Origin of the sequence: uncultured Parolsenella sp. (assembly GCF_934660935.1) — a bacterium.
GTDB lineage: Bacteria > Actinomycetota > Coriobacteriia > Coriobacteriales > Atopobiaceae > Parolsenella.
The window spans coordinates 1-55,596 of sequence record NZ_CAKUIH010000012.1; the positions used below are offsets into that span (position 1 = coordinate 1).

Sequence of the window (55,596 nt, forward strand, 5' to 3'; positions counted from 1 at the left end):
GCGCCTTTAGACGCGAGCCCGGGGCCCGTGGGTTATACCCTAAGAGCAAACCACCCTTTTTAAGGGTGGTTATGATTAGCACCTCTTGATATTCCTTGTCGCCGGACTGTGCCGACTTGGGTTTATGTCTTTTCTTATCATGATTAAAGATACCGTTCACCGTTCACCGGTAGTAATTGTTCTATTTTTCGCCAGATCTTCTCGTTAGTTTTTGGCAAATGCCTGGTAAAAGAGGCCGGCCATTTATTCATGCAGAGAGCCTGACAACCGCTTACGGGTTTAATTAGGCTCAGTGGACAATATTGTTTACTCGCGGTTGTAGTCTTCGAGTCCCAATTTGTTATAGGAGGGACTCCAATGAACGATAACGGTGCTTGCGGCTATAAAGTCGTTGCCTGCTCGGCTTCTTCCGGCGAAGAGACTGTTGGTGTGAAAGAGGGTAGGGGAAGAGGGAGAAAGAAATCTTCTTCTCAATCAGCTTCTTCCCTGTCTATTGTCGAGCGAACTCGTCTGGTTGCAGATCTTTTGGGGTCTTTGGCGCGCGATCGGCTCCTTGTTCTTTCCTCTGAAAAAGGCTTGGGGAAGCATGTTCTCGCTTCCCAGCTCATTGGTTCGCTTTCTGCGTCTGGGTATGAGACTACTTGCATCCGCCTTGCCGGGATTTCTCCTGATACGGCTTGCCGTAAATTGCGAGCCCGAGTGAAAGAGAGCGTGGCTCGCCTGTCTCTTGACGGCGCCTGCGGTCAGCTTCTGGTCATCGACGGCCTTTGGGGGATGGAAGATCCATATTTTGGAAGAATCACGCGAACAATATGCTCGGCTGCATTTGGTAACTGCCTTGTTTTAATCGTTCTTCGCGAGGATTCTGAGTCTCTTCTCGAGTTCCTACCGCCTTGTAGGGTTGTTAGAGCTGGCGATTTAATTGTCGATGATAGAGAGCTGTCTGCTTGGGAGCCCATGTTGGGTGGGCTCTCGGCTAAGGATGTCATGCGTTGTACTCACGGCATTCCTTCTCTCATCTCGAACCTTCGAGTCACGCGAGTTTATCCTGGACGCATTCCTTCGGGCTCTTATTGGAATCGTTGCGTTGCCGACCTATTCTCTAATGCTTTGCGTTCTAGCCTGATTAAGGAGGAACTTGAACTCCGCCTTGTCCTTCTCGCTCTCGGTAAGGGGGAGCTATCTAATCTGCCTTCTCTTGGGATTAGGGTTTCAGGCGACATTCTGGCTGAAATTGCCGAGACGTGTCCTCTATTTGGTATCGACCTAAGAAATGACCGATTCGACGTTGTCCCGTGCGAAGACTCCGTTGTGGCAAAGGCGTTGATTGAACGCGAAAAAGGCAATGAGGAATTAATTGCATCTCTAGTGAAGCATCTTGCCGCCAACGGAAAGATGAGAAGGGCAAGTGCAATCGCCCTTGCATCAAGTGACCAACGCATCCTTAAGTCCCTTGTCGGTGAGTATCCGCTCGAAATGATTGATGCTGGACTTACTGGGACAGTAGTAAGGACCGTGCTCGCCTCAGGCCGCGATCCAAGGATGTGCGCTGCCGCCAGAATCATTGAGCTCTTCGGCGTAGGGAAGGACTTTTCTGGCGTTGCTGATGCGGCTGCCGGATTCATGATTTCAGGCGAGCGTGCCAAGATTCATGAGCAGCAAATCAAACTACTGGAGGCGATGCATCGCTGTCGGTCCGAAAAGGGCGGCACACTATCTCCCAGTTGGTTTGATTCTTCCATGTCGTCAAGCCATCCTCTAGTGGGCAAACTCGCTCTTATAGGAAAGGCGCTCTCCCTTGGATTCGATATGTCGTTTGTTGAAGCGTTTAGGGAGATGCTGCTTGCGAAAAATGATGCTGCTGAATCCAGCGATCCCTCTGTGTTCTCGGCGGTCCTCGCAATCTATTTCGAGGCAGCGCGCGAAATAGTTGGGGATCCGCCAAACCTTGGAGACGCGGCGACCGTTGCTCGAGCGGAGGAGTTGCTCGCCGGCGACGTGCCGCCCCAGATGAGGAATTCGACGCATCTTGTCCTCTCTGCAGCGCGGCTTCTCTCCGGAAGTGCTGACGGCTCGCTTGAGAGCGATCGCTGTGCGTCGAGCTATGCTGTGCGAGGAGAGTGGCGGGCTGCTTCGTGGGCAAACATCGCGGGGTGTCTATCGGATTTCGCGTCGGCGAGTTTCAGACGCGCCCATGTCCATGCTGCGGCAGCATTTGGGTATGCAAAGACCGCGGGAGATGAAAAAGCAATTGTTGTTGCCCGCATTATGGAGCGCGCAACGTTGCTGAAGTTCGGGGAAAGCGGCGACTTGGGCTCGGCGTGGGAAGTTAGCACCTCGGAAGCGAGTTCGGATTTAGTGCTGCTGGATAGACTGCACGAAGCTCTGGGGCGAAGAGACGCCGAAGGCGTGCCAACGCTTATCGACGAAATGGGAGAAACTACCCCAAGTCTAAGCAGCAAAGTGCTTGTCTCCTATTTGGCAAAATATGACGGGGCCGTGGGGCAGCGCATTCTACGCGAGCTGCCGCCATCATGGGTGCCTAATGGAGAGCCATCGTGCGTGGGACAAGGTGACGCGAGCGTCGCATTTCATGCGTCGCCGCAAAACTCAACCATACCGTTTGCGGATGGGCTCGATCCTGGCGGCGATCCTGTTCTTGACGTGAATGTGCTGGGAGGGTTTTCGGCTCGAAGGGGAGGCGTCAAGATACGGGAGGGCGCATGGAGAAGGAGAAGGGCCCGTGATCTTCTTGCCATGCTCGCTCTGACTCCGGGGCATACGATGTCTCGGGCGGAGGCAATCGTTCAGCTCTGGCCCGAAATGGATCTTATTCGAGGTAGGGAGAGCTTCTATAGCGTGCTGAGCGCCTTGCGTGCGGCTTGTGGCCAGGTTGCGGGGGAGATTGACTACATAGCAAGTGGTCAGGGTCGAATTTGGCTTGATGAAACGTTGGTTCGGTGCGACGTCGACGAATTCGAGCGTCTCGCAAGGCTAATTGTAGGTGGTGGTCTGCCGGAAACCGAGGTGGTAGCCCTATGCCTCAAACTTGAGGGCCTCTACCGCGGAGGTTCCTACGTGCCTGTTAGCGATCCGGACGGGAAGTACAGACGCCGACACGAGGAATTGTCTCAGCGCTATGTGGATGCGATGCTCAAAGGGTCTGAGGCGGCGCTAAGGCTCAATGACGAACGGCAATCGAAGTGGTTTCGCGAAAACGTGAGGATGGAAGTTGGGGCTACCTCTGGAGCAAGGGTCGATAGATCGGCTCTTGGATGACTGACTCGGGGCGTCCTGGCCCAAAAAGCCGTAGCCAATCACAAACTGGCGGAAGAAACCCGATTGATATGGGAGGCGCGCAGGGGCAGCCCCGCACGCGGCGAGAACGGGTGCGCATATTGTGGTGCGGAATTGCTCGCCTGACGCATGGGCGAGCAACGGCTAAAGTAAATACTGACTAAAAAGAATGCTGGGGGCATGCTCGCCCGCGTGGACCCGGAAGACAATAGGGGAACGACATGGCCGGTCTCTTTTCGAAGATCTTGTCCATTGGCTCTGATAAGGAGCTGAGGGAGTACAACGCTATTGCCGATGAGGTCGCGAAGCTTGGAGACAAGTTCGCGAAGATGGATGACGAGGAGCTTTCGGGCCAGACCGTGCTTTTCCGCGAGCGCCTCGATAAAGGTGAGACGCTGGACGATCTCCTTCCCGAGGCGTTCGCCTGTGCTCGTGAAGCTTCGGATCGCGTCCTTGGCATGCGTCATTTCGACGTGCAGGTCGTGGGTGGCATCGCGCTTCATAGGGGAACCATTGCTGAGATGAAGACCGGCGAGGGCAAAACCCTCGTGTCTACGCTTGCCGGTTATCTCAATGCCCTTTCTGGCAAAGGCGTTCACATTGTCACGGTGAACGACTACCTTGCTCGCCGTGACTCCGAGTGGATGGGTCAGCTCTATAACTTCCTTGGCCTTGAAGTTGGCTTGCTGCAGAACGGTATGCCTCTCGCTGACAAGGCTCCCGCCTATGCGGCCGATGTTACGTATGGCACCAACTCTGAGTTTGGCTTTGACTACCTGCGTGACAACATGGTTACTCGCGCTTCCATGCGCGTGCAGCGCGGCCACAATTTTGCGATTGTCGATGAGGTCGACTCCATCCTTATTGATGAGGCTCGTACGCCGCTCATCATTTCCGGCGCTGGCACGAAGTCCGCTGATACCTACAAGGACTTTGCCCGCGCGGTTCGCGGCCTCGTTCGAGCCGAGGAGCCCGAGCGCGATCCGCTGGGTGGTCCCGTGCCCGAGCCCGATGGTGACTACATCATGGACGAAGCGAAGCACACCATCGCCGCGACTGAGCAAGGCCTTCGCAAAATCGAGGAGCGCCTTGGCGCAGATATCTACTCCGACCTCTCTGGCCAGCTCGCCAATCACCTCCAGCAGGCGCTGAAGGCCCAGTACATGTTCCATCGCGACAAGGACTATGCCGTTCTCGACGGCGAGGTCAAGATCGTTGATGAGTTTACGGGTCGCATCATGGAGGGCAGGCGCTGGTCCGAGGGCCTGCACCAGGCTGTCGAGGCAAAGGAAGGCGTGCTTGTTCGCGAGGAGAACCAGACGCTGGCGACCATCACCCTCCAGAATTATTTCCGCCTCTACGACAAGCTCTCTGGCATGACGGGCACCGCCATGACCGAGGACGCGGAGTTCCGCGAGATCTACAAGCTTCCCGTTACCGAGATTCCGCCCAACAAGCCGGTGATCCGCGTCGATCACGATGACCGCATCTATCGCAACGTTGACTATAAGTTCCAGGCCGTCGCAACCGATGTGGAAGAGCGCCACGCCAAGGGTCAGCCCGTCTTGGTCGGCACGGTCTCCATCGAGAGCTCCGAGCGCCTCTCTAAGATGCTCACGCAGCGCGGCATCAGGCACGAGGTCCTTAACGCTAAGTTCCACGAGCGCGAGGCCCAGATCGTTGCCCAAGCTGGTCGCGAGGGCGCCGTTACCATCGCCACCAACATGGCGGGTCGAGGCACGGACATCCTGCTTGGCGGTAATCCCGTTGAGCTTGCCAGCCAGCTTCTTGCCGAGGAGGGCCTCACCGAGGATTCTGCTATGCCCGAGCAGCTTGCAGATGCCAATAAGAGGGCCAAGGAGTCTTGTGCCGAAGAGCGCGAGCGCGTCCTTGCTGCCGGCGGCCTTGCGGTTATTGGCACCGAGCGTCATGAGAGCCGCCGCATCGATAACCAGCTTCGTGGCCGTTCCGGACGCCAGGGCGATCCCGGCGAGACGCAGTTCTATCTCTCCCTCGAGGATGACCTCATGCGCCTCTTCGGCGCCGATCGTATGGATCGCATCGCCGCGATGATGGCGAAGTATGACATGCCGCCTGACATGCCTCTCAAGGCCAAGATGGTCTCCAAGGCCATCGAAGGTGCCCAGCGCAAGGTCGAGGAAATCAACTACGCCATGCGTAAGAGCGTCCTCGACTACGATGATGTCATGAACCAGCAGCGTCAGGTCATTTACGAGGAGCGTAACAAGATTCTCGACGGCAAGGATCTGACTGAGCACATCAGCGAGGTCACGAGTGCGACCGTCGAGCGCAAGGTCCGCGAGTTCTGTCCCGAGGGCACTGCTATCGAGGATTGGGATCTCGATGGTCTTCGCTCCTGGGTCAAGGAGCTCACTGGAGAGGACGGCCTGCCCGAGCTTTCTCGTGAGGCTGACACCTCAGACGTCGTGAAGGTCATGGACGAGTACGTCGAGAGCCTCTATGCCAAGCGCACCGAGGACCTTGGCGAGGAGATTACCCAGCGCCTCGCGGCCCAGGTTATGCTGCGCGTTATCGACACGCGTTGGATGACGTATCTCCAGGAGATGGACTATCTCAAGACGGGCATCGGCCTTCGTGGTTTTGGCCAGCGCGATCCTCTCGTCGAGTACAAGCAGGAGGCATACGCCGCCTTCAGCCAGCTCGTCGACACGATGTATGAGGACTTCCTCCGTACGATGCTGCACATTCGTCGCAACACCGTGTCCGCCCAGAACTCGCAGATGGCTCCGTCTGCCCTCGAGGGCGCGCGCTACTCTGGTCCCGCTGAGGTCGATGGCGATTCCGGTGCCCGTACTTCCACCATCTCTCGAGCGAAGCGGACGGCTCCCGCTGTTCGCGCAGAGCGTCGTGACGCCGCGGCTCCCTCGCCGAAGGCCTCCGATGCCAAGCCGCATACCTACCGCAAGGCGGACGACCCTGATCCCTATGTGGGCATTGGCCGCAATGACCCCTGTCCTTGCGGCAGCGGCAAGAAGTTCAAGAACTGCCACGGGAGAAATCGCTAGTGTCTGAGGTCGCAAACGAGAGAATCGATGCTCTGGAAAGCAGACTAGCCGAGGTCGAGGGCTATCTCCATGTGGAGGAGGCCCGCGGAACGGTGGCCGAGCTTGAGCGTCAGAGCGCTGAGCCCGGTTTTTGGGATGACGCGAACGCCGCTCGCGAGACGATGGCGAAGCTTGCCCGCGCGAAGGAAGATGTCGCAGGCATTGACGCCGCGCATGCGAAGCTCGAGGATGCCCGTGCCGCCTGGGAGCTAGGACAGGAGATGGGGGACGAGGACTTGCTCGCGGAGTGCGAGGCCAACCTCGACTCCCTTGAGCATGACCTCTCTGAGCTCGAGCTCGCGAGTTGGTTTACGGGCGAGCTCGACGGTGGTGATGCCATCGTCAACATAACGCCTGGCCAAGGCGGTCTCGAGGCGCAGGATTGGTGCAGCATGCTGCTGCACATGTATCTGCGCTACTGTGAGCGACGTGGCTGGAAGGTCACCATCAACGATGCTCCCGCGGCGGAGCAGATCGGCATTGACCGCGCTACGATCACCGTGTCCGGCAAGAACGCCTATGGCATGTTGCGTGCCGAGCAGGGCGTGCACCGCCTTGTCCGCATCTCTCCGACGGATGCCAAGAAGCGCCGGCAAACCACTTTCGCAGGCGTTGAGGTCCTTCCGGTTCTGCCAGATGACATCGAGGTCGAGATTGATCCCGGCGAGGTTCGCGTGGACGTCTACCATGCGAGTGGTCCCGGTGGTCAGGGCGTCAACACGACGGATTCCGCCGTCCGCGTCACGCATCTGCCTACGGGTATCGTCGTGACGTGCCAGAACGAGCGCAGCCAGATTCAGAACAAGGCTACGTGTATGCAGATTCTCCGCTCGAAGCTCTATGAGCTCGAGCTTCAGAAGCGTGCCGAAGCACTCGACGAGCTTCGCGGACCTAAGACGGAGATTGGCTTCGGCAACCAGATTCGCAGCTATGTGCTTTATCCCTACCAGATGGTCAAGGACCTTCGGACGGGATGCGAGACGGGTAACGTCGATGCCGTGCTGTCTGACGGCGATCTCGACCCGTTTGTCGTTGCGTATCATCGCTGGGCTGTGGGTGGCAAAGAGCCTGCGAGCATTGCTGGCGAAGACCAGTAAGCGCGCCCCGGAACTAAAAGGCCAGCAAACGCGCCCTAGACCATAAGACTAGCAAACAGACTAGCAAACGCGCCCCAGAACCAAATGGGTTCAGGGCGCGTTCTTGTATCGCGTTGGCACGTATGTATTGGCACGTATGTGTGTTTGGCGAGCAAAGCCCCGCAGTACGGGGCCGCCCAAAGCTTATGCCAGCAGGACTTCGTGTAGTTCATCGATGGAGTCCACCACGGCGTCTGCACCGGCCTCTTCGAGCTCAGCACGCTTGTGCGTGCCAAAGGTGACACCGATGCTTGCCGTGCCCGCGGCGCGGGCGCCCTGAATGTCGTAGAAGCGGTCGCCGATCATGACGCATTGATCGGCGCTAGCGCCGAGCTTCTCCATGACCATGCGGATGAGCTCGGCCTTTCCTCCTCCCTCGACATCCTCCTTGGCAAAGACGCAAGAGAAGAGGCTGTCTAGGCCAAGATCCTCAATGCAGAAGCCAAGCCTCATCCGGGTCTTAGAGCTTGCAATGGCAAGTTTCTTCCCGTGTTTCGTGAGGTCCTCCAAAAGGGCGCGCATTCCGGGGTAGAGCTCGTGGCTTGCGGGATTCTTCCAGTCATAGAGCTCGAAGTATCGTTTGGTGATGGCGAGGTCCTCCTCCTCGCTAACGCCATAGATGGCTGCGAAGGCACCGGGGTAGGGAGGGCCGACAACACGGCTCACGTCGCCCATCTGCTCGGGTGTGAATCCTGCTTCGGAAAGTGCCTGCGTTGCGGCGGTGACGATGTAGCCCTCCGTGTCCGCGAGCGTGCCGTCGAAATCGAAGATGATGACGGGTCGCCAGCGAAGGTCGTTCTCTTGAACCATGGGACTCCTTCAGTTTGTCATTCGAAATGCCCGAGGCGGATTTGCTCGTACGTGGTAATCGTTGGCGCGCGGGGGCGCCCGCCGCGAGGCTTAAAGCAGCCCCGGCATTTCGTCTGCATCAACCTCGAGGCCGGGCTCGGCGCGGATGACCCTGCTTACGCCATGGGCTAGAAACGCGGAGACCTCCTCAGGGGTTGCGCCGGTGTCGGTGATGAGGGTATCGATGTCATCGACCGTGCCAAACGGGAAGCTTGAGGTCCGGCCAATCTTCGAAGAATCTGCCACGAGGAAGTGCTCGTCTGATTGGGAAAGCATGAGCGCGTTGACGACGGGCTCCGGGGCGGTTGCGGAGGTTATGCCATCGGCGACAGAGATGGCGGTACAGCCGAGGAAACACTTCTTCGCACGGATGCGCCGCACGTTATCCATAGCGATTTCTCCCGTCATTGAGGCGCGAGGCGGCCTAATCTCCCCTCCGGTGAGAAGGATGGAGAGAGCGGGGTGCTCGCCCATGAGGAGGGCCTTGCCGTTGTTGGTGACGACGGTGACGTCGCGTGCCTCAATGAAATCGATGATGGAGAGAGCTGTCGAGCTGCCGTTGATGAATATGCAGTCGCCGTCGCAGACGTACTTTGCCGCTTCTCGGGCGATGGCTCGATTGGCTCTGACGCGCTGGGATCCTGATGGGCGCCCAAGTGGATTGAGGAGGGAGGCGCTTCCATGCTGGCGTGACAGGACATGGCGGCTCTCGAGCCAGTCGAGGTCACGCCTGATTGTGAGCTGCGACACCTCGAAGTGCTCTGCCAGCTCCGCCACGCTTGCTTGCCCGTCTCGCTCGAGGAGAGCCATGATGGCGTCTCGTCTTGCCGCTACGAACGCATTGCTCCTTCGCATGGGGTCAGCTCTCCTTTTATGAACGTTCTAGGGGTTCGTTGATCATTCCGATCTATTTGATCGGCACAGGGGTGAGTTTACGAGAGAACAACCATAAAACACAACGACCAGATTCATAAATCGGTGAACGGCAGAATGAATATTCTTTTATGTGCGAGACGAACTAAGTATACGAACGGAAGTTATAAATAATTTGTCGAATTATCAAAACGACGAACTATGTAATTCGAGATAAAAGCGTTGTTTAGCTGCCAAAATACTACCGGTCGCGGTTAAAACACAGTCGCTTGGCGACGTGAATACCGTTCGTAAAAAAATAGTCGCCCTGATACCGATGGGTGTGGAAAAATCGTCTGCGTAACGTTCATAAGACGTAAATGCGCGTCAATAAAGGAGGGCGAACGGATGCTAAGCGATCTTCTTGATCCGAGCCTGGTGCAGCTCAACGTTGAGGCTGCCGACTGGAAAGATGCCATCTACAAGGCCACCCAGCCCATGGTCGATGGCGCCAAGGTGACCGAGGGCTACGTTGCCGACATCATTAAGGGCAAGGAGGAGCTGGGCCCCTATTTCGTGCTGACCGAGCACGTCGCCCTTCCGCACGCGCGCCCCGAGTGCGGTGCCCTCGAGAGCGCCATCGGCATCGTCACGCTGAAGACGCCCGTCGAGTTTGGCTCCGAGGCCAACGACCCGGTGAAGTACCTCTTCCCGCTCGCGGCCAAGGACAGCGACGCGCACCTGAGCGCCCTGCAGTCCCTCGTCGAGCTGCTTGCTGACCCGGATTTCTTCGATCAGCTTGACTCCGCCAACACGCCACAGGATGTCATGGACCTCGTCCATGCTAAGGAAGGGAAGTAACAAATGTATCGTGCACTCGTCTGCTGCCGCGCTGGCATGGGCTCTTCGATGATGCTCAAGATCAAGTGCGATCAGGTTATCAAGGAGCACAACCTCCCCATCGAGACCGAGCACGGCAACCTCGACTCCATCAACGGCTTCAACGGTGACCTCGTCATCACGATGAGCGACCTCACCGAGGAGCTCTCCCATGACTCTCGCGTCCCGTCTGCCGTGGGCATCACGAACATCGTGAACAAGGGTGAGATCACCGAGAAGCTCACCGCTTGGGTTCAGGAGCACGACGCCAAGTAGGCGTCTGAGGCCATCCGGCGCCGCAAGTCTTGTGCGTAACGCCCAAAGTTTGCGGCCGCCGGACCCATCGCACAAATCGTTTCGGCTTAGCCGGATGGGTCAGAGCCCGTCCGTTAGGTAGTTTTGTCCAAATCAGCTGAGAGGAAATCAACATGCTTGATGCCATTCTCGCGCAGCTCAGGGACACGTCGGTGATTATGGGCGTCATCGCCCTCGTCGGTCTCCTGCTGCAGAAGAAGTCCGCGGTGGACGTCTTCTCCGGTACCGTTAAGACCATGATTGGCTTTATGGTCTTCAACATCGGCTCCAGTGCCATGAGCTCCCAGGTCACCGTCTTTTCTGACATGTTCAGCCGTGCCTTCCAGGTCTCCGGCGTTGTGACCCAGGTCGAGGTTGCGACCTCGCTCGCTCTCCAGACCTACGGCACCGAGGTTGCCATGGTCATGGTTCTGGGCTTCATCATGAACCTGGTCTTCGCTAAGTTCACGAAGTTCAAGGCCGTCTTCCTGACCGGCCAGCACTTCCTGTACTTCGCCTGCGTCCTCGCCCTCGTCTTCATCTCCCTGGGCGCCCCGTTCATAGTCACCGTCATTCTCGGCGGCGTCATCCTCGGCTTCTGCGGCGCCGCTCTTCCGACGCTCTGCCAGCCCTTCGTCAACAAGCTCGTTGGCGATGACTCCATCGCTATCGGCCACTTCAACTGCATCGGCTATGCCTTCGCCGGTTACGTGGGCAAGCTCTTCGCCAAGAAGAGCGCCGATGGCGAGCTTGATGCTCCCCAGGCCGAGGAGAAGCAGCTCCCCGAGTTCTTCAAGCTCTTCAAGGACTTCGTGTTCTCCGTCGCCCTGTTCATGATTGTTCTGTTCTACATCGTGACCATTGCCTGCCTCGTGACTGGCCACTTCGGTGATGAGCTCGCCTCCGGCAAGGCCTTTACGTCCTACTTCGGCAATGACCTTTGGTTCATCTGGCCGTTCCTCGCTGGCCTTCAGTTCGCTGCCGGCATGTCCGTCCTGATCTACGGTGTCCGTCAGTTCATCGCCGCCATCACCGAGGCCTTCGTCGGCATCTCCGAGAAGCTCATCCCCGACGCTCGCCCGGCCGTTGACTGCCCCGCCATCTTCCCGTTCGCCCCGAACGCCGTCATCATCGGTTTCATCGGCTCCTTCCTCGGCGGCCTCGTCGCCATGGCCCTCATGGTCGCCTTCCACAGCGAGACCATCATGATCCCGGCTGCTGGCATCTGCTTCTTCTCTGGCGGCACCTGCGGCGTCTGCGGTTACGCCTACGGTGGCTGGAAGGGCGCTTTCCTCGGCTCCTTCCTGGTCGGCATCTTCCTGTGCGCTGGCCCGCTCGTGCTCTACCCGGCCTTCGCCCAGCTTGGAATTGCTGGCGCTTCCTTCCCGAACGTTGACTACAACATTGTCGGTTCGATCATCTACGAGATCGGTCACTTCTTCGCCTAAGATCTGCCGTTCTAGCGGCCCCGGGGTGGCACAACGCGTCGCCTCTCCCGGGGCCGCGCCCTTTGACCTAGGAGCTATCTCATGGCCGACAAAGACAACCAGCAGGAACGTGACGTTGAGCTGAGGATCGAGGAAGACCGCACCCGCCTGCTCGTGTGTGGGCTGGGCCTGCTTGTTCTCGTCTTCGCCATCCTGTTCGCGGCGGTCTGCGCCTACGCGCTTGCAGACGTCACGGGAAACATCGCGCTGTTGCTGGTCGTGGTTGTCGCCATCACCGCCGTTTGGTTCATCTCGAAGCGCATGGGCCGTTTGCTTGGCAAGTACGCCGCGCACGTCGGCGTCTGCGATTTTGGCACGAGCGAGCTCACGATTTACGAGAAGGCCGACGTAACAAAGGCCGTCGTCGTTCCCTACAAGCAGATCAAGGGCTATTCGATCGTGCATCAGGGTTCCTCGCTCAGACTGCTCCTTTGGGGTAGCTGGGTCACCCATCCTGCGGGCTACGAGTACGTGGGCATCACGAGGCCCTTCATGAAGGACACGCTCGATGACCTGGAGGGCCAGATCGAGGAGTGCATGGCTCGTCATCACGTAAAGAAGCACAAGTAGTAGTTAATTCGCATGGCCGGTTCCTGTCGGGCGCCAGGTCAAGCGCAGACCGGTTGGCCGAGCACTCTCGCGAGCGCCAGGCCAAGTGAGAAGGAGAAAGCATGGCAACGTTTAGCGGCGTCATCGTGCCGATGGTCACCCCGTTCAACCGTGACGAGAACCAGTCGATCAACTACGAGGCGGGCGAGCAGCTCGTGGAGAAGCTCATCGCCGGTGGCGCGAGCGGCATCTTCACCTTTGGCTCCAACGGCGAGTTCCACGTCTGCACCCCGGACGAGCGCATCGAGTTCTCCAAGTTCGTGATCGAGAAGGTCGCCGGCCGCGTGCCCGTCTACGTGGGTACCGGCGCCTGCTCCACGCACGATGCCGTCGAGATGTCCAAGCGCGCCGAGGCCATCGGCGCCGACGCTCTCTCCGTCATCAACCCGTACTTCATGGGCATCAGCGACGACCAGCTCAAAGGCTACTTCGAGACCGTCGCCGCGAGCGTCTCCATTCCCGTGATGCTCTACAACATCCCGAAGTCCACGGGCAAGAACATTCCCGCCTCCGTCGTCGCAGAGGTCGCTCAGATCGACAACGTCCGCGGCGTAAAGGACAGCTCCGGCGACATGGAGAACCTCAAGAGCTACATCGAGGCCTCCGCTGGCCACGACGTCGACGTGATCGTGGGATCTGACGGCAAGATCTCCGCCGCCCACGCGCTTGGCGCCACGGGTGCGATCGCGGGCACCGGCAACCTCATCACCGAGGTCGTCGTCAACCTCTGGAAGGCCCTCGAAGCCGCTGACGACGCCGAGGCCCAGCGCCTGCAGGCTGAGGTCGAGCCGATTCGCGACATCCTTCACCTCGGTTCCACGCCTCAGACGCTCAAGCGCTCGCTCGAACTCGCTGGCTATCCCGTCGGCCCCGCCCGCTTCCCGGTCAACGAGGTCGCTGACGGCATCGACGAGAAGATCATCGCGATGCTCGACCACTACGGTATCAGCCACGAGTAACACCACGGAGGGTTCCGAAGCCAGGGCGCTCATCGGAGCCTGACGTATGCGGCACGCCTGAATTGCAAGCCACGGGCGCGTTCGCGACACGGGTAGCCATCCGTGCGTCATCGAAGGGGAGGCGCGCGGGCAAGGATAGGGGAGTCAATCATGAAGATGCAGAAGGCAGCCATTACTCAGGCCCTTTACGACACGTGCGCGTTTGCCGTCGTGCGCGTTCCCACCATCGAGCGCGGCCTCGAGATCGCTCGCGGCCTACTCGCTGGCGGCGTCAAGGCCATGGAGGTCAGCTACACGCTGCCCAACGCCGGCGAGGTCATCGCCGCCATCAAGGAGGAGTTCGGCGGCGAGATGATCGTCGGCGCGGGTACCGTCATGGATCCCGCGACCGCCCGCATGGCCATCATGGCCGGCGCCCAGTTCATCGTTGCCAACTGCTACTCCGAGGGCGTCTCCGAGATCTGCAACCTGTATCAGATTCCCTATGCGCCTGGCTGCACCACGATGACCGAGGCTAACCACGCGCTGGCCACCGGCGCCGCCTTCGTCAAGTGCTTCCCGATCTCCAACGTCTATGGTCCGAGCCTCGTTGGCCTGTTCAAGACCCCGACGCCCTGGATGCCGCTCATGGCCTCTGGCGGAATTAACCTCGATAACCTTCACGAGTGGATCGAGAAGGGCATCGACTGCGCCGGCATGGGTGGCCTGCTTACTAAGGGTTCCGAGGAGGAGATCGCCGCTAACGCCGCCGCCGTCCGCAAGATCATCGACGAGACGCGCGCCGCTGCCAACTAGTCTGAATCTCGGATATTTGGCTGGTGAACGCTGGGATGGATGATTAGATGACGGTTGGCATGGACGCGTCGCAGGTCCTGTATGGGGCAAAGGCGGCTTCAAGGGAGGAGCTTCTCGCGCGATTGAGCGGGAAGGCGGTCGAGCTCGGGTTTGCCGATGACGCCAACGCCGTGTATGAGGCCTTTCTCGAGCGTGAGGCTTTGGGCGCAACGGGCTTCGTGAGCGGGTTCGCGATTCCGCATGTCAAGTCTCCCGTTGTGAAGCGCCCCGGCGTCATTGCCGTGACGCTGGCCGAGCCGCTGTCATGGCCCTCGTACGACCATTCCGACGCGGGTACGGTCATCGCGCTGCTGATTCCTGAGGACGAGGCGGGGGAGACCCACCTCAATCTCCTCTCGCGCGCCGTTGCCATGATCATGGACGAGCGCATTCGCGAGCTTCTTGACGCCGCTGCGGACGCCGGGCAGCTTGCGAGCGTGATTGACGAAGGCCTGAGGCAGTAGACCTTTGACGTGGCGATGCGCGGGCATCGGGCAAGAGGTCGCCGGCGCGGCCGAGGGAAAGGCCGCGTGCGCCGGTCCTTGAAAACGGAAGGCAAACAGATGAGGGGCGCTGCCCGCGGATGCGGTGGCGCCCCTCGCTGCTTTCGCGGCAATTCTATGTAATTGATGGCTTTGTTAAGCCTTTCACCTGCAGCTTTATCGAAATTTCTTCCAAAAGAGCGATGGCGAGGGGTGCCGCATGGGATACACTGAGCGCGACGTTCCTCTGGAAAAGCAACGTTTAATTCTGTCGGTAACCATTAGACCAAAGGAGTCTCATGGAAGAGAAGGAGCAGAAGGAGCTCGAACTGCTGGCGGCTAAGGTTCGCCGCGACGTCGTCGAGATGCTGCTGCACCGTGGCTACGGCCACCTGGGCGGCTCGCTCTCCATCGTCGAGGTCATGGCCGTTCTCTACGGCAAGCAGCTCAAGCACGATCCCAAGAACCCCAAGTGGGAGGACCGCGATCGCCTCGTGCTGTCCAAGGGCCACGCCGGCCCGGCCTGGTACTCGGTTCTCGCCGAGCGCGGCTTCTTCGACCGCGACATGCTGTTCACCCTTAACGATGGCGGCACCAACCTGCCGAGCCACCCCGACCGCACCAAGACCCCGGGCGTCGACATGACCACGGGCTCCCTCGGCCAGGGCTGCTCCACCGCTGCCGGCATCGCCACCGCCCTCGCCAAGAAGGGCTCCGACGCCTACACCTACCTCATCGTGGGCGACGGCGAGCTCAACGAGGGCCAGTGCTGGGAGGCCTTCCAGTACATCGCCAACTACAAGATGGACAACCTCATCGTCTTCATCGACGACAACAAGCGTCAGCTTGATGGCTGGACCAAGGACATCATGAACCCGTTCGACTACGTCGCCAAGATGCAGTCCTTCGGCTTCTACACCCAGAAGGTCAACGGCCAGGACGTCGTGGCCGTCGACGCTGCCATCACCGAGGCCAAGCAGCACAAGGGCGAGGCCCTCTGCATCGTCCTCGACACCGTCAAGGGCGCTGGCGTCAAGGCTTTCGAGGAGATGGAGAGCAACCACGCTCCCAAGTTCAACACGCCTGAGCTCAAGAAGACCGCCCAGGATGCCGTTGACGCCCTGAACGCCCAGGTTGAGAAGCTTGAGGAGGAGATCGCCTAATGTTCAAGCTCGCTGAGGACCGCAGCGCCACCGGCGCTGACCTTCGCAATGTGGTTATGGGCACCCTCCAGAAGCTCATTGCTGAGAACGACAAGATCATGATGCTCGAGGCCGACCTTGGCGGTGCCAGCAACTCCCTCAAGATCAAGGAGTCCAACCCGGACAACTTCATCGAGTGCGGCATCTCCGAGGCCAACATGATGGGCGTTGCCGCCGGCATGTCTTCCGAGGGTTACATCCCGTTCGTCCACACCTTCGCGCCGTTCATCGCGCGTCGTGCGTTCGACCAGGTCTTCCTCTCTGGCGCCTACGCGCACAATACCATCAACATGTACGGCTCTGACCCCGGCTTCTCCGTCGCGGCCAACGGTGGCACCCACACCTCCTTCGAGGACGTCGCCATCATGCGCACCATTCCGGGCGCTCGCGTCTTCGACGTCGCTGACGCCGTGCAGATGGCTTGGGTCGTCGAGGCCTGCGCCGGCATGCCTGGCATCAACTACTTCCGCGGCGACCGCAAGGCCATCCGCAACGTCTACGCCGAGGGCTCCACGTTCGAGGTCGGCAAGGGCAACGTCCTTTGCAAGGGCTCCGACGTGCTGATCATCTCCGCCGGCCGCCTCGTCTCCGACGCCCTCGACGCCGCCGAGGAGCTCGAGAAGCAGGGCATCTCCACCGAGGTCATCGACATGTTCTGCATCAAGCCGCTCGATGAGGAGCTCATCCTCTCCGAGGCCAAGGGCAAGAAGGCCATCGTGACCTTCGAGAACCACGGTGTCATCGGTGGCCTGGGCGATGCCGTCGCGTCCGTCCTCGCCGAGAACGCCGTTGCCGTGCCCTTCAAGCGTCACGGCATCGTCGAACAGTTCGGCCAGGTGGGCACCGCTGATTGGCTCCAGAAGGAGTTCAAGCTCACCGCCGCTGATCTCGAGGCCACCGTCAAGAGCCTTCTCTAGTCTCTGACGAAAGCCACTAGGTAAGCCGAGGGGCGCCGGGCATATGCCTGGCGCCCCTTTTCTGTTCCGGGCGATGTTGGGGTGGGTCGCGCGGTGGCAATCCTCGCGGTTGGGGGTGGGTCGCGCGGTGGCAATCCTCGCGGTGAAGCTAGAGCGTGGAGGCCATCCACCTCGTGCGACAGGAGAGGATCTCCTGCCTGGGGCGTGCGTCCTCGTTGTCCAGGAGTTCTAGCAGCATTTGGCAGGCGAGGCGGCCTTCCTGGCGCACCGGCTCGATGATCGTCGATATCGAGGGCGTCGTGAGGGCGGTCCACTCCGTGCAGTTGAGGCCTAGAAGACCAATCCTGTCTGGCATGAGGTCGCGGCTGTTTTCGAGGGCTTGGAAAACGCGGGAGAGGGCCCACTGGTTCTGGACGAAGACGAGCGTGCGATGCGCGGGGGAGAGCGTGTACTTGAACTTCTCGTAAAGCTCCGTTACCGAGGGCCCATCATGGTCGATGGGAATCTCGGTGTAGTCGATGTTGTGCGCGGAAAGGACGTCTGAGAATGCGCTCGAACGCTCGATGCGCGTGCGGAGCGACATCTGCGTAGAGGGCGCGGCAACGCTCACAAAGCGGTCGTAGCCCGATTCGATGCAGGTCTGAATCGCAGTGTAGACGCCATCGTAAAGATTTGCCTTAACCCAGCTGGTGGAGAGGTCAAACGTATCGCAGTCGAAGAAGACCACGGGCCGTCCCGCCCTGCGGACGCGGTCGTGAATGGCCTTGAAGTTCGACGTGGGCTGGATGATAAAGCCGTCAACGCCAAGCGAGAGCAGCTTCTCGACGCAGGCTTGCTCGTTCTTGCGGCTGAAATTGGTGCCGCAGACAACGGTCTGGAAGCCCACATCACGTGCGACGCTCTCGACTCCGCTCTGGATCTGGCCGGCCCACAGGTTCGTGTTGTCGAGCAGCACGAGGCCAATAACGTGGGTTGGCTTGCCAGAGAGTGCCTGGGCCTGAGCGTTGGGCACGTAACCCGTTTCGCGGATTGCCGCCGCAATGCGTTGCTGGGTGGGGGCGCCAAGCTTCTCGAGCTTGCCGTTGAGGTAATAGGAGACTGACGCCGTCGAAGTTCCCGCGAGTTTCGCAACGTCGACGATCGTGACCCTTCCTGCGGCCATGTCTGCCTCCTCCGTAACGGTCAAGAAGCCTTCGCCTACGCTGGCGGAAAACGTCAAATACTTCTTGACAATCATTGCGCTGAACAAATCAAGAGTATACGCGTTTGGTTAATCGCGTAACGAAAATAGATAATTAGCGCTCTACCTGGCCGTTTACCGACATGCTCTAGCAAATGACTCCCAATACGCATACATTTAACATGTGGTTAGGAGCCCTGGGGCTATAGTATCGAGGGCTGGTTTCGCTCGCCAAGGGGGAGGGCGGAGCCAAGCTGGTCTGCTCGCGATGCGACGGACCCAGGTCCCACTGTCACCAAAGAGACGTAACAGCGAGATGAATTGGGAGGATCCGCATGAAGTTCTTCATCGATACCGCCGACCTCGACGAGATTCGCGAGGCTGAGAGCTGGGGCATCCTTGCCGGTGTCACCACCAACCCGACTCTCTACGCCAAGACGGGCGGCAAGCTCGCGGACTTCGAGAATCACATGGCCAAGATCTGCGAGATTTGCAAGGACATTCCCGTCTCTGCCGAGTCCACGGCCGAGACCACCGAGGAGATGATCGCCGAGGGCCGTCGCCTCGCCGCCATCGCTCCGAACATCGTCGTTAAGCTCCCGATCTGCGAGGCGTCTCTGCCTGCGACCCACGTGCTTGCCACCGAGGGCATCCGCGTCAACATGACGCTGATCTTCTCCGCCCCGCAGGCCCTGCTCGCTGCCAGTGCCGGCGCTCGCTACATCTCGCCGTTCGTCGGCCGCTTCGATGACATCGGAGATGATGGCATCGAGCAGCTCGACACCGTCGTTACCTGCGTCAAGAACTACGACTACGGCTACTGGGAGCAGGAGGACGGCCCGGAGATCATCACCGCCTCCGTCCGTACCCCCAACCACGTGACCCAGGCTGCCCTCATCGGCGCCGACATCGCCACCGTGCCCTTCGCCGCGCTCAAGAAGTGCGTGCACCACCCGCTCACTGACAAGGGCCTCGCGTCCTTCAACGCTGACTGGGAGAAGGTCAAGAACGCCTAAAGGCGGGCCAAAGTGATTTGCCTGCGCCCCCGAGTGTGACTCGGGGGCGCTTTTTTGTGGCGCGCGTCCGAGTGATGGGGCCTTTAGTTCGAGCGGCGGGGCCTTTAAGCTGCATAAAGCGTGTGCCGAGGGGAAACATCGTGTGTGGCCTCTGTGGGGCGAACCTCGGCTTTGCTATTATGGAGCGCGTATCTGCCTTCCTATCGCGCGAAAAAAGGAGCAATAAGTGGCCAACCACTTCCGCAGCAGCGAGGGACAGGACGGCATGGACGGTCAGCAGCCTGACGTCGCCACGCCGTACGTTTCGCAGCCCGACGTCGCATCTGATGCGACGCAGGCCACCCCTCCGCAGGCCCCTGTTGAGCCTGCCTATCAGGCTCCCGCCGAGCCTGCCACCCAGGGAACCGCCTATCAGCCGCCGGTTATGCCGGCGCCTCAGAAGATGAGTTCCATCGCCTCTCAGATCGCGGATCCGTTTGCTAACGCTGACGGCCTCGACGTTATGCCCAGTGCTGACTTCACTGCTGGCGCCTCGTTCGACTCCGATGCTGGCACCTCGTTTGACCCGAGCTCAGAGGCCGGTTTCACCACGACCTTCGCCCCCATCACCAAGGAGGAGGACACCTCGCAGGTGAATGCCGGAGGCGTTCCGGTCATCTCGTTCCAGGGCGTTTCCATGGTCTATCCGGCACAGCCCAACAAGCCGGCGCTCGAGAACGTCGACATCGACGTCTACGCGGGCGAGTTCGTCTTCCTCGTGGGCCACTCTGGCTCCGGTAAGTCGACGCTGCTCAAGCTCATCACTCGCGAGCTCAAGCCCACCCACGGCCGCGTCATGGTCGCCGGCCAGGACCTCACCTCCATGCGTAACTGGAAGGTGCCGTACCTCCGTCGCCAGATCGGCTGCGTGTTCCAGGACTTCAAGCTCCTGCCCGACAAGACGATCTTTGACAACGTGGCGTTCGCCCTCGAGTGCATCGGCAAGCCGCGCTCCGTCATTAAGGCGCAGGTCCCCGAGGTGCTTCGCCTTGTCGGCCTGGGCGAGAAGATGGATGTCTACCCCGACCAGCTCTCCGGCGGCGAGCAGCAGCGCGTCTCCGTCGCCCGCGCGATGGTCAACCGCCCGCCGTTGCTCGTCTGCGACGAGCCCACGGGCAACCTCGATCCGGCGATCTCGCTGGGCATCATGAAGCTGCTCGAGCGAATCAACCGCACGGGCACCACGATCCTGATGGCGACGCATGACCGCCAGATGGTTGACACCATGCGCAAGCGCGTCATCGCGCTTGAGGCCGGCCACGTCGTTCGTGACCAGGAGAGGGGAGGCTACGGCTACTATGGCGCCGTCTAACTTTGGTTATTCGCTCCGCGAGGCGGGGCATCACTTCGTGCGCAACGGCTCCACCACCTTTGGCGCCGTCGTGACGATTTTCCTGTCTCTGTTCATCATCGGCCTGTTCGCGATGGGTTCCGTGCTGCTCGATGGCATGGTTGGCACCGTCGAGGACCAGGTCACCATCCAGGCCTTCCTTTCTGACGATGCGGCCGACGCTGACGTCGACGCCCTTCAGACCAAGATCGAGGGCTGGGATGAGGTCGACTCCGTTACCTATAAGAGCAAGGACGACGCCCTCGCCGAGTATCGCGAGACCATGACGAAGCGCAACGCCGCCGATGCCGTGGCCGCGCTCGATGACCGCAATCCCATTCCGGCTTCGCTCGTCATCAAGCTCAAGGACCCGCAGGACGTCGAGGGCGTGGCAAAGCGCCTTGGCTCCGATAGCGACTTCGCCAAGGTCGCAGACGTCACCAAGTCCGACGACGGCACCACCTCTGATCCCGCTGACCAGGTCCAGTACGGCCAGGGCACCGTCGAGCGCCTCTTTACCGTCACGAACTGGATTCGCATCATCACGCTCGTGCTCGTCGTGCTGCTCACCTTCGTGGCCTTCGTGTTCATCAACAACACGATTCGCCTCTCCATCTCCGCGCGCCGCCGCGAGATCGCGATTCAGCGTCTCGTGGGAGCATCGAACGGCTTCATTCGTGGGCCGTTCCTCATGGAGGGCGTGCTCCAGGCCATTTTCGGCTCCGTGCTCTCCATCGCTGCGCTCGAGGTCATCCGCCGCTTCGGCCTGCCGATGCTTGCCGAGCGCATCTCGTTCCTCAGCTTCACGGTGTCGACTCACGCGACGCTCTCCACGTATGGCCTGCTCGTCGCCATGGGCCTCATCATTGGTCTCTTTGGCTCGATGATCGCCATGAGGCGTTACCTCAAGGTCTAGGGAGTTAGATGGCCCACAAGCGTCATAAAAAGTCGTTTGCGAAGCATGCCGGTCCCACGCGGGGCCGGCATGCGGCGTTAGCGGGAACGCTCCACGTCGCGCGTCCCGGATCAGCCACGGTCGAGACTGCCGAAGGGACCTTCCTCGTGGCTCGCGGCGGTCTTCGCGAAGGAATGGATGGCGACGAGGCTACCGTCGTGCTCGTGCATCGTGGCCTGGGTGACCCTCAAGCTGTGGTCCAAGGGGTGCTCCATCGAGCTTGCGAGCGCTTCGTGGGAACCTTCGAGGTCGCGGGTCCGCTGGGTGCCGTGGTGCCGCTCGACGAGCGCATCCGTCGCGACTTCTTTGTCTTGCCAGACGATAAGAGCGCCGAGGCCCTGGGCGTTGCCGAGGGCGATGTGGTCGAGGCGCGCATCCTCACGTACCCCGCTCGTTATGAGGCCGGCGTGGTTACGCTCGAGCGCCGCATTGGTAGGCCTGACGGCCTTGACCTTCCCATCGAACGCATCATCGCGAGCAACGGTCTCGCGGCGCACTTTGGCGAGTCCGCGCTGAAGCAGGCAGAGGGGATTCATGAGGACGCGGCCGAGGTGCTCGCCGCACAGCCTTGGCGCGAGGACTTGCGTGACTTGCTTTGCGTCACGATTGACCCGGCTACGGCGCGCGACTTCGATGACGCCGTTTCTTGCGAGAGGCTTGCCGGCGGCGGCTACCGTCTGGGCGTCCACATCGCCGACGTCTCGCACTACGTGCGCTGGGGCGATTCCATCGACCTGGAGGCTCGCGCCCGTACCTGCTCGACCTATCTCGTTGATCGCGTGCTTCCCATGCTCCCCGAGCGCCTCTGCGACGACGTTTGCTCGCTCATGCCTGGTCGAGACCGCCTTGTCATGAGCGTCTTTGCCGACCTCGACGCCGTGGGCAGGATTCGTGCGTCCCGCGCGTGTTGCTCGGCGATTCACTCGAAGGCACGCTTTAACTACGACGAGGTCGATGACGTACTCGAGGGGCGCGCGGATGCAAGTGTCCTCGCGTGCGAGGAGGGCGTCCCGGCGAATGCCGTGGCAGAGGTGCTCCGCGCCCTTGACGAGGTTGCGGCGAGGCGCCGTGAAGTCCGCCGCAAGCGTGGCTCGATCGACTTCGATAGCGTCGAGGCGAAGGTGGAGCTCGACGACGAAGGCCACCCGACGGGAGTCTCCGTGCGCGCGCGGACTCGAGCCACCTCGCTTGTCGAGGAGGCCATGCTCGTGGCGAACGAGGTCGTTGCGGACATGCTTGCGGGTCACGAGGAAGAGCTGCCTTGCGCTTTCCGCGTGCATGAGCAGCCGTCCCAGGACCCGCTCATGGCGACGGTGCCCGTCTTGCGTGAGCTCGAGTTGCTTCGCGCGGGCGAAACCGAGAAGCTTGTCTCGGGAGACCCGTTCGTCATTCAGGCGTTGATCGACCGAGCGGAGGGAACGCCGGCCGAGGCGCCTGCGAACGCGCTCCTCCTGCGCGCACAGAAGCGTGCCATCTACCTCCCTAGAAATGATGGCCACTACGCGCTGGGGGCTAAGGCGTACTGCCACTTCACCTCTCCTATCAGGCGCTATCCTGACGTGACGGTGCATCGCGCGCTTAAGGCGCTTATGGGGCACGGTGGAGACGCGGGCCTCGATAAGCGCGCGCGCAAGTCCGCCGCTACCCTCATGCCCCAGCTCTGCCGTACCTGCTCTGACCGCGAGAGAGTTGCGGACGCCGCCGCGCGCGAGAGCCAGAAGGTCAAGATGGCCGAGCTTATGGCCGGTCACGTTGGCGAGAGCTACTCGGGCGTCGTGACGGGCGTCGCCAGCTACGGGCTCTTCGTCCGTCTTGACGAGACGTTTGCGGAAGGCCTTCTGCCCGTTCGCGCTCTTGGCGAGGAATGGTTCGCCTACGATGAGGGTAGGATGTGCCTCACCGGAGAGGCGTCTGGCAGGAGCTGGCGCTTGGGCCAGCGCGTCGCCGCCACGGTCTCCGGGTGCACGCCCGAGAAGGGCCAGATAGACTTTGCGCTCGCGAAAGGCGGCAACGCCGGCGCGGGCTCTCTCTGCCGGGCTTCGGGCGCGGCGCGAAAGGAAACGAAATGAGCGAACGCACTAACCTGACGGAAGAGCTCGAGGCCGCCGAGGGCCTGATTGCGGCCGGCGAGGGCGAACTTGCGGTTGAGCTGCTAGAACGCCTTGCTGACGATGCGGAGGAGTACGCGGACCGCAATTGCGTCGCGAACGAGGACGAGCAGTGGTTCAGCTTCCCCACGCCGTTCGAGCGCCTCTGCTATCGCCGCATCGAGGGGGATCCGCGCGAGCTGCATGACGTGGGCGAGCCGTTCGACCGGCTCTATGCCGATCTCGCATTCGTTCTTGTGAGCGAGGGCGACTACGCCGGCGCGACGGAGGCCCTCCGCCAGGCCGTGCGCTGGAATCCCGTTGACTGCGCCTATCGCCTTGACCTCGCCGAGCTCTATCGCACCAACGGTGACCTTGACGAGTACCTGGGCCTGACCTACTCGGTCTTCGAGCGTGCGAGCGACGTGCGCCACCTTGTGCGTGCCTATTGCAACTTCGCCAGGCACTTCCAGGACACCGGCGCGGATGCTGCCGCGGCCGCGTGCCTGCGCTGCGCTCGCAGGCTCGACTGGAGCGATGACGTGCTCGACGGCCTTCTCTCGCGTGTGAAGGGCACCCAGTCTGATCCGGATCTCCTCACGGACGACCAGGCTGAGGGCGTTCTTGCCGAGCAGGGCCTGCCTACTGGTGCGAACATCGACGTGGTGATCTGCCTGCTCTCGTGTGCGACGGAGGCCGCCTCGCAGCGAGATCGCAGCCTTGCGACGAACCTCACCGTCCGCGCGCGCGACCTTGTGGGGTCTCCCGCGGTGAAGTCGCTCCTCGAGATGATTCGCGACACTGACGTTGCCGGTTATGGGGAGTGACTATAATGCCGATGCCTAAGAAGCGCGAGCGTAAGAGCATTGCTCGCAACAAGTCGGCGCGCCATGAGTACGCGATCGAGGAGACCTTCGAGGCGGGCCTCGTGCTCAAGGGCACCGAGGTGAGGAGCCTGCGCGAACGCGCGTGCCAGATCACGGACTCGTTCTGCCTCATCCGCAACGGCGAGTGCTGGCTGCATGGCGTGCACATCCACCCGTTCAGCCACGGTTCGATTTTCAACGTTGATTCGGACCGCAAACGAAAGCTCCTGCTCCACCGCAAGCAGATCGACTACCTTGACGGCAAGCTTCGTACCAAGGGCATGGCGCTTGTGCCGCTCGAAATGTACTTTGACGAACACAATCGCGTAAAGCTCGTGATCGGCCTCGCTCGAGGCAAGAAGCTCTACGACAAGCGTGCGGACATGGCGAAGCGCGACGTCGACCGTGAGATCGCGCGTACGCTTAAGGAGCGCAACCGCTAGCGCTTGGGGTGTGGCCGTCTCCGCGCGCGGCGGCTCGCCGGCGCCTTCGCCATTTGGCGATTGCCGCGTGCGCGGGCGGCGCTCATGGGTATAGTTAGGCGCGTCAACCAGGGGCCTGCGGGCCCAGGCGAGAAGGGGGCCACCATGGCCGAAGAGTCCACGTTTGACCGCATCGTCAAGATCGTTAAGGAGCAGGACGGCCTCGAGGACATCGAGGTCACGCCTGATACCAAGCTTACCGACCTTGGACTTGACAGCCTGGCTATTGCCGAGGCGATCATGTCCTGCGAGGACGAGTTTGGCATCGAGTTCGACGGCGAGGAGATTCCTGAGACCTTTGGCGACCTCGTCGAGATGGTGGACGCGCTCGCCTAGTTCTGGGTAGAATCACTCCGCGCGACTTCTTGGGTCGCGTGTGGCGGTGCGCCTCGTATGGCACTTAGGTGCCGCGTCCGTGGTGCGCTTGCCTTGGCGCTTCGGTGCCACTTGTTCTTTGTCAACTCGCATGGTGGCCAGCGGCCGGGCAAGACCCGTGCCGAGTCCCCGTCCACACCCGTGGGGGCGACTGGTTTCGACAGGGTGGTCCTGAGGTGGGCAGCAAGCCGTGGTCTCCTCGCCACGTTAAACAGGGGTACCGTCAAATTGAATTGACGACAACTCTTTCCAGGGCTCTTACGCCCTCGCTGCTTAATTAATTAGCGGCCGTCGAAGTGGGGGTTTCTCCTGCTCCCACGGAGACGTCATTTTAGGGAGATGCTCGTGCGGACGTCGTTGGTATGCCGCTCGATAAGATTGAACCAGCTGGGATGCAGAGCGCGGGTCACGGAGTGTGACGCATCCGAGACTTAATCGGTGACTGAGCTTGGAGACACCTGCCAGGGGACTGTTCTGGACCGGAGTTCGATCCTCCGCGCCTCCACCATGTCTGTTGCGCCCCGTCCGCGATTCGCGGGCGGGGCTTTTTCATGCCGCGCGGCGGCGCGGTGGCTTGTGTCTGCTGTCGCAAGGCTGCTTGCGTCCACGCCGTCCGCCGTCGCGAAGCCGCCTGCGTTCGTACCGTCCGCCGTCGCGAGACTGCTTGCGTCCGCGCCGTCTTCTGCGGCGCGTCCTTCTCGGCGGTGGTGTTTTGCGGAGCTTGTCGATGCATGGCCGAGATTATGTAAGGCGAACGGGTATAACCAAAACCAACGGATACTCGGGCGCTCGCGGCGCCATCGGAGGAGGCATCATGGCGTTTAGCTTGTTCAACAGGGGAGATAAGAGCGCGTCCGGAGCGGGCGTGAACGCGATGGGAGCTCCCTCCACGGGCGTTGACCTCGTGCTTGAGGGAGGCGGCATGCGAGGCATCTTCACCGCCGGCGTGCTTGACGTGCTGATGGAGCAGGGCGTCTATGGCTTTGACACCGTGTGGGGCGTCTCCGCGGGCGCCATCAATGCCGCGAGTTACCTCTCTCGTCAGCAGGGACGTTACATGCGCGAGACGCTGGCTTTTCGCGATGACTCGCGTTTTATGGGATTCAAGTCGCTTGCCACGACGGGCGACATCGCGGGGGCGGATTTCCTTTATCACAAGATCCAGGATGAGATCGATCCGTTCGATTACGAGACGTTTGCTGCGCGTCGAAGCCGCTACATGGTCGTCGTGTCGGACATCGTCTTTGGTACGCCGAAGTATCTCGAGGTCAAGAGCCTGCCGGAGGATATCGAGAAGATTCGCGCGTCCGCGTCGCTGCCTGTCATCTCGCGTATCGTCGAGACCGAGGGTGGGCGCTATCTTGACGGTGGCACGACGGATTCCGTTCCCGTGGAGCGGGCCCTTGAGGACGGCGCCCGCGCGGCAGTCGTTGTGCTTACGCAGGACCGCACCTACAAGAAGAAGGGCGGCTACGAGCTCCAGGCGCTTGCGGATCGCCGCTATTCCGACTTCCCCTACTACCTCGAGGCGCTTCGCACGCGAGCAGGACGCTATAACGAGCAGCGCGAGCGCATCTGGCGCCTCGAACGCGAGGAGAAGATCGCCGTTATCGCCCCGAGCGAGCCGGTGACCGTCGGAAGCACTTCGGGTTCGGACGGCGAGGGCCTGTTGCACCTCTACCTAGATGGCCGCCGCCAGGCAACTGAGGCGCTTGACGTGGTCCGAGCCCTCGGCGTGTAGGTGTCAGACGCGTCTTGGGGCTGGTGCGACGGGATTTTGAGCCCTGATTGACATCGCGGATGAACCTGGCCGCAATTCCCACACATATTTGCGAAAACTCGTGCGTTTTCCTTGAACTTCTCCGACTGCGCGCTACAATTTGAAAGCTACTTTTGCAGAGCCCCGTAACCTCGCATAAGTACAAAGCAACACGTAAGCACACGGAGGAGTCAAATGAAGTCGACTCAGTACGCCAAGCCCGGAGAGGTCACCCGCAATTGGGTCCTCATCGATGCTGAGGGTGCCACGCTCGGCCGTCTCGCCACGAAGGCTGCCATGATCCTTCGCGGCAAGAACAAGCCGCAGTACACCCCGCACACCGACACGGGTGATTTCGTCGTCATCATCAACGCTGATAAGGTCCAGCTTACCGGCGTTAAGGCCGACAGCAAGCGCTATTGGCGCTACAGCGGTTGGCTGGGCGGCATGAAGTTCGAGAGCTTCACGGAGGCCATGGAGAAGCACCCCGAGCGCGTCATCGAGCACGCGATCAAGGGCATGCTTCCCAAGTCCTCGCTTGGTCGCAAGCAGTTCACCAAGCTTAAGGTCTACGCTGGCCCGGAGCACCCGCACGCCGCTCAGAACCCCGTTCAGATTGATTGGAGGGCCTAACCGATGGCTGACAACACTGCTGTCTACACTGGCACCGGCCGCCGCAAGGAGGCTGTCGCCCGCGTCCGTCTCGTTCCCGGCACCGGCAAGGTCACCGTCAACGGCCGCGACGCCCTTAACTACTTTGGCCGTCAGCAGCTCGTCGACGACGCCTGCGCTCCTTTCAAGGTGACGGACACCGCTGAGCACTTCGACGTCATCGCCCTGTGCGACGGCGGCGGCATCTCCGGTCAGTCCGGCGCCCTTCGTCTGGGCATCGCCCGCGCCCTCCTCGAGGCCGGCGACTACCGCGCTGACCTGAAGAAGGCTGGCTTCCTCACCCGCGACGCTCGTGCCGTCGAGCGCAAGAAGCCGGGTCTCAAGAAGGCCCGTAAGCGCCCGCAGTTCTCGAAGCGCTAAGTCTCAGAGGCATATTTGCTTGTCAGGTCCGTCAGCCTTTCGGCTGGCGGGCCTTTTTTTAACGAGAGGTGGGCTGGCGTTCCACGCGGCGTTTGTTCGCGGCACTTACTGGTTTGTCGGCTGTTTGCGTGTTCGGCGAGCGTGAAAGGCCCCTTGGCTATGAAGGTCCCTATTTGGATCGTTCGATTCGAGAGGGTTGGTCTGAGGGCGGCATTGCCTTCGGCTTGTCTGAGATGGCCCTACCTTCGTCATAAATAGGGGGATAGCGACTGTGAGCAGCCAAATCGTTTTGTGCCGAGTAGCAATCATTTCCGCAAGACGTTTACCTGGGCAAACGCAGACGATGACAAGCGCGCTACTCGGTCGAAGACCGTTTGGCTGCTCACAGTCGCTATCCGTTAATATAAAGACTTCTTGGTTTGGTCAAAATCAGGGGCGTCGCGGTGAAATCGTGGCTGTCGGCGGTGAAGACAGGGCCGTCAGCGGTGAAATCGTGGCCGTCAGCGCTGACGGCGTTGCTTGCTGGCGCCGAATTCCCGACATGCCACTGTATATATTTCGTGGTTGATATATCAAGCGATTAAATTTTACCTGCGATTATCCAACTCCCCTGAATATCAGCGCTATTTTTTCGCGAACGAAACCTCCGGACGAAAAATCAGCCGCTAGGCTATTTCCCCGTAGGTTTGTCACCACGTTGCGAGGTCTTCGATGGTGCGCCTTATCGCGCCAAATCGGAGCGCGGCACAACGGAGGGAGAGCGATATGTGCGGAATCGTAGGCTATACCGGCTCTGAAGCCGTAAAGAATATTCTCATCAATGGCCTGAAGCGTCTCGAGTACCGCGGCTATGATTCCGCGGGCGTGGCGCTTGAGGTGGGCGACGGCGCCGAAGCCCGCCTTGATGTGATTCGTCGCGTGGGTAAGGTCGCGGGTCTCGAGTCCGAGCTCGACCACATGGACGAGGAGTCGACTTGTGGCATCGGCCACACGCGTTGGGCGACCCACGGCAAGCCCTCTGTCGCCAATGCCCACCCCCACACGAGCTGCGACGGCCGCATCGCGATCGTCCACAACGGCATCATCGAGAACTTTGCGGAGCTCCGCGAAGAGCTCATCTCCCGTGGACACGTCTTCAAGTCCGAGACGGACACCGAGGTATTCGCCCACCTCATCGAGGAGGGTTACACGAAGACCGGCGATCTCATGGCCGCCGTTCGAGAGGCCTGCACGCATGTCGTGGGCGCCTACGGCCTTGCCGCTGTCTGTGCCGACGAGCCTGGCGTGGTTGCCGTCGCCCGCAAGGATTCGCCCATTGTTATCGGCCGTGGCGAGACCGGCTCTTACGTGGCCTCTGACGTGATTGCCCTCATCGATGCGACTCGCGACGTCGTCGTTCTCGAGGATGGCCAGTTCGCGAAGCTCACTCCGGAGGGAATCTCCTTTACCGACGAGATGGGTGCCGCGATTGAGCCTGAGGTCACCCACATCGACTGGGACATCGACATGGCAGAGAAGGCGGGCTATCCGGACTTCATGCTCAAGGAGATCCACGAGCAGCCGCGTGTCGTTCGCGACACGCTTGTCGGGCGTCTGAGCGCCGCTGGCGGCATCGACATCGATGAGCTCGGCCTTTCCCTCGAGGAGCTGAACGACGTCGACCGCGTCTATGTCATCGCCTGCGGAACCTCCTATCACGCCGGCCTTATCGCCAAGAACCTCATCGAGTCCTGGGCACGCATTCCCACCGAGGTCGAGGCCGCGAGCGAGTTCCGCTATCGCGACCCCATCATCACGCCCTCCACTTTGGTCGTCGCCGTGTCGCAGTCCGGCGAGACGGCTGATACCCTCGCCGCCATTCGCGACGCGCGCATCAAGGGAGCCAAGGTCTTCGGCATCACGAACGTCGTCGGCAGTCCGGTGGCTCGCGAGAGTGATGGCGTCATCTACACCAAGGCGAACAAGGAGATCGCCGTCGCTTCGACCAAGAGCTTCATCGGCCAGGTCGTGAGCCTCACGCTTCTGGCGATGCTTCTGGGCCAGGTGAAGTATCGCCTCACCACCAAGCAGTGCCGCATGCTCTTCCGCGAGCTGGGCGATACCGCCGAGCAGATCCAGCACATCCTCGACACCCAGGGCGATGCCATTCACGAGGCAGCTCTCGCATGCAAGGACGCGCAGTCCGCGCTGTTCGTTGGCCGCGGTATGGGTGCTGCCATTTCCTACGAGGGCGCGCTCAAGCTCAAGGAGGTCAGCTACCTGCACGCAGAGGCCTACGCTGCTGGCGAGATGAAGCATGGCCCCATCGCCCTGATCGATCCCGGCTTCCCGGTCATCGCCGTGACCACTAAGAGCCCGACGTATGACAAGACCGTCTCCAACCTCAAGGAGTGCGAGGCCCGCGGCGCCATGATCATCGCGATCGCGACCGAGGGAGACGAGGAGATTGGCAAGATCGCCGATCACGTCATCTGGGTCCCCAAGGTGCGCGACGCCTTCAGCGCCATCACGGCCACGGTGCCGCTGCAGCTCCTGGCTCGCGAAGTCGCGATTCTGCGTGGCTGCGACGTCGACCAGCCGAGGAACCTCGCCAAGTCCGTTACCGTGGAGTAGGACGGAGACCTCGCGCCCGGCGCCCGGCGGAGACCTCGCGTTCAGCGCCCGGGATGCCCGGCTGCGACCTGGCGTCTGGCGGCGTGGGCCGCGACGAGCTGTGACTTGCAAGACCTTGCGGGTTTGGCCGAGGGGGGCGGCCTCGCGTGGACACCGGCTGTACGCGTTAACTATCTCGAGGGAGGGGCACGCCGCCCCTCCCTTTTTTGTTGCCGTCCTAATCCTCTCCTTGTGAGCCTCCTCCTCGAAGCGGTCTTCTCGCGCTAGACTAGATGGGATACCGAGAGGCTGGGAGGCTCATGGCACTGGCAGGAGTTGGCGTCGATATCGTCGAGATCTCACGCATGGAGAAGATCTTGTCGCGTACCCCGCGTTTTGCCCTCCGCGTGTTCACGGACGAGGAGCGCGAGTACTGCGAGCACAGCACGCGTCCGGCGGCGCACTACGCGTGCCGCTTTGCCGCCCGCGAGGCGGTTCTCAAGGCGCTGGGCTGCGGCTTTGGCAAGGGCGTGCGCTTTGATGACGTGAGCGTCTCGAGGGATGCCGCGGGCAGGCCCCAGGCGGTCCTCAAGGGCCGCGCGGCCGAGGTCGCCCAAGAGCGCGGCGTCCTGTCCGTCGCCATTTCGCTGTCGTTCACTCGTGAGATGGCAGTTGCGAACGCTGTCGCCACGACGGCGGAGACGGCCCCCAAGGTTGACGATGCACGCGATCCCCGCCGTGAGCTGGCGGAGTCGTTCAAGGAGGCGCGCTCGATTATCGATGAGCTCGAGCGCGTCGATAACGGAAGGTGATCGGGTATGCAGCCGGTTCTTAATATCGAGGATATCCGCGCGGTCGAGAGGCGCCTCTCCGATGCGGGAGTGAGCGTCTCCGAGCTCATGCATCGCGCCGGTGGCGCGGCGGCTCAGGAGGTCATGCACCTGGGCGACGTCTCGCGCGTCGTTGTCCTTACGGGCTTTGGCAACAACGGCGGAGACGGCTGGGTTGCCGCCGAGGATCTCAAGGCGTCGGGCGTTGACGTTCGCGTGGTGACGCCTTGCGAGCCTGAGAACCTCCATGGCGACCTCGCCCCCATGGTGGCCCGCGCCGCCATCGAGTCTGGCGTGAAGTACCTGGTGGGTCCCTCTCGTGACGAGCTCGACCAGCTGCTCGGCGCGGCTGACGTCGTGCTTGACGCCATGCTCGGCACGGGCTTCCATGACGCTCCCGTCGCCCCGCTCTCCATCTGGATTGACGCGCTGAATTCCTCCGGAGCCCGCGTGGTCTCCGTTGACGTCCCGAGCGGCCTTTCCGCACAGACCGGCCGTGCCCCGGGAGCCGTGGTGGTGGCGGACGTCACGATCACGATGCTCGCCCTGAAGCCCGGTCTTCTCTCTGACGATGGCCGCGACGTCTGCGGCTCCATCGTGGTGGCTCCGCTCGCAGAGCAGACGGCCAAGCTCGTGTACGAGGCGGATCCCGTGGCCTGGCGCTGCGAGACGGCGGATTACGTCGACGTTCTCCAGCCTCCTACGTGCGTGGTGGATAAGTACACGCGTGGCAGCGTCCTCGTGGTTGGCGGCTCGACGCGCTTCCCGGGCGCTGCGATCATGGCCGCCAAGGCCGCCGCGCGTGCTGGCGCCGGCTACGTGACGCTCGCCGTGCCGGAGCCCGTCGCGAACCTCGCGCGCACGCACCTGCTGGAGATTCCCGTCGTGGGCCTTCCGGCGGATGCGGACGGCACCTTCTCCAATGCCGCGCGCGCCCAGGTGGCCGAGCTTGCCGCGCGTCGCTCGGCCGTGCTTGTGGGTCCCGGCATGTGCGTGACGGGTGGCACCGTGGGTGTCGTCTCCACGCTGCTCGAGGGCAAGACGCCGCTCGTCGTCGACGCGGATGGCCTCAACAGCATCGCGCGCCTCACGAACAACGCCCTGGACGAGTTCCCCGAGCTCCTGCGTCGCAGTGCCCCTCTCGTCCTCACCCCGCACCGCCGCGAGCTGGGCAGGCTCGTGGGTCTTACCGGCGATGCCTCTCCTGACACCCTGACCTCGGCCCTCGACGCGGCGCGTCGCGTGGTCTGGGCGGATGGCGGCAGCGAGATCGTGGTGGTTGCCAAGGGTACCGCCACGGCCTGCGTGGGTGTCGAGGTGGCTCTGCTGCCCAAGCCGGGCCCCGCTTGCCTCGCGACTGCTGGCTCGGGCGATGTGCTCGCCGGCATCATGGCGGGCCTGCTTTCCCGTGGCGTCGAGACGGAGAACCTTCCCACGCTCACGGCCCTCGCCTGCGAGGTCCATGGCTGCGCCGCGTCTATCGCCCAGGAGCGCTTCGGTTCGAGGGGCGTCATGGCGGCGGATATAATCGATTCCGTCGGTGTCGCGCTCGACGCGGTCGAGGACCGTGCGGCCTTCAGCGGCGCGGACATCGCCCCTGAGGCGGAGGGCGAAGAACAGTAAGACAGCGGCACCGCCGGCGATGTCGGTGGTCGAGGGCCGGCCTTGCCGGCGACACGGAGGCGCATACCCATGGTTCAGCATAGGTGTCCGGACACGCGTTGGTCCTGGGTCGAGATCGACAAGGGCGCGCTGCGTCGCAATACGCGCGCGTTCAAGGAGAAGCTCGAACCGGGCGTGCGCATGATGGCCGTCGTCAAGGCGGATGCCTATGGACACGGCGCTGTCGAGTGCGTGAAGGTCATGCATGCCGCCGGCGCGGACCAGTTTGCCGTCGCCACGGTGGAGGAGGGGCTTGAGCTTCGCAGGGCAGGTGTCACCTGGCCCATCCTCATCCTCTCCGAGCCTCCGATGGAGTGCGTCCAGACCCTCATCGAGAACGACATAATGCCGAGCGTCTACACGCCCGAGTTTGCCCTTGCCTATGGGGAGTGCGCCGCGGCGTTCGACAAGGTGGGCAAGTACCATCTCGCCATCGAGACGGGCATGACTCGCATCGGCGTGGGCTGGAAGGACGCCCTCGAATTCCGGCACAGCATCGATTTCCACCGCGGCCTCTCGTGCGCGGGCACCTTCACGCACTTTGCCACGGCGGACGTCCCCAATGACTGGACCTTCGGCCTGCAGTATCGTCGCTTCACCGAGGCCGTCGCCGAGATGCGCGCCGCTGGCGTTGACTGCGGCCTTGTGCACTGCGACAACACCCCGGCTACGGTGCTCCATCCGGAGACCCACCTCGACATGTGTCGCGTGGGCGTTGGCCTTTACGGCATGCAGCCTGCGGATTCCACGCGCCCCCACATCTCCCTCGACCCGGTCATGAGTGTGCGCGCCCGTGTGACGCGCGTCGTGTATCCGCCGGTGGGCTCTGGTGTGGGCTATGGCCAGACCTACTCCGTCGCCAGGCAGAACGTTCAGATCGCGACCTTCCCGATCGGCTATGCGGATGGCCTCGCGCGTTCGCTTTCCGGCAAGATGGACGTCCTGGTTCATGGCACCCGTTGCCCGCAGGTGGGAAACATCTGCATGGACCAGTGCATGTTCGCCGTTGACGTCAACACGACTCGCGCCGCTCGCCCGATGGACGAGGTCCACTACGGTGACCTCGTGACCGTCATGGGCGCGGACGGCGACGAGCGCATCACCGCCGAGGAGATAGCTGACCTGCGCGGAACCATCAACTATGAGGTGACGTGCAACTTCGGTGCCCGCCTCGAGAAGGTTTACATCTAGGAGGTTTTCCTCGTGTCCGTCATGAAGATCCCCGGCCACGTCAACCAGAAGCCTGGCGAGGTCATGCTCGAGGAGATCGAGAACCTGCTCGGCGACTGCAAGCGCTGTGAGCTCGGGCAGACGCGCTCCCACCTCGTCTTTGGAACCGGAGACCCCCATGCTCGCGTGATGTTCGTGGGCGAGGGTCCGGGCAAGAACGAGGACCTCAAGGGCGAGCCCTTCGTGGGCGCCGCCGGTAAGAAGCTGGATTCCCTCCTCTCCATCGCAGGTCTCACGCGTGAGGAGATATACATCGCCAACGTCGTGAAGTGCCGCCCGCCCGGAAACCGTAACCCCAAGCCGGACGAGATCGAGGCGTGCTCGCCCTTCCTACGTGAGCAGATCCGTTCCGTCTGGCCTGACGTCATCGTCTGCCTGGGCAACTTTGCCTCGCAGTGGGTTCTCAAGACCGATCGCGGCGTGACGCAGCTGCGCGGCAAGCTCTACCAGCAGGGTCACTTCGTCGTGGCGCCCACGTTCCATCCGGCCGCCTGCATCTACCACTCCGATTGGCAGCCCCTGCTCGAGGAAGACCTCGCGCGCGTGGGTGCTTGGCTTGCCGCCAATCCGCGCGGAGAGGTCACGGCTGCTGCGGCGACCGCCCACAACGTGAGGCCGGTCGCGGACGCTGCCGGCAAGAAGGCACCTGCAGGCGCGGGTCTTCCTGAGGAGGCGGCGCGATGACCGGATGCTTCGAGAGCGCGAGCCCCGAGGAGACGTTCGAGCTGGGCAAGCGTCTGGGAGCTGCGCTCGAACCGGGCGACGTCCTGGTGCTCACGGGAGACCTCGGTGCCGGCAAGACGCAGCTCACGAAGGGCATCGCCGCCGCCATGGGTGTCGAGGACGAGGTTACGAGCCCGACGTTCGCTCTCGAGGCCGTTCATGAGGGCGAACGCATGCCGCTCTACCACTTCGACCTCTATCGTCTGCATGATGCCGAGGAGCTCGGCGACGCTGGCGTGTGGGACGTGCTTGGCGGCGATGGCGTCTGCGTCATCGAGTGGGGTGAGCAATTCTCTGACGAATTGGGTGACGAGCGCCTTGACGTGTTCGTGACGCGTGACGAGGAGGGCGCGGCACCGGGCGAGGAGCCTTGCCGCGAGATTCGCCTCGTCGCGCACGATGCGCGCGGCGAAAAGATCGTGGCCGCGCTGGGGTAGGGCCTGCGTCGCGAACGCGTGCTACGTGCACGCTGCGGGCGCGTGCCGCGTGCGTGCTGCGTGCGCGCGTCACGGGCGCACGCTTTGCGCGCTGGGCCGCCGCCCGGCGTCACGCGTGCCGTTGCCATGGCGCTTGATGTCCCGCGCGTGCGTCGTGCGTGCTAGACGGCTACACTTGATGGGTTAAACGCACTGCCGAGAGGGGCCGTAACCCATGAGCCTAGCCGCATCTTCACACATCGTTCTCGCCGTCGATACCTCGACGGATATGCTCGCATGCGCCGTTGGACGCGTCGAGGGCGAACGCGTCGAGCTGCTTGCCGCGGGCGATCACCTGTGCCGTCGCCATGCGAACGAGGAACTTGTGAACACGTGCGCCGGCGTGCTCGAGCGTGCCGGCCTTACGCGCGGGGATGTGGATTGCGTTCTCGTGGGGCGTGGCCCCGGCAGCTTTACGGGGGTGCGCATTGGCATCGCGACTGCCAAGGGCCTTGCCTGCGGCCTTGAGCGCCCGCTCTTTGGCGCCTCGACTCTCGACGCCGTCGCTTGGGGCGTCTGGAAGTCTGGCGTGCGCGGCCTCGTGGGAGTCGTTGGCGATGCCATGCGTCGCGAGGTCTACCCCGGTCTGTATCAGGTTGACGAGAGCGGCCCCGTGCGTCTGTTTGAGGTGGAGACCGTCGTCAAGGCGGCGGATGCCGTCGCTGCCTGGGCGGAGCGCCCGGACGCTGGGGAGATCATCCTCGCGGGCGATGGCCTTGCCAAGTACCGCGCCCAGTATGAGGAGGCCGGCTTCGCGCGTTTTGCGAGCGAGGATGCCTGGCATCCGGTGGGCGAGGGCCTGATTCGCGCTGCCGCGGCGGCTGGGACGTTTGACGGCGAGAACACCGCTCCGGCAAACAGCGGTGACCCCGCGCTCGTGCTCCCCGTCTACACGCGTCTCTCCGACGCCGAGGAGAACGAGGCAAAGCGCCTCGGCCTCGCCTCTCCCGCAACCGTCACCACCACGGGGTGCGATGACGCGCTCGCAGACCGTCACCTCCAGCTCCGTCCTGCCAATGCCAATGACCCCGCGGCGCTCGCGGCGCTTGAGCTCAAGGTCTTTGGCGATTCGAACCACACGCCCTGGAGCGAGAACCTCTTTGCGGATGACCTCGCGCTTCCCGGTCACATCTGGTGGGTCGCTCATGACGAGGGCTCCATCGTGGGCTATGCCGGAGGCGTCGTCGCCGGCGGAGAGATCCAGATCGACAACGTCGCCGTGGCCCCCTCGCGCCGCCGTGAGGGTATCGCCGCAAGGCTGCTCGCCCGTGTGACCTATGACGCGCAGATGCTGGGTGCCACGACCTCCGTGCTTGAAGCGGACGTTGATAACGCCGCAGCTCAGGCGCTTTATGCGGGTCTCGGCTATGCCGAGGTCGGCCGTAGGCCCAACTACTATGGACAGGGTCACGCCGCTCTTATCATGGAGGCGCAGCTTCCGCTCGTGACGCCAAGCCGTCATGACACGCCCGATCCGCACGCTTCCGTCCGCCCGTGGCCCATTGTGGCCGCTCCGCGTGGAGATGCCGCGCACGAGGCAATCGCTGCCGCCGGTCCCCTGATCCTTGCCATCGAGAGCAGCTGTGACGAGACCGCGATGGCCGTCATCGACGGCGCGGGCGAGATCGTCGCCAACGTCGTCGCCACCCAGATCGACTTCCACGCACGCTTTGGCGGCGTTGTTCCGGAGATCGCGAGCCGTAAGCACACGGAGGCGATCGTCGGCGTCTACGAAGAGACGATGGCGAAGGCCGGAGCTCACTTTGGCGTCGACACGCTCGTCCCGGCAGACCTTGCCGCCGTGGGTGTAACCCAAGGGCCGGGTCTCGTTGGCGCTCTCGTGGTGGGCATCGCGTTTGCCAAGGGTCTTGCCTCCGGTGCTGACCTGCCGCTTATTGGCGTGAACCATCTCGAGGGCCATCTCTTCGCCAATCTCTTCGAGACCCCCGACCTCAAGCCGCCCTTCGTGGCGAGCCTCGTCTCGGGCGGCCACACCATGCTCGTCCACGTGCGCGACTGGGGCGACTACGAGGTCCTCGGCCAGACCATCGACGATGCCGTGGGCGAGGCCTTCGACAAGGTCGCCAAGGCGCTGGGTCTGGGCTATCCGGGCGGCCCCGTTATCAGCCGCCTGGCCGAGAAGGGCAACCGCAAGGCGATTCACTTCCCGCGTGCGATGATGCACAGCGGCGATTACAGCTTCTCGCTCTCGGGTCTCAAGACCAGCGTCATCACCTACATCAATAACGAGAACCGTGCCGGACGCGCTATCAACCTGCCCGACCTCGCGGCGAGCTTCGAGGCTGCGGTCATTGACGTGCAGGTGGCGAAGGCAGCCGAGGCCGTCTCGAAGACCGGCGCCCGCGACTTCTGCGTGGGCGGTGGCGTCGCGGCGAACCCCCAGCTCCGCGAGGCGTACAAGCGTAAGTTCGGCCGCATGCACGTGCGCGTCACCGTGCCGCCCCTCACTGCCTGCACGGACAACGCCGCGATGATCGCCCTCGTTGCCAAGCGCAAGTTCGACCTCGGCGAGTTCTCCGACCCATCCATGGACGCCACCCCCAACATGAGCCTGTAGTGACCTGAAAAAGGGACAGTCCCTTTTTCAGGTTTTAAAGCTCGCAAAAGCGATGTTCCGTTTGTCAGGTTTTTAGAGGACCGAACGGGTATAAGCCTCCTCACCTTAATCGACGGGTGGGGAGGCGTTCATATGCCGAGGAGTGCGCGCGCAAGGTCGGAATCCGGTTTCTATCACGTTGTCGCGAAGGGCAACGGCGGCCAAAACCTGTTCGAGGACGCAAGCGACTATCGTGCGTTTCTCGAGCTAGTTTCCGCGGCGGCCGAGAAGTGTGGCGTGCTCGTCCACGCCTACTGCCTCATGTCCAACCACGTGCATCTCCTCCTCGAGGATCGCGGCAATCGACTGAGCGACTTCATGAAGTCGCTCACCACGGGGTACGCCATGCGTTTCAACGCGAAGACGGGTCATATCGGCCACGTCTTCCAGCAGAGGTTTAAGAGCCAACCGGTCGAGAGCGAGGCCTATCTGTTGCAGGCGGCGCGCTATATCCACAACAATCCTGCCAAGGCGGGCATTTGTCCGGCGGACGAGTATTTGTGGAGCAGCTACCACGAGTACGCATCGGGCGTCCAGGGGATCGCGACCGTCACGCTGGTGCTCGGCATGTGCGGCGGCAGGGAGGGGTTTCGCGTGTTCCAGGCCCAGGGCGAGGGCGACTATCGCTTTGGCCAGCGCTCGCGGGTTACAGATGCCGAGGCCCGCGAGGTCGCGCGGCGCATCCTTGGCGATATCGCCCCGGGAGACATCAAAGCGATGGAGCGGCCGCGCCGCAATGCGCTACTCTTTGACCTTAAGGATGCGGGCCTGTCTGTGCGCCAGATCGAGAGGCTGACCGGCCTTGGCAAATGGATTATCAACGAGGCGTGACCTGAAAAAGGGACTGTCCCTTTTTCAGGTAGGAGGTATGAGATGCGAGACGGATTCATTAGGGTTGCGGCGCTGACGCCGGCGGTGCGCGTGGCGGACGTTGAGTTCAACGTCGATTCTTGCGCGGCGGCCGTGCTCGCCTCCGATGCCCAGGTCATCGTGCTGCCTGAGCTCGCGATCACCTCCTACACCTGCGAGGACCTCTTCTGGCAGGACGCGCTCCTGCGTGTCGCCGAGGAGGGCCTGGCAACCCTCGCCGCTAAGACGGCCGAGGTAGACGCCCTTGTTCTCGTGGGCGTGCCGGTTCGCGTTGCCTCCAAGCTCTACAACTGCGCAGCGGTTCTCTCGCGCGGCGAGCTCCTCGGTCTCGTGCCCAAGCGTAACATCCCCACCTACGGCGAGTTCTACGAGGGCAGGCGCTTCTCCGCCGGCCCTGAGGACGTGACGCTCGTGGGCTTCGCGGGCTTCGACGAGGTGCCGTTTGGCTCGGAACAGCTCTTCGAGTGCGAGGACGTGCCTGGCCTCGTCGTCGCGGCGGAGATCTGCGAAGACCTTTGGGTCCCCAACCCGCCGAGCACCGCTGCCGCCATGGCGGGCGCGACTCTCGTCTGCAACCTCTCTGCCTCGAACGAACTTGTGGGCAAGGCGGATTATCGCCGTGACCTCGTGAGCTCCACGAGCGCCCGTCTCATCTGCGCCTACGCCTATGCAAGCGCCGGCTGGGGCGAGTCAACCCAGGATGTCGTCTATGGTGGCCACTGTCTCGTGGCTGAGAACGGCCGCATCGTCGGCGAGGCTAAGCCGCTCGACGACGAGCTTCTCGTGCGTGCGGAGGGCCTTGCCTGCACCGGCGCCACCGCCGTGGTAGACCTCGGCCTTCTTGCCCATGATCGTCTGCGCATGTCGACGTTCGACGTCGATCCCATGGCATCGGGCTACGTCACCACGCTCTTTTCGCTCGCGTCGCGCGAGGTCTCGCTTGACTCGCGCTATGTGGACCCGCACCCCTTCGTGCCGGCGGATCCCGCCCGCCGTGCCGAGCGCTGCGAGTCGATCTTTGCCATCCAGGCCCACGGCCTTGCGAAGCGCCTCGCCCACACGCACTCGAAGCGCGCGGTCATCGGCGTCTCCGGCGGTCTCGACTCCACGCTGGCGCTGCTCGTTTGTGCCCGCGCCTTCGACCTACTCGGCCTCGATCGTTCCGGTATCCTCGCCATCACGATGCCTGGCTTCGGCACCACGAATCGCACGCATGACAACGCCCGCGTCATGTCCGAGGCGCTCGGCTGCGAGCTGCGTGAGGTGAGCATCGCCGCGGCGGTTCGCCAGCACTTCGCGGATATCGGCCATGACGAGGCGGACCACTCCGTGACCTACGAGAACGCGCAGGCCCGCGAACGCACCCAGATCCTCATGGACGTCGCGAACAAGGAGGGTGGCCTCGTGGTTGGCACGGGCGACCTCTCTGAGCTCGCCCTCGGCTGGGCCACCTACAACGCCGATCACATGAGCATGTACGGCGTGAACGCCGGCGTGCCCAAGACGCTCGTGCGCCACCTCGTTCGATACGTCTCGGACGAGGCTCGCTTGAAGGGCGATGACGCGCTCGCCGCCGTGCTCGATGACGTGCTCGACACGCCGGTCTCGCCGGAGCTCCTGCCCGCTACGGGCGACGGCAAGATCTCCCAGAAGACCGAGGACCTCGTGGGCCCCTACGAGCTCCATGACTTCTTTCTCTACAACGTGCTGCGCTGCGGCTTTGGCCCGGCGAAGGTCTATCGCCTGGCACTCGAGGCGTTTGGCGGCCGCTACGCGAGCGGCGCCGACGCCGATGACGCCGCAGTTGGCACCTATGATGCCGAGACGATCATGAAGTGGCTGCGCAAGTTCTACTGGCGCTTCTTCTCGCAGCAGTTCAAGCGCAGCTGCCTGCCCGACGGTCCCAAGGTCGGCAGCGTGGCCGTGAGCCCGCGCGGCGACCTACGGATGCCGAGCGATGCCGTCTGCACGTTGTGGCAGCGCGAGCTCGACGGACTGGAGTAGCAAATGGGCTCGAGGCGGACATACCCTTGCCTCCGTCTCTCGGCCTTCATGCCACTTGCGTGGCTTGCCCTACTTGTTGGGGCACCTCAGGTGCTTGCGCCGCCGAGTCCGTTTGCCTGCGATGGGCTATCGCTCGCGTTCTCCGCGCTAGTGCCCGCGATGGCCCTGGCTGGGCTTGCGGGATGTATGGTTCCGCACATCCGCGGGAAGTACGAGTGCGTGCTCGCCGTGGCCGGTGTGTTGGCGATGCTCGCCTACCTGTCTGGTTGCTGGCGGGGAGCGGCTGGATTCTCATGGGGGAGCGCGAACTCCACTCCGTGCGTCTCCAGTGCTCTGGCGCTGTCCTACGTTGGCTGCTTGTGTGCAGCGCTTGCATCGTTTGCCTGCGGATATATGGTTTCCGGTGACGTGGGTGACTTCCCCGCCGGCGAACACGGCGAGCGTGTGTGGACGGTGGGGTGCGCGCTGCTTGCGGCCGCGTTGCTTGGATTGTCTGCCCGCCTCATGCCCAACTGGACGCTCGTTAGAGTTTCGGCCGCCACTGCTGGGTCGGATGACGAGCTGCTGCTAGGGGCGCTCACGCTGGGCGGACTGGGCGATGCGCCGGGGATGCGGCCGCTGAGCTCGGGGGCGCCTTCCTGTGGATTGGCCATGCTGCTGCCGCCGGTCGCCTGGTCCGTTGTGACCCTTGCCCTTGGAGCTATTGCAACGCGTCTGCGGGCCTGTTCGGCACGTTCAATAATCCGCGGTTACTGCGCGGGGCTATTTCTTGCGTGGCTGCTCAGCTCGCTCTTTCCCGCGCTTGGTCGTGCCCTGGTCTGGGGTATGTCGGTTCCTTTCGTGCTGCTTGCGCTTGCGTTGGCGGTAATGGCCCTTGGAGTCGCCTCTTCTGCGCGCAAGGCGGAGGAACGCGATGAGGAAATTGCGGACGCCGGGCGCACCGGAACGGCGTTTAAAGGTTCCGGGCTGTCGCCGCGTGAGTCTGAGGCTCTGCGGCTTCGCCTGGCGGGGCTCTCCTCTGCCAAGGTTGCCGTTCAAATGGGGATTAGCGCTTCTACGTGAGGAATTTGCAGTCGCGTGCGTTAAACAAACTGCGCGTTGCGTCGATTGACGAGTTGCGAGCCGGGACGCCCATGGATGAGCCACACCATGTGTGTGACGAGGCCTCTCGCTCGTGGCGCACTCTGCTTCTCGCGGTGCTTTGCGTTGCCGTAGTGGTGGGCTGGGCGCTCGGCCAAGACTGGGTTACGGATTACGTGGCAGTGATGTTGCTGGGTCTCTGCCTGGCGTTTTATGGGTTTGTGAGCCCTGGAGATGACGTGTCGCGCACTGCTCTTCGCGTGTTGTCGGCGGTCTGTTTTGTGGGGACGTTACTGGGGCTTATCCCGCTACTTGCCCTGGTTCTCACATTGGCCATGGTCGTTGCCCGGCTCGCCGGCTATGAGGTGCGGCACCTGTGCACCCCAGCGCTGGCGTTCTCGTGTCTTGGGCTGGGAATGCTTCTCGGCGGCTACTCGTCGGGACTCGTGCCTCGTCTGCCGGCGCTTCTCGCGCTCATTTCGAACGATGAGGCCGCTATGGCATGCGCCATGCTTGCGGGCCTTGTCTCTGGGGTGTACGTAATTGCCGGGGCCGTCTCGCTCTTTCTCTCGGTGAGGGACGAACTTGAGTGGGTGTCAAGTAGTGCCGGGATGAGCGCCGATGGGGGACGGAGTCGTAGGCTGTCTGCCTATCTCGTGAGTCGCGGACTCAACGAAACCGAGGTAGATGTGGCAATGCTTCTGATCGCTGGTTGCGGCGGCGCCGAGATTTGCTCAAAACGCTGCCTCTCTCCCGGCGCCGTCAACTCCGCCCGTCGAACTGCCTATCGCAAACTCGGCATCCACTCCCTCGCCGAGCTTGTTGACCTGTGTCGGGATGCCGTGAGATGAAAGCCGCCCGCTGATTGCCGGGCGGCTTCGGGCTACCAGGTCGCGTAGATGCACTTCAGGCGATCGACCGTGCCGGGACGGTGCAATCATGAGGGCTGCTAGGGCGGCGGCATGGCTTATTTGGCTCTGCTTAGCATGTTCGCTCCTTCTGTCGGCTCTCTTTAGTGCGCTGGCGCGTTTCCTCCCTTCTCGTAAAGCTCGTGGTAGCGAGCGGCGCAGGTGTCGGTGCGGCTTCTTGTGCGGTCGTGAAGCTCAACCTGCTTGTTGACGATGAAGGCAACGCGGTCGCAGGAAAGGTCAACGTTTGCGAGGTTGTGGCTCGACAGAACGATCGAGCGACCGGTTCGTACGTAGGACCGCATGGCTCTTGTGACGGCCCCAACATTGGTGGGGTCAAGCGCACTCATGGGCTCGTCGAAAAGGAGCAGGTCTGCTCCCGTTGCCATGGCGGTGGCAATGGAGGCGAGCTGCGCCATTCCTTGCGAACACTTTCGGACGGGAAGATCGAGGAACCCCTCAATACCAAGACGGGAGGATAGCTTCGCTGCGTCTACCTGCGATCCCCAACAATCTCTGGCAAATTCGATGTTCTGCCGAACGGTGGCACGCAGACTCAGGACGGATGGCGAGGGCAGGTAGAAGGCGACCCCCTTCCATTCGACGGCGCTCAGATTGCGTGTGGCCGATGTGTTCCCGGCGTCGATCTTGCATGTGACGTGCCTGCTCCATGGCTCACAGATTGACTCGAGCAGCGTTGTCTTACCGCTTCCGTTGGGGGCGACGAGCCCCGTGACGGTGCCGGAGGGTATTTCGATGCTGGCGTTGTCCAGGACAAGCCTGTCTCCGCGTCGTGCACAAAGGTTGAGGAAGCCAATCATGAGAATCGCCTCGCTAGCCGCTTTGTTGCCGTGCGCTCACGAGCCATGTCCGCAAAGAGGGCGATGGCCAGGAGGGCGATCGCGAACAGGAAGAGCGTTGCGAGCCCAAGCTCCCACGTGGTGCCTGGAATCACCCGGATATCAAGCCCGTTTGCATAGACCGGCAGCCCTACGACGCTCCCGCACGAGATGTATGAGCTGGGAAGATGCCGCGCGACCGCTCTCCATCTTGTCGACTGCGACGTGTAAATGGGAATCAGGGGACAGACGAGCAGCGCGAACGCAACTCCCAACCCACAGCGTGCTCGGATGGATTCTGCCGCCGCAACGAGCGCGACTACCATGAGCGACGCAAGTGTCATGAGCGCGGTGTCCTGCGCGAGTACATCCCCGATGGTGCTTGAGCGCACGACCCCATCGGCGATGCTCACTACGGGGTATGCGAAGTCGCCGATGCCATTCCTTATCGCTGCGAGAAGTGCCGCCGGGAGAAGCGTGGTCGCGAGGCACGCAAGCGACAGAACGGACGCGGCGACAGCACATGCCAGGCGCTTGGATGCTCGCGAGACTGGTGCCATTGAGACTAGAGTTCTGCCTCCGAGCCTCCTTTGGGAACCGCTCGTGAGCAGCGCCACCGGCAGCAGCAGAATGATTCCCGGCATGAGGCCCAGTACAAATGCTAGATAGTACGTGGCCGGCATCTCTGTCGCGCTGGCGTATACCTCGGGGTTTTCAAGGCCGGCCAATCGATGGATGAGTTCAGAGCGAGCGTACAGACTTGGGGTCGACTCGGTGTGGCCGAGCTTTGCGCATTCGGTCTCTACGTCGTAATGCTGCGCGTAGGCGATGAAGAACTCCTTGCTCGGATAGGGCGCGTTTGAAGCGGCCGTGAGCGCTTCGAGCTCGCGTGCGTTGATGTCCTTGAGCGCGTCCGGCGCCGAGTCGTAGGCGCCGCTCCCCATTCCGGTCGACAGGATCTCCAGGGTCTGGTTGACTTGCTCCTGGCCGATCGCCAGATCGGAGAGCGTTGGATAGCCCACGAGTCCCGGGAGCAAGAAGAGCGCCTGTGCGAGGATGAGCGCGACAATGAGCGCCTTGCTGCTCAGGCAATCGCTTAGGGATGTGCGCACCATGGCTACCATCGAGCTTCTGGGCACTTTGGCGCCATTGCGGTCAATGCGGGTGAGGTTTCTCATGGCTCGCTCCTTTCGGTCTGCCGGTATCGTCCATCCGAGACGGCGTACTGTCTGTAGACAGTGCATATGAAGTTGTCAGCGTGGGCGTCTACAGCACATCTACCTCGATGTTTGACAAGCAATCCGCGGCTTCTCATCGAACTTCTGCTATGACGCATAAAATGGGCTGAACGAGGCTGACGTGAGGGGCCCTTAATTCATAAATCGCCCCAAGACAACTACCGTTCGCGGATTTGCCAAATTTGAGCGAAGCGTCGCATTTTCCCTGCATAAAGCCGCTCACGTTCTTTAGTCGGGCAGCTATCACAAAATCTAAGCGCGTTCGCAGAAGATTTTTTCAATCCGTCTGGTATAAGTCGGATCGTCTGGGTATCATTCTCAACGTTGGAATTGGCGATGCGTCAATCGCAATCGCACGTTGGATATCCGTGCGCCCAGAGGGGCGCCCAGAAGGAGGTTCTTGGATATGACGACTCTTAAGCCGCTCGGTGACCGTGTCCTGGTCAAGCCCGCTCCCAAGGAGGAGAAGACCTCGACCGGCCTCTACATCTCCAGCGGCGCTCAGGAGAAGCCGCAGAAGGGTGAGGTTGTCGCTGTTGGCGCTGGCAAGGTCACTGATCACGGCGAGCGCATTGCTCCGGATGTCAAGGTCGGCGACGAGGTCTACTTCGGCAAGTTTGGCGGCAGCGACGTCAAGGTCGATGGCGAGGATTACCTGCTTCTCCGCGCTGACGACATCTACGCCGTCATCGAGGCCTAGTTCTTTCGCGGGCAACGCTCGCATTCCATGAAACTTCAACCGCGCACCCCAAGACTCGGCGAGGCGCGGTCAACTCGAAAGGAAGCCACCAATGGCCAAGAACATTACGTTCGGCACCGATGCTCGTGCCAAGCTCGCCAAGGGCGTTAACACCCTGGCTGACGCCGTTACCGCCACCATGGGCCCCAAGGGCCGCTACGTTGCCCTCGAGCGCAACTTCGGCGCCCCCACGATCACCAATGACGGCGTCTCCGTTGCCAAGGAGATCGAGCTCAAGGATCCCGTCGAGAACATGGGCGCTCAGCTCGTGAAGGAGGTCGCCACCAAGACCAACGACACCGTGGGTGACGGCACCACCACCGCTACGCTCCTCGCTCAGGTCATCGTGAACGAGGGCCTCCGCAACGTCGCCGCCGGCGCCGATCCGCTGGCCATCCGTCGCGGTGTCGACAAGGCCGTCACCGCCGTCGTCGACTCCATGAAGGCTTCCGCCAAGAACGTCGACACCAAGGAGCAGATCGCTTCCGTCGGCACCATCTCCGCCTCTGATCCGCAGGTCGGCCAGAAGATCGCCGACGCCATGGAGGTCGTGGGCAAGGACGGCGTCATCACCGTTGACGAGGACAAGACCAACTTCGGCATCTCCGTCGACACCGTCGAGGGCATGCAGTTCGACAAGGGCTACATCTCCCCGTACTTCGCGACTGACAACTCTGCCATGATCGCTGAGCTCGAGAACCCCTACATCCTGATGTCTGACCAGAAGGTCTCCAACATCCAGGACATCCTCCCGGTCCTCGAGGCCGTCCAGAAGTCCGGCTCCTCCCTCCTCATCATGTGCGAGGACGTCGACGGTGAGGCTCTCGCTACCCTGATCCTCAACAAGCTCCGTGGCACCCTGAAGGTCGCCGCCGTGAAGGCCCCGGGCTATGGCGATCGTCGTAAGCGCATGCTCGAGGACATCGCCGTCCTCACTGGCGGCCAGGTCGCCATGGAGGAGCTCGGCATCAAGATCTCCGACACCACCGCCGAGATGCTTGGTCGCGCCAAGGCCGTCAAGATCACCAAGGACACCACCACCATCGTCTCTGGTGCTGGCTCCAGGGAGGCCATCGACGAGCGTGTCGCCCAGATCAAGGGTGAGATTGAGCACACCGATTCCGAGTTTGACCGCGAGAAGCTCCAGGAGCGCCTCGCCAAGCTCTCCGGCGGCGTTGCTGTGATCAAGGTTGGCGCTGCTACCGAGGTTGAGCTCAAGGAGATCAAGCACCGCATCGAGGACGCCCTCCAGGCCACCCGCGCTGCTGTTGAGGAGGGCATCGTCGCCGGCGGCGGCGTCGCGTTCCTCGAGGCTCTGCCGGCCCTCGATCAGATCGATGTCACCGACGAGGAGAAGATCGGTGTCGAGATCGTCCGCAAGGCTCTGACCGCCCCGGTCAAGAAGATTGCCGAGAACGCTGGTTACGAGGGCTCCGTCGTGGTCGAGAAGATCAAGGGCCTGGCTGCTGGCGAGGGCCTCAACTCCGCCAACGGCGAGTGGGGCAACATGATCGAGATGGGCGTCCTTGACCCGGTCAAGGTCTCCCGCGTGACCCTCCAGAACGCCGCCTCTGTCGCTGGCCTGATCCTCATCACCGAGGCCACGGTTTCCGACGAGCACAAGGACAAGACCATCGAGGAGGCCATCACCGCTGCCGCCTCCCAGGCTGGCGGCCCGGGCATGTACTAAGCCCGATCGGCGGCTTGTAGTCACCTGACGAAGCCCCGGCCCGGCGTTGCACGCAAACGTCCTCGCGCCTTTGGCGCTGCGGAATGTTTGCTTAGCAACACCGGCGCCGGGGCTTCTGCTGTTTACGCCACCGATGCGTACGGCTTTGGCTGCTTAGCAACACCGGTGCCGGGGCTTCTGCTGTTTACGCCACCGATGCGTACGGCTTTGGCTGCTTAGCAACACCGGTGCCGGGGCTTCTGCTGTTTACGCTGCCGATGCGTATGGTTTGAGCTGGCTGCGCTTGGTTGTTTGCTACGGCAAGGCGCGGGGTCCCTGCTGCTCGGCAATGCGCATAGATTGAACTGTTGACGCTGAGGATGTCCTTTACGGAGGGGCATCCTCAGCTGTTCTTGGGTATGATTAAACAGTTGTGCCGCTGGGGAGCGGCGTGGTTGCGAGGGGAGAGACATGGCCGAGAAGCGCGACCTGCTCGATGAGTTCATCGATATCAAGAACGACTGGCAGTCGCTTTCCAATCCAGTCGAAGACATCACGAACGCCCTCGCGGCGAATCCCGAGGAAGTCGAAACGTGGAACCCGTCCGACTACAAGGACCGCCCCCGCGCCAACGTGAACAGCTGCATCGCCTGCCAGGGCAAGAGCACCAAGCTCTGCCATGCCTGCGCAGACGTCTGCCCGGTCAAGGCGATTGATTTCTCCGAGGGTTCGATCGAGGTGCTCGACAGCTGCCGTAAGTGCGGCCTCTGCGTGACGGCCTGCCCCGCCGGCTCCTTCACCTCACCCCAGATCAACCCGCGTCGCCTGTACGAGCGCATCGTGCGTGCCGCTAGCGCCTATGAGCACGCGTATGTCACCTGCACGCGCGCCATCGGTCGCATGCCGCAGGATAACGAGGTCGTTCTCCCCTGTATCGGTGACGTTCCTGCCGAGGTCTGGTTCGCCATCCTCGCGGACTACAAGAACGTGAGCGTCTACCTGCCCCTCGGCATCTGCGACCGTTGCCGCAACACCACGGGCGAGGAGATGCTTGGCACTCAGATCGAACTCGCCGAGCAGCTCTCCGGCAAGGGCATCGGCCTCGAGGTGGACGAGAAGGACCTCGACTACACCAAGAACCACGATTTCGAGCGCAAGGAGTTCCTCGAGAGCGTCAGCAAGCAGGGCATGGCCGCCATTGGCGCCGCCAACCCGGCACTTGCCGCCGCGCGCACCATCAAGCAGAAGCTTGACGAGAACACCCGTCGCATCAACGCCATCACTCACGCGGTCGAGGGTGGCACCGCGCCGGCGCCCACCCAACGCCGCCGTGTGCTCACCCAGCGCCGCCAGCTTGTCATGACGACGCTCCAGCGCCACCCCAAGCTTGCCGTCCGCCTTTCTCCGCAGCGTCCCACCTGCGAGCCCGAGCGCTGCAATCTCTGCGGCGACTGCGTCGACGTTTGCCCCACGCGTGCCTGCGAGCTCGCGGAGAACGGCATCTTCAAGGTCGAGAGCGCCTACTGCATCGAGTGCGGCGCTTGTCTCAAGGCTTGCGGCGAGCATGCCCTTACCTGGGAGAAATACGCAGGGGCGGAGCTCGTCGTTCCCGATAAGGAAGAGATCGAGCGCAAGAAGCGTCAGGCCGAGCAAAAGGCCGAGATGGAGAAGCTCAAGAAGCAGGGTATGGCCCAGCTCAGGCGTGGCCTCGACATCCTCGAGAAGCTCGACACGGATAACTAGCACATTCCGGCGCGTGACCCTGCTCCGCACCGAACGACACCAAACCTCGGGGCCTCGCCCCACAAAGCACGGAAGGATCAAACGTGGCACTCTCAATCGGCATCGTGGGACTCCCCAACGTCGGCAAGTCGACCCTCTTCACCGCACTCACCAAGAAGGGTGGCCTAGCGGCGAACTACCCCTTCGCCACGATTGACCCCAACGTCGGCATCGTCGACGTGCCGGATTCCCGCCTCCGGAAGCTCGCGGACATCGTGCATCCGGGCCGCATCGTGCCCGCCGCGGTCGAGTTCGTTGACATCGCCGGCCTCGTGAAAGGCGCGAGCGAGGGAGAGGGCCTCGGCAACCAGTTCCTCGCAAACATCCGCGAGACTGATGCTATCTGCGAGGTCGTTCGCTACTTCAAGGATCCCAACGTCATGCGCGAGGTTGGCCGCACAGCTGATTTCGTCGATCCGGCGGGCGACGCGGACACCATCATGACCGAGCTCATCCTGGCAGACCTCGGCACGCTCGAGAAGCAGCTCCCCAAGCTCGAGAAGGAGTCGAAGCGCGACAAGGAGCTCATGCCCAAGTTCAATGTGGCCAAGCGTCTCGTTGATTGGCTGAACGAGGGCAACCGTGCCTCAACTATGGAGATGACGGACGAGGAGCGCGTTGCCGCGAAGGGCCTCTTCCTGCTTACGATGAAGCCGATCCTCTACGTTGCGAACGTCGATGAGGACATGCTTGGCGACGATTTTGCGCCCATCGACGGCGTCACGCCCATCCCCATCTGCGCGAAGGTCGAGGCCGAGCTTTGCGACCTCGATGCCGAGGAGGCTGCGGAGTATCTTGAGAGCCTCGGCCTCGAGCAACCAGGCCTCGACGTGCTTGCCCAGGCGGCCTACAAGCTTCTGGGTCTCCAGAGCTACTTCACTGCTGGCGAGATGGAAGTCAAGGCGTGGACGATTCCTGTCGGTGCCAAGGCTCCGCAGGCCGCTGGTGTCATTCACTCGGATTTCGAGCGCGGCTTCATTAAGGCCGAGGTCGCTAGCTATGAGGACTACGTTACCCTCGGCGGCGAGGCTGGTTGCAAGGCGGCGGGAAGGCTCCGAATGGAGGGCAAGGACTACGTCGTGGCTGACGGCGACGTGATGCACTTCCGCTTTAACGTTTAGACCAGACGACGGTTTTGCCGCCTGGCCTTTCGGAGGGGACAGATTTGCTTCGCAAATCCCCCTTAGCCCCTCTCTCAAGGCCAGGCGACAAAACCTGTGCGATACGTTGTGGCGAAGCCCGCGGCCGGACACTCGTAGCTCCGGTTGCGGGCTTCTTTTAGCCTTTCGCGTCGGGCTACCCAACCCGGGTTGCGAGTTTCTGTTTCCGATGGGTTATCTGGCTGGATTTGACTTGCGCTTTGGGAATTGGGTTTCGTGGGGTTGATCGCGGGCCTGTTTGTGCGTGTTTGCGAGTGGGGCGTACAACAAATTTGAGATTCTGCGGCTGGAAATCGCGGTTTTAGGTCCAAAACTAGATATGACACAACGAGCATAACAAATAAAACCCCAGTTGGGCATTTGCCAACCGGGGTTAAGAGTCGAAATCGAGCCGCAGAATCTCAAATTTGTTGTCAGGCGGTGCTCCCGACGTCGTGGTAACGCGATATTTCCCGTGTTCCAGCGAGTCGATGGCCCGGCGACGGTGTATTTGATGGACCGAGGCGGCTTCGCGCGCAGGTATCTATTCCACTATTCCGGCGGCGATGCCGGAGGTGGGGTCTTGGGTGGAATCGGCGTAGGGCGGGAGGCCTTGGCCGACGCGGCTCATCATTTCGGCCCAGGCTTCCTGGTTGACGCGCTCGTACCAGACGCCGTTCTCATAGCTCGAGACGGTTGGCTCGAGGGCGGAGTAGAGATTCTCGGCCATATCGAAGCCGGCGAAGCGCGCGCCGAGGAACAGAAGGTCGAAGCCCGTAAGATCTGTATTGACGCTGGCAGATCCTGCGTTTAGGGTTGCCAGCAGCATGAACGGGTTGCCCGAGAGGGACTTCTTGAGAATCGCGCCAAGCACCATGCGCTGGTTTGCCGTGCGGAAGTAGTCACCGGCACCGTACTGGTCATAGGCATGGCGCGCGCGGCAGAGCTTGAGCGCGTCGTCTCCGTTGAGTTCCTGGACGCCGGCCTTGATATCTGCGCCGGTATAGTCGGGGTCATACACGTCAACCGGTACGTTTACCGTAATGCCGCCGATGGCGTCCACCACGGAGATGAACTGATCGAGGTCAATCTCGGCATAATGCGAGATGGGAACACCTGCAAGGTCTGATACGGCCTTGATGAGCATGGGTGGACCGCCGTAGGTATAGGCGGCGTTGATTTTTTGCTCTCCGTAGTCTCCGCCGAGATTGACGCACGTGTCGCGTTGGATGGAGACGAGCGTGAGCTTCGCCGCGATGGGGTCGACGCGAGCGAGGATGATCGAATCCGTGCGATATACGCCGCCTGTGGCACCGGTCTCCTCGCGGTACGCGTCCTTATCCGTACCGACGAGCAGCATGTAGAAGGGCTGACCCGGAAGGACAGGCCTGAGCGCGAGGCGCGTCTCGAGCGACACGCCGAGGTTCATGCGGACCGTGATGAGAACGGCAAAGGCGAGAAGTGCCGCAAGCGCGCCAAGAAGTACGCGCTTTGTGATCTTGAGGGCGCGGCGTGGATTGAACTCGCGCCGCTGGGGGAAACCTGCCCCGCCAGCCTGCTCGCCATAGCCGCTCTGCGGGTCGCTGTAGTCGTTGCGTGCCCAATCCGGGCCCCCTGCGTGACGGCGTCTGCGCAGGATGCCGCCGTTGTCGCGCTCCTGACGCATTTGGCGATACCGGTTCACGTCCTCCGCCTGCGATCGCGTGACGGTACGCGGTTGCTCGGCACGCGGCGCGCGAGCACGGGGGTCACCGGTAGAGTACGGCTGGCGCGTGGTCTGCGGGCCGGACGTGCGCGAGGGCTGACCTGCGTCCTGATAGCCGGCTTGCGAGCTCGGCTGATAGCCCGCCTGGTGCGCGGGCGTCGCATTGCCGCGCGAGAAGCGCGACCCAGACTGAAACGCGCCCTCGGCATGACGGCTTTGGGCCGCAGCGCCCCTAGCGCGCTGTTCTTCCTCGCTCATCTGCCTGTGCTCGCGCCTGGGCGACATAGCGCTCTCCTTTGGCGACCAAAGCTACTAGTTGTTGGCCATGTCCGCGCCGAGTACCACGATGACGTCAGCCTCGCCGGCGTACGTGCCGTCATCGGCGACGACGTTCGAGAGACCAAGCGTGTCAGCGACTGCCTCGGCCTTAGCGCGGTTGCCATCGCCTACGTAGATGATACGGGTTGATGAGTAGTCGAAGGAGTCTGCCGTGGCGGCAGTCGTGTCAAAGCCGTGATTCGAGAGCGTGGACGCAACTCGGCCAGCAAGACCCGAGACGCCGGCGCCGTTCAGCACCTTGACGGAACCGGAGAACTCGGTTTCCGCGGATTCGCCGTTGCTGTCAGAGGAGGAGGCGGCCGCGCTGCCATCAGAGTTCTTCGTGGCGGTACCAGCGCCAGCGATGCCCAGCGCAGTGTCCTCGTCCTCGCTCTCGTAGGGGGAGAGGCCCTGGTTCACGCGAGTCATCATCTTCTGCCAGGCCCGGGTGTCGCAGATCTCATACCAGGTGTCGTTCACGTACTTGGAGTTGGTGGGCTCCATGCCGCTGAACATGTCAGTATCCATGTTGAAGCCCTGGAACTGCGTGGCGAGAGACAGGATGTCTGCCACGGAGAGGTCGGTCGAGACGGAATCCGCAAGCGTGGTGACCGTGGAGGCGATGGTTGCCGGGTCGCTCGCGAGAATCTTTCTCAGGATGGCGCCGATGACCATGCGCTGGTTGGCGGCGCGGTAGACGTCGCCGTCGCCGTACTTGTCATAGGCATGGCGCGCGCGGCAGAGCTTGAGCGCCTGATCGCCGTTCAGGGTCTGCTGACCAGCCTTGATGTCCGCGCCAGTGTACTGCGGGTCATAGACGTCGACCGGGACGTTGACCTCGATGCCGCCAATGGTGTCGACGACGGAGATGAACTGATCGAGGTCAATCTCCGCATAGTGGGAGATGGGAACGCCCGCGAACTTGGAGATGGTCTCGACGGTGTAGGACGCGCCGGAGACGTTCTGCTCGCCTGATTCCTTGCGCTCGGCGCCGATGGAGTAGGCAGAGTTGATCTTCTGTTTGCCGTAGGCGCCGAAGTCCACAAGCGTGTCGCGGTGAATCGAGACGAGCGTGACCTGCTTCTCCGTCGGGTCGACGCGGGCGAGGAGGATGGAGTCCGTGCGATAGGCGCTCTCGGCGGAGCCATACTCGTTGCTTCCAGAGCGGTACTCGTCCTTATCGATGCCGATGAGGACCATGTAGAACGGGTCGCCCGAGCTGGCTTCCGTCAGGGTGCCGTGAAGGGCGGAGTCACTTGCCATGCCAAAGCTGCCCGAGATGCGCGTCATGAGGGCCCAAGCTGCGGTGGAGGCAAGAACGGCGACAACACCAAGAACGATGAGGAACACCTTGAGACCCTTGCGGCGACCGCGCTTGCGACGGGCTCCGGAGTAGCGCTCCATTGCCTCCGCACGGGAGTAGTCGCTAGTGCGGTTCTGGGGGGTTTCGTTCCTGCGTTTGGGCATGCAAGCTCCCTTGATGGACGTGCCTATAACGAAACAATGGTACTAGCGCGGGCATCACGCTGCGAAAAGTCCATAGGAACGTTAGCGTATGTTCACAAACAAGAATCGCGCGCGCACGTAGATGCATTGATGTGGCTGGCGTATTATTGTACGCGTCAAATTCGTGACTTTGCTAGCGCCTACGGCGCGCGCCGGATCAGCGATTCGGCGTGGCCCTCGCTTCCAGGTCTCGCGACTCTCGGAAATCTCGAGCCCACGCGCTCGTGACCCTTGCAACTCTCGTCCCACGGAGGAGCCCATGCAGAACAGCCAGCAGAAGGTCATCGTCCTCGACTTCGGCGCCCAGTACGGCCAGCTCATCGCGCGCCGCGTCCGCGACCTGAACGTCTACTCGGAGATCATGCCGTGCGACGCCACGGCGGCCGAGATCGCTGCGGAGAACCCCAGCGCCATCATCCTCTCCGGCGGTCCCGCGAGCGTGAACGCCGAGGACGCCCCGCGCGTCGACCCGGCCATCTACGAGATGGGCGTTCCCGTGCTCGGCTTCTGCTACGGCCACCAGATCACGGCCGTGACCCTGGGCGGCAAGGTCTTCCACCCCGAGGTGGGCGAGTACGGCCCGGCCGAGCTCGAGCGCGAGGCGAAGAGCGCCCTGTTCAACAGCACGCCCATGAAGCAGACCGTGTGGATGAGCCACTTCGACGCCGTCTGCGACGTGCCGGAGGGCTTTGTCGTCACCGCCAAGACCGCCACGTGCCCCGTGGCCGCGATGGAGAACGCCGAGAAGCGCATCTACACCACGCAGTTCCACCCCGAGGTCAAGCACACCGAGTATGGCCAGCAGATCCTCTCGAACTTCCTCTTCGACATCTGCAAGCTCGAGAAGAACTGGTCGATGGACAACCTCGTCGAGACCATGACAGCGGACTTCCGCGAGAAGGTGGGCGAGGACCGCGTCATTCTGGCCCTCTCCGGCGGCGTTGACTCCTCCGTGGTCGCCGCTCTTGGCGCCCGTGCCATCGGCAAGCAGATGACCTGCGTCTTCATCAATCACGGCCTGCTTCGCAAGAACGAGCCCGAGCAGGTCGAGGAGGTCTTCACCAAGCAGTTCGACGTCGACTTCATCCATGTCCACGCCGAGGACCGCTACGCCGAGCTCCTGGCCGGCGTGACCGAGCCGGAGGAGAAGCGCCGCATCATCGGCACGCAGTTCTGGAAGGAGTTCTTCGCGGTCGCCCAGCAGCTCGAGACCGATGGCAAGCCTGTGAAGTACCTCGCCCAGGGCACCATCTACCCCGACATCATCGAGTCCGGCGCGCGCAAGACGGGCGGCAAGGCGAGCACCATCAAGAGCCACCACAACCTGATCCCGTTCCCCGAGGGCGTGAGCTTCGACCTCATCGAGCCGCTTGACCACTTCTTCAAGGACGAGGTTCGCGAGCTGGGCCTTGCGCTTGGCCTGCCGGCGCACATCGTGTATCGCCAGCCGTTCCCGGGCCCGGGCCTGGCCATCCGCATCATTGGCGCGATCGACAAGGAGAAGCTCGAGATCCTGAAGAACGCCGACGCCATCGTGCGCGAGGAGCTCGACGCCTACAACGAGCGTCTCTTCGAGAAGACGGGCGACCGCAACTCCGAGCACAGCTGCTGGCAGTACTTCGCCGTGCTGCCCGACATCAAGAGCGTGGGCGTCATGGGCGACGA

General features: G+C 62.2%; 44 protein-coding genes, 1 other RNA gene and 1 pseudogene. 39 read left to right on the forward strand and 7 right to left on the reverse strand.

Going from position 1 to position 55,596, the window contains the following annotated elements:
- Window positions 1–357: 357 nt before the first annotated feature.
- From Q0H23_RS06620 to prfB, 3 genes are all read left to right on the forward strand, one after another.
- Window positions 358–3,279, forward strand: a complete 2,922-nt coding sequence (locus tag Q0H23_RS06620; protein WP_293836843.1) for a hypothetical protein — start codon at window positions 358–360, stop codon at window positions 3,277–3,279.
- A 239-nt stretch (window positions 3,280–3,518) separates the two neighbouring features.
- Window positions 3,519–6,344, forward strand: coding sequence for a preprotein translocase subunit SecA (gene secA, locus Q0H23_RS06625; protein ID WP_293836845.1), 2,826 nt, complete (start codon window positions 3,519–3,521; stop codon window positions 6,342–6,344).
- The gene (prfB, locus tag Q0H23_RS06630) at window positions 6,344–7,480 is read left to right on the forward strand and encodes a peptide chain release factor 2 (RefSeq protein ID WP_293836847.1); all 1,137 of its coding nucleotides are present in this window, start codon (window positions 6,344–6,346) and stop codon (window positions 7,478–7,480) included. The genes secA and prfB overlap by 1 nt, the downstream gene beginning before the upstream one ends.
- A gap of 183 nt (window positions 7,481–7,663) precedes the next feature.
- Here prfB and Q0H23_RS06635 read toward each other — a convergent pair whose 3' ends face one another.
- Window positions 7,664–8,329, reverse strand: a complete 666-nt coding sequence (locus Q0H23_RS06635) for an HAD hydrolase-like protein (protein WP_293836850.1) — start codon at window positions 8,327–8,329, stop codon at window positions 7,664–7,666.
- Window positions 8,330–8,419: 90 nt separating this feature from the next.
- Window positions 8,420–9,223 (reverse strand): DeoR/GlpR family DNA-binding transcription regulator, encoded by an 804-nt coding sequence (locus Q0H23_RS06640; RefSeq protein ID WP_293815337.1) that lies wholly within the window; start codon window positions 9,221–9,223, stop codon window positions 8,420–8,422.
- A gap of 405 nt (window positions 9,224–9,628) precedes the next feature.
- On the opposite strand from Q0H23_RS06640, the gene Q0H23_RS06645 reads away from it, so the two are divergent.
- The 9 genes from Q0H23_RS06645 (at window position 9,629) to Q0H23_RS06685 (ending at window position 16,883) form a co-directional block, all read left to right on the forward strand.
- The gene (locus Q0H23_RS06645) at window positions 9,629–10,081 is read left to right on the forward strand and encodes a PTS sugar transporter subunit IIA (RefSeq protein ID WP_293836853.1); all 453 of its coding nucleotides are present in this window, start codon (window positions 9,629–9,631) and stop codon (window positions 10,079–10,081) included.
- A 3-nt stretch (window positions 10,082–10,084) separates the two neighbouring features.
- The gene (locus tag Q0H23_RS06650; RefSeq protein ID WP_293815333.1) at window positions 10,085–10,375 is read left to right on the forward strand and encodes a PTS sugar transporter subunit IIB; all 291 of its coding nucleotides are present in this window, start codon (window positions 10,085–10,087) and stop codon (window positions 10,373–10,375) included.
- A gap of 152 nt (window positions 10,376–10,527) precedes the next feature.
- A complete protein-coding gene (locus Q0H23_RS06655; protein ID WP_293836855.1) occupies window positions 10,528–11,841 on the forward strand; it encodes a PTS ascorbate transporter subunit IIC in 1,314 nt (437 codons plus the stop codon).
- An 81-nt stretch (window positions 11,842–11,922) separates the two neighbouring features.
- Window positions 11,923–12,450 (forward strand): hypothetical protein, encoded by a 528-nt coding sequence (locus Q0H23_RS06660; protein WP_293836857.1) that lies wholly within the window; start codon window positions 11,923–11,925, stop codon window positions 12,448–12,450.
- Window positions 12,451–12,551: 101 nt separating this feature from the next.
- Complete coding sequence (locus Q0H23_RS06665; protein WP_293836860.1) at window positions 12,552–13,448, forward strand: dihydrodipicolinate synthase family protein; 897 nt, start codon at window positions 12,552–12,554, stop codon at window positions 13,446–13,448.
- A 150-nt stretch (window positions 13,449–13,598) separates the two neighbouring features.
- The gene (locus Q0H23_RS06670) at window positions 13,599–14,243 is read left to right on the forward strand and encodes a ketohydroxyglutarate aldolase (protein WP_293836861.1); all 645 of its coding nucleotides are present in this window, start codon (window positions 13,599–13,601) and stop codon (window positions 14,241–14,243) included.
- Window positions 14,244–14,290: 47 nt separating this feature from the next.
- Entirely contained in the window at window positions 14,291–14,746 is a 456-nt protein-coding gene (locus Q0H23_RS06675; RefSeq protein WP_293836863.1) for a PTS sugar transporter subunit IIA, read from the forward strand.
- Between the two features lie 317 nt (window positions 14,747–15,063).
- The gene (locus Q0H23_RS06680) at window positions 15,064–15,927 is read left to right on the forward strand and encodes a transketolase (protein ID WP_293815320.1); all 864 of its coding nucleotides are present in this window, start codon (window positions 15,064–15,066) and stop codon (window positions 15,925–15,927) included.
- Window positions 15,927–16,883, forward strand: a complete 957-nt coding sequence (locus Q0H23_RS06685) for a transketolase C-terminal domain-containing protein (RefSeq protein ID WP_293815317.1) — start codon at window positions 15,927–15,929, stop codon at window positions 16,881–16,883. Before Q0H23_RS06680 ends, Q0H23_RS06685 begins: the two co-directional genes overlap by 1 nt.
- A gap of 148 nt (window positions 16,884–17,031) precedes the next feature.
- Here the strand turns inward: Q0H23_RS06685 and Q0H23_RS06690 are convergent, their stop codons facing one another.
- Complete coding sequence (locus Q0H23_RS06690) at window positions 17,032–18,045, reverse strand: LacI family DNA-binding transcriptional regulator (RefSeq protein ID WP_293815315.1); 1,014 nt, start codon at window positions 18,043–18,045, stop codon at window positions 17,032–17,034.
- Between the two features lie 353 nt (window positions 18,046–18,398).
- Here Q0H23_RS06690 and Q0H23_RS06695 point away from each other — a divergent pair, with 353 nt between their 5' ends.
- From Q0H23_RS06695 to Q0H23_RS06800, 22 genes and pseudogenes are all read left to right on the forward strand, one after another.
- A complete protein-coding gene (locus Q0H23_RS06695; protein WP_293836865.1) occupies window positions 18,399–19,079 on the forward strand; it encodes a transaldolase family protein in 681 nt (226 codons plus the stop codon).
- Between the two features lie 226 nt (window positions 19,080–19,305).
- Complete coding sequence (gene ftsE / locus Q0H23_RS06700) at window positions 19,306–20,430, forward strand: cell division ATP-binding protein FtsE (RefSeq protein WP_293836867.1); 1,125 nt, start codon at window positions 19,306–19,308, stop codon at window positions 20,428–20,430.
- Window positions 20,417–21,364 carry a permease-like cell division protein FtsX gene (gene ftsX / locus Q0H23_RS06705; protein ID WP_293836871.1) on the forward strand — a complete coding sequence of 316 codons (948 nt, stop codon included), beginning with the start codon at window positions 20,417–20,419 and terminating at the stop codon, window positions 21,362–21,364. Before ftsE ends, ftsX begins: the two co-directional genes overlap by 14 nt.
- An 8-nt stretch (window positions 21,365–21,372) precedes the next feature.
- Window positions 21,373–23,472: a VacB/RNase II family 3'-5' exoribonuclease gene (locus Q0H23_RS06710; protein ID WP_293836873.1), complete on the forward strand. Its 2,100-nt coding sequence runs from the start codon at window positions 21,373–21,375 to the stop codon at window positions 23,470–23,472.
- The gene (locus Q0H23_RS06715; RefSeq protein ID WP_293836875.1) at window positions 23,469–24,317 is read left to right on the forward strand and encodes a hypothetical protein; all 849 of its coding nucleotides are present in this window, start codon (window positions 23,469–23,471) and stop codon (window positions 24,315–24,317) included. The genes Q0H23_RS06710 and Q0H23_RS06715 overlap by 4 nt, the downstream gene beginning before the upstream one ends.
- An 11-nt stretch (window positions 24,318–24,328) precedes the next feature.
- Window positions 24,329–24,799 carry an SsrA-binding protein SmpB gene (gene smpB / locus Q0H23_RS06720; RefSeq protein WP_293815347.1) on the forward strand — a complete coding sequence of 157 codons (471 nt, stop codon included), beginning with the start codon at window positions 24,329–24,331 and terminating at the stop codon, window positions 24,797–24,799.
- Between the two features lie 144 nt (window positions 24,800–24,943).
- Window positions 24,944–25,174 carry a phosphopantetheine-binding protein gene (locus tag Q0H23_RS06725; RefSeq protein ID WP_293836877.1) on the forward strand — a complete coding sequence of 77 codons (231 nt, stop codon included), beginning with the start codon at window positions 24,944–24,946 and terminating at the stop codon, window positions 25,172–25,174.
- A 182-nt stretch (window positions 25,175–25,356) separates the two neighbouring features.
- Window positions 25,357–25,721, forward strand: a transfer-messenger RNA (tmRNA) gene (gene ssrA, locus Q0H23_RS06730).
- A 306-nt stretch (window positions 25,722–26,027) separates the two neighbouring features.
- A complete protein-coding gene (locus Q0H23_RS06735; protein WP_293836879.1) occupies window positions 26,028–26,954 on the forward strand; it encodes a patatin family protein in 927 nt (308 codons plus the stop codon).
- Between the two features lie 213 nt (window positions 26,955–27,167).
- Complete coding sequence (gene rplM, locus Q0H23_RS06740; protein WP_293836881.1) at window positions 27,168–27,605, forward strand: 50S ribosomal protein L13; 438 nt, start codon at window positions 27,168–27,170, stop codon at window positions 27,603–27,605.
- A gap of 3 nt (window positions 27,606–27,608) precedes the next feature.
- Window positions 27,609–28,004 carry a 30S ribosomal protein S9 gene (rpsI, locus tag Q0H23_RS06745; RefSeq protein ID WP_293815297.1) on the forward strand — a complete coding sequence of 132 codons (396 nt, stop codon included), beginning with the start codon at window positions 27,609–27,611 and terminating at the stop codon, window positions 28,002–28,004.
- A 765-nt stretch (window positions 28,005–28,769) separates the two neighbouring features.
- Window positions 28,770–30,617 carry a glutamine--fructose-6-phosphate transaminase (isomerizing) gene (gene glmS, locus Q0H23_RS06750; protein WP_293836883.1) on the forward strand — a complete coding sequence of 616 codons (1,848 nt, stop codon included), beginning with the start codon at window positions 28,770–28,772 and terminating at the stop codon, window positions 30,615–30,617.
- Between the two features lie 299 nt (window positions 30,618–30,916).
- A complete protein-coding gene (acpS, locus tag Q0H23_RS06755) occupies window positions 30,917–31,408 on the forward strand; it encodes a holo-ACP synthase (protein WP_293836885.1) in 492 nt (163 codons plus the stop codon).
- 6 nt (window positions 31,409–31,414) lie between these two features.
- Complete coding sequence (locus Q0H23_RS06760) at window positions 31,415–33,049, forward strand: NAD(P)H-hydrate dehydratase (protein ID WP_293836887.1); 1,635 nt, start codon at window positions 31,415–31,417, stop codon at window positions 33,047–33,049.
- A gap of 69 nt (window positions 33,050–33,118) precedes the next feature.
- Entirely contained in the window at window positions 33,119–34,279 is a 1,161-nt protein-coding gene (alr, locus tag Q0H23_RS06765) for an alanine racemase (RefSeq protein WP_293836889.1), read from the forward strand.
- A 12-nt stretch (window positions 34,280–34,291) separates the two neighbouring features.
- Complete coding sequence (locus tag Q0H23_RS06770; protein ID WP_293836891.1) at window positions 34,292–35,002, forward strand: uracil-DNA glycosylase; 711 nt, start codon at window positions 34,292–34,294, stop codon at window positions 35,000–35,002.
- A gap of 2 nt (window positions 35,003–35,004) precedes the next feature.
- Window positions 35,005–35,478 (forward strand): annotated as a pseudogene (gene tsaE, locus Q0H23_RS06775) (tRNA (adenosine(37)-N6)-threonylcarbamoyltransferase complex ATPase subunit type 1 TsaE); the annotation flags it as partial.
- Window positions 35,479–35,692: 214 nt separating this feature from the next.
- On the forward strand, window positions 35,693–38,095 hold the full coding sequence (gene tsaD, locus Q0H23_RS06780; protein WP_293836895.1) for a tRNA (adenosine(37)-N6)-threonylcarbamoyltransferase complex transferase subunit TsaD: 2,403 nt from the start codon (window positions 35,693–35,695) through the stop codon (window positions 38,093–38,095).
- A 132-nt stretch (window positions 38,096–38,227) separates the two neighbouring features.
- Window positions 38,228–38,965, forward strand: a complete 738-nt coding sequence (locus Q0H23_RS06785; protein WP_293836897.1) for a transposase — start codon at window positions 38,228–38,230, stop codon at window positions 38,963–38,965.
- A gap of 42 nt (window positions 38,966–39,007) precedes the next feature.
- Entirely contained in the window at window positions 39,008–41,008 is a 2,001-nt protein-coding gene (locus tag Q0H23_RS06790; RefSeq protein WP_293836899.1) for an NAD(+) synthase, read from the forward strand.
- A 393-nt stretch (window positions 41,009–41,401) separates the two neighbouring features.
- Window positions 41,402–42,070 carry a LuxR C-terminal-related transcriptional regulator gene (locus tag Q0H23_RS06795; RefSeq protein ID WP_293836901.1) on the forward strand — a complete coding sequence of 223 codons (669 nt, stop codon included), beginning with the start codon at window positions 41,402–41,404 and terminating at the stop codon, window positions 42,068–42,070.
- 353 nt (window positions 42,071–42,423) lie between these two features.
- Entirely contained in the window at window positions 42,424–42,939 is a 516-nt protein-coding gene (locus tag Q0H23_RS06800; RefSeq protein WP_293836903.1) for a LuxR C-terminal-related transcriptional regulator, read from the forward strand.
- A gap of 161 nt (window positions 42,940–43,100) precedes the next feature.
- Here the strand turns inward: Q0H23_RS06800 and Q0H23_RS06805 are convergent, their stop codons facing one another.
- Both Q0H23_RS06805 and Q0H23_RS06810 read right to left on the reverse strand, forming a co-directional pair.
- Window positions 43,101–43,817: an ABC transporter ATP-binding protein gene (locus Q0H23_RS06805; protein WP_293836906.1), complete on the reverse strand. Its 717-nt coding sequence runs from the start codon at window positions 43,815–43,817 to the stop codon at window positions 43,101–43,103.
- Window positions 43,814–45,013, reverse strand: coding sequence for a hypothetical protein (locus Q0H23_RS06810; protein WP_293836908.1), 1,200 nt, complete (start codon window positions 45,011–45,013; stop codon window positions 43,814–43,816). The genes Q0H23_RS06805 and Q0H23_RS06810 overlap by 4 nt, the downstream gene beginning before the upstream one ends.
- 466 nt (window positions 45,014–45,479) lie before the next feature.
- On the opposite strand from Q0H23_RS06810, the gene groES reads away from it, so the two are divergent.
- The 4 genes from groES to ychF all read left to right on the forward strand — a co-directional run bounded on the left by groES (window position 45,480) and on the right by ychF (window position 50,384).
- Window positions 45,480–45,773 carry a co-chaperone GroES gene (gene groES, locus Q0H23_RS06815; protein WP_293836910.1) on the forward strand — a complete coding sequence of 98 codons (294 nt, stop codon included), beginning with the start codon at window positions 45,480–45,482 and terminating at the stop codon, window positions 45,771–45,773.
- Window positions 45,774–45,864: 91 nt separating this feature from the next.
- On the forward strand, window positions 45,865–47,502 hold the full coding sequence (gene groL, locus Q0H23_RS06820) for a chaperonin GroEL (protein ID WP_293836912.1): 1,638 nt from the start codon (window positions 45,865–45,867) through the stop codon (window positions 47,500–47,502).
- 450 nt (window positions 47,503–47,952) lie between these two features.
- The gene (locus Q0H23_RS06825; protein WP_293815264.1) at window positions 47,953–49,224 is read left to right on the forward strand and encodes a 4Fe-4S ferredoxin; all 1,272 of its coding nucleotides are present in this window, start codon (window positions 47,953–47,955) and stop codon (window positions 49,222–49,224) included.
- An 83-nt stretch (window positions 49,225–49,307) separates the two neighbouring features.
- Window positions 49,308–50,384 (forward strand): redox-regulated ATPase YchF, encoded by a 1,077-nt coding sequence (gene ychF / locus Q0H23_RS06830; RefSeq protein ID WP_293815262.1) that lies wholly within the window; start codon window positions 49,308–49,310, stop codon window positions 50,382–50,384.
- 562 nt (window positions 50,385–50,946) lie between these two features.
- Here the strand turns inward: ychF and Q0H23_RS06835 are convergent.
- Complete coding sequence (locus Q0H23_RS06835; protein WP_293836914.1) at window positions 50,947–52,392, reverse strand: LCP family protein; 1,446 nt, start codon at window positions 52,390–52,392, stop codon at window positions 50,947–50,949.
- Between the two features lie 27 nt (window positions 52,393–52,419).
- Complete coding sequence (locus tag Q0H23_RS06840) at window positions 52,420–53,892, reverse strand: LCP family protein (protein ID WP_293836916.1); 1,473 nt, start codon at window positions 53,890–53,892, stop codon at window positions 52,420–52,422.
- Between the two features lie 298 nt (window positions 53,893–54,190).
- On the opposite strand from Q0H23_RS06840, the gene guaA reads away from it, so the two are divergent.
- The coding region (gene guaA, locus Q0H23_RS06845; protein ID WP_293836918.1) for a glutamine-hydrolyzing GMP synthase at window positions 54,191–55,596 on the forward strand (1,406 nt) is incomplete at its 3' end.

Coding starts and splice junctions, on each gene's coding strand:
- Q0H23_RS06620 (WP_293836843.1), top strand. CDS start 358: ATGAACGATAACGGTGCTTGCGGCTATAAAGTCGTTGCCTGCTCGGCT.
- secA (WP_293836845.1), top strand. CDS start 3,519: ATGGCCGGTCTCTTTTCGAAGATCTTGTCCATTGGCTCTGATAAGGAG.
- Q0H23_RS06635 (WP_293836850.1), bottom strand. CDS start 8,329: ATGGTTCAAGAGAACGACCTTCGCTGGCGACCCGTCATCATCTTCGAT.
- Q0H23_RS06640 (WP_293815337.1), bottom strand. CDS start 9,223: ATGCGAAGGAGCAATGCGTTCGTAGCGGCAAGACGAGACGCCATCATG.
- Q0H23_RS06645 (WP_293836853.1), top strand. CDS start 9,629: ATGCTAAGCGATCTTCTTGATCCGAGCCTGGTGCAGCTCAACGTTGAG.
- Q0H23_RS06650 (WP_293815333.1), top strand. CDS start 10,085: ATGTATCGTGCACTCGTCTGCTGCCGCGCTGGCATGGGCTCTTCGATG.
- Q0H23_RS06655 (WP_293836855.1), top strand. CDS start 10,528: ATGCTTGATGCCATTCTCGCGCAGCTCAGGGACACGTCGGTGATTATG.
- Q0H23_RS06660 (WP_293836857.1), top strand. CDS start 11,923: ATGGCCGACAAAGACAACCAGCAGGAACGTGACGTTGAGCTGAGGATC.
- Q0H23_RS06665 (WP_293836860.1), top strand. CDS start 12,552: ATGGCAACGTTTAGCGGCGTCATCGTGCCGATGGTCACCCCGTTCAAC.
- Q0H23_RS06670 (WP_293836861.1), top strand. CDS start 13,599: ATGAAGATGCAGAAGGCAGCCATTACTCAGGCCCTTTACGACACGTGC.
- Q0H23_RS06675 (WP_293836863.1), top strand. CDS start 14,291: ATGACGGTTGGCATGGACGCGTCGCAGGTCCTGTATGGGGCAAAGGCG.
- Q0H23_RS06680 (WP_293815320.1), top strand. CDS start 15,064: ATGGAAGAGAAGGAGCAGAAGGAGCTCGAACTGCTGGCGGCTAAGGTT.
- Q0H23_RS06685 (WP_293815317.1), top strand. CDS start 15,927: ATGTTCAAGCTCGCTGAGGACCGCAGCGCCACCGGCGCTGACCTTCGC.
- Q0H23_RS06690 (WP_293815315.1), bottom strand. CDS start 18,045: ATGGCCGCAGGAAGGGTCACGATCGTCGACGTTGCGAAACTCGCGGGA.
- Q0H23_RS06695 (WP_293836865.1), top strand. CDS start 18,399: ATGAAGTTCTTCATCGATACCGCCGACCTCGACGAGATTCGCGAGGCT.
- ftsX (WP_293836871.1), top strand. CDS start 20,417: ATGGCGCCGTCTAACTTTGGTTATTCGCTCCGCGAGGCGGGGCATCAC.
- Q0H23_RS06710 (WP_293836873.1), top strand. CDS start 21,373: ATGGCCCACAAGCGTCATAAAAAGTCGTTTGCGAAGCATGCCGGTCCC.
- Q0H23_RS06715 (WP_293836875.1), top strand. CDS start 23,469: ATGAGCGAACGCACTAACCTGACGGAAGAGCTCGAGGCCGCCGAGGGC.
- smpB (WP_293815347.1), top strand. CDS start 24,329: ATGCCTAAGAAGCGCGAGCGTAAGAGCATTGCTCGCAACAAGTCGGCG.
- Q0H23_RS06725 (WP_293836877.1), top strand. CDS start 24,944: ATGGCCGAAGAGTCCACGTTTGACCGCATCGTCAAGATCGTTAAGGAG.
- Q0H23_RS06735 (WP_293836879.1), top strand. CDS start 26,028: ATGGCGTTTAGCTTGTTCAACAGGGGAGATAAGAGCGCGTCCGGAGCG.
- rplM (WP_293836881.1), top strand. CDS start 27,168: ATGAAGTCGACTCAGTACGCCAAGCCCGGAGAGGTCACCCGCAATTGG.
- rpsI (WP_293815297.1), top strand. CDS start 27,609: ATGGCTGACAACACTGCTGTCTACACTGGCACCGGCCGCCGCAAGGAG.
- glmS (WP_293836883.1), top strand. CDS start 28,770: ATGTGCGGAATCGTAGGCTATACCGGCTCTGAAGCCGTAAAGAATATT.
- acpS (WP_293836885.1), top strand. CDS start 30,917: ATGGCACTGGCAGGAGTTGGCGTCGATATCGTCGAGATCTCACGCATG.
- Q0H23_RS06760 (WP_293836887.1), top strand. CDS start 31,415: ATGCAGCCGGTTCTTAATATCGAGGATATCCGCGCGGTCGAGAGGCGC.
- alr (WP_293836889.1), top strand. CDS start 33,119: ATGGTTCAGCATAGGTGTCCGGACACGCGTTGGTCCTGGGTCGAGATC.
- tsaD (WP_293836895.1), top strand. CDS start 35,693: ATGAGCCTAGCCGCATCTTCACACATCGTTCTCGCCGTCGATACCTCG.
- Q0H23_RS06785 (WP_293836897.1), top strand. CDS start 38,228: ATGCCGAGGAGTGCGCGCGCAAGGTCGGAATCCGGTTTCTATCACGTT.
- Q0H23_RS06790 (WP_293836899.1), top strand. CDS start 39,008: ATGCGAGACGGATTCATTAGGGTTGCGGCGCTGACGCCGGCGGTGCGC.
- Q0H23_RS06795 (WP_293836901.1), top strand. CDS start 41,402: ATGGTTTCCGGTGACGTGGGTGACTTCCCCGCCGGCGAACACGGCGAG.
- Q0H23_RS06800 (WP_293836903.1), top strand. CDS start 42,424: ATGGTCGTTGCCCGGCTCGCCGGCTATGAGGTGCGGCACCTGTGCACC.
- Q0H23_RS06805 (WP_293836906.1), bottom strand. CDS start 43,817: ATGATTGGCTTCCTCAACCTTTGTGCACGACGCGGAGACAGGCTTGTC.
- Q0H23_RS06810 (WP_293836908.1), bottom strand. CDS start 45,013: ATGAGAAACCTCACCCGCATTGACCGCAATGGCGCCAAAGTGCCCAGA.
- groES (WP_293836910.1), top strand. CDS start 45,480: ATGACGACTCTTAAGCCGCTCGGTGACCGTGTCCTGGTCAAGCCCGCT.
- groL (WP_293836912.1), top strand. CDS start 45,865: ATGGCCAAGAACATTACGTTCGGCACCGATGCTCGTGCCAAGCTCGCC.
- Q0H23_RS06825 (WP_293815264.1), top strand. CDS start 47,953: ATGGCCGAGAAGCGCGACCTGCTCGATGAGTTCATCGATATCAAGAAC.
- Q0H23_RS06835 (WP_293836914.1), bottom strand. CDS start 52,392: ATGTCGCCCAGGCGCGAGCACAGGCAGATGAGCGAGGAAGAACAGCGC.
- Q0H23_RS06840 (WP_293836916.1), bottom strand. CDS start 53,892: ATGCCCAAACGCAGGAACGAAACCCCCCAGAACCGCACTAGCGACTAC.